The organism is Streptomyces luteolifulvus (genome assembly GCF_008806595.1).
GTDB classification, from domain to species: Bacteria; Actinomycetota; Actinomycetes; order Streptomycetales; family Streptomycetaceae; genus Streptomyces; species Streptomyces luteolifulvus.
On the sequence record NZ_VZRB01000031.1, the window covers coordinates 1 to 57,671 of the forward strand.

The 57,671-nt window shown below is 72.6% G+C and carries 26 protein-coding genes and 1 tRNA gene (1 of these 27 running past the window's edge); 21 read left to right on the top strand and 6 right to left on the bottom strand.

Annotation, left to right across the window (positions count from 1 at the left end; genetic code table 11):
- From F7R91_RS32145 to F7R91_RS32205, 7 genes are all read left to right on the top strand, one after another.
- Positions 1–3,053, top strand: a 3,053-nt coding sequence (locus F7R91_RS32145) for a type I polyketide synthase (RefSeq protein WP_150955013.1), incomplete at its 5' end; no start/stop codon positions are given.
- Positions 3,054–3,059: 6 nt separating this feature from the next.
- Positions 3,060–8,159: a type I polyketide synthase gene (locus F7R91_RS32150; RefSeq protein WP_150955016.1), complete on the top strand. Its 5,100-nt coding sequence runs from the start codon at positions 3,060–3,062 to the stop codon at positions 8,157–8,159.
- A gap of 75 nt (positions 8,160–8,234) precedes the next feature.
- Entirely contained in the window at positions 8,235–23,960 is a 15,726-nt protein-coding gene (locus F7R91_RS32155) for an SDR family NAD(P)-dependent oxidoreductase (protein ID WP_456243073.1), read from the top strand.
- Complete coding sequence (locus F7R91_RS43135; protein WP_225320896.1) at positions 23,957–35,260, top strand: type I polyketide synthase; 11,304 nt, start codon at positions 23,957–23,959, stop codon at positions 35,258–35,260. Before F7R91_RS32155 ends, F7R91_RS43135 begins: the two co-directional genes overlap by 4 nt.
- Before the next feature lie 71 nt (positions 35,261–35,331).
- Positions 35,332–35,634, top strand: a complete 303-nt coding sequence (locus tag F7R91_RS32195) for a hypothetical protein (protein WP_150955023.1) — start codon at positions 35,332–35,334, stop codon at positions 35,632–35,634.
- Positions 35,634–36,536: a proline iminopeptidase-family hydrolase gene (locus F7R91_RS32200; protein ID WP_150955026.1), complete on the top strand. Its 903-nt coding sequence runs from the start codon at positions 35,634–35,636 to the stop codon at positions 36,534–36,536. The genes F7R91_RS32195 and F7R91_RS32200 overlap by 1 nt, the downstream gene beginning before the upstream one ends.
- A gap of 48 nt (positions 36,537–36,584) precedes the next feature.
- Positions 36,585–38,180 (top strand): amino acid adenylation domain-containing protein, encoded by a 1,596-nt coding sequence (locus F7R91_RS32205; protein ID WP_150955029.1) that lies wholly within the window; start codon positions 36,585–36,587, stop codon positions 38,178–38,180.
- Between the two features lie 64 nt (positions 38,181–38,244).
- On the opposite strand, the gene F7R91_RS32210 is transcribed toward F7R91_RS32205, so the two are convergent.
- The 4 genes from F7R91_RS32210 to F7R91_RS32225 form a co-directional block, all read right to left on the bottom strand.
- Entirely contained in the window at positions 38,245–38,949 is a 705-nt protein-coding gene (locus F7R91_RS32210; protein WP_150955032.1) for a helix-turn-helix transcriptional regulator, read from the bottom strand.
- A 47-nt stretch (positions 38,950–38,996) separates the two neighbouring features.
- Positions 38,997–39,410, bottom strand: coding sequence for a hypothetical protein (locus F7R91_RS32215; protein WP_150955035.1), 414 nt, complete (start codon positions 39,408–39,410; stop codon positions 38,997–38,999).
- Positions 39,407–41,791, bottom strand: coding sequence for a nitric-oxide reductase large subunit (locus tag F7R91_RS32220; RefSeq protein WP_150955038.1), 2,385 nt, complete (start codon positions 41,789–41,791; stop codon positions 39,407–39,409). The genes F7R91_RS32215 and F7R91_RS32220 overlap by 4 nt, the downstream gene beginning before the upstream one ends.
- 134 nt (positions 41,792–41,925) lie before the next feature.
- The gene (locus F7R91_RS32225) at positions 41,926–43,398 is read right to left on the bottom strand and encodes a nitronate monooxygenase (protein ID WP_150955041.1); all 1,473 of its coding nucleotides are present in this window, start codon (positions 43,396–43,398) and stop codon (positions 41,926–41,928) included.
- Between the two features lie 437 nt (positions 43,399–43,835).
- Between F7R91_RS32225 and cobT the strand changes: the two genes are divergently transcribed.
- From cobT to F7R91_RS32260, 6 genes are all read left to right on the top strand, one after another.
- Positions 43,836–44,984, top strand: a complete 1,149-nt coding sequence (gene cobT, locus F7R91_RS32230; protein WP_331000666.1) for a nicotinate-nucleotide--dimethylbenzimidazole phosphoribosyltransferase — start codon at positions 43,836–43,838, stop codon at positions 44,982–44,984.
- A 490-nt stretch (positions 44,985–45,474) separates the two neighbouring features.
- Complete coding sequence (locus tag F7R91_RS32240; protein WP_150955044.1) at positions 45,475–47,550, top strand: sensor histidine kinase; 2,076 nt, start codon at positions 45,475–45,477, stop codon at positions 47,548–47,550.
- 68 nt (positions 47,551–47,618) lie between these two features.
- Complete coding sequence (locus F7R91_RS32245) at positions 47,619–48,053, top strand: roadblock/LC7 domain-containing protein (RefSeq protein WP_150955046.1); 435 nt, start codon at positions 47,619–47,621, stop codon at positions 48,051–48,053.
- On the top strand, positions 48,050–48,427 hold the full coding sequence (locus tag F7R91_RS32250; protein ID WP_150955049.1) for a DUF742 domain-containing protein: 378 nt from the start codon (positions 48,050–48,052) through the stop codon (positions 48,425–48,427). Before F7R91_RS32245 ends, F7R91_RS32250 begins: the two co-directional genes overlap by 4 nt.
- Positions 48,405–49,004, top strand: coding sequence for a GTP-binding protein (locus F7R91_RS32255; RefSeq protein ID WP_150955052.1), 600 nt, complete (start codon positions 48,405–48,407; stop codon positions 49,002–49,004). Before F7R91_RS32250 ends, F7R91_RS32255 begins: the two co-directional genes overlap by 23 nt.
- A 61-nt stretch (positions 49,005–49,065) precedes the next feature.
- A complete protein-coding gene (locus F7R91_RS32260) occupies positions 49,066–49,641 on the top strand; it encodes a GAF domain-containing protein (RefSeq protein WP_150955055.1) in 576 nt (191 codons plus the stop codon).
- A gap of 49 nt (positions 49,642–49,690) precedes the next feature.
- On the opposite strand, the gene F7R91_RS32265 is transcribed toward F7R91_RS32260, so the two are convergent.
- Positions 49,691–50,296, bottom strand: a complete 606-nt coding sequence (locus F7R91_RS32265; protein ID WP_150955058.1) for a GOLPH3/VPS74 family protein — start codon at positions 50,294–50,296, stop codon at positions 49,691–49,693.
- A 273-nt stretch (positions 50,297–50,569) separates the two neighbouring features.
- Between F7R91_RS32265 and tdh the strand changes: the two genes are divergently transcribed.
- The 7 genes from tdh to F7R91_RS32300 all read left to right on the top strand — a co-directional run bounded on the left by tdh (position 50,570) and on the right by F7R91_RS32300 (position 55,457).
- Positions 50,570–51,598, top strand: a complete 1,029-nt coding sequence (gene tdh / locus F7R91_RS32270) for an L-threonine 3-dehydrogenase (protein WP_150955060.1) — start codon at positions 50,570–50,572, stop codon at positions 51,596–51,598.
- A gap of 9 nt (positions 51,599–51,607) precedes the next feature.
- Positions 51,608–52,801 carry a glycine C-acetyltransferase gene (locus F7R91_RS32275; protein WP_150955172.1) on the top strand — a complete coding sequence of 398 codons (1,194 nt, stop codon included), beginning with the start codon at positions 51,608–51,610 and terminating at the stop codon, positions 52,799–52,801.
- Between the two features lie 31 nt (positions 52,802–52,832).
- The gene (locus F7R91_RS32280) at positions 52,833–53,747 is read left to right on the top strand and encodes a LysR family transcriptional regulator (RefSeq protein ID WP_150955063.1); all 915 of its coding nucleotides are present in this window, start codon (positions 52,833–52,835) and stop codon (positions 53,745–53,747) included.
- 35 nt (positions 53,748–53,782) lie between these two features.
- Positions 53,783–54,367: a helix-turn-helix domain-containing protein gene (locus tag F7R91_RS32285; protein WP_150955066.1), complete on the top strand. Its 585-nt coding sequence runs from the start codon at positions 53,783–53,785 to the stop codon at positions 54,365–54,367.
- On the top strand, positions 54,364–54,897 hold the full coding sequence (locus tag F7R91_RS32290; protein WP_150955068.1) for a GNAT family N-acetyltransferase: 534 nt from the start codon (positions 54,364–54,366) through the stop codon (positions 54,895–54,897). Before F7R91_RS32285 ends, F7R91_RS32290 begins: the two co-directional genes overlap by 4 nt.
- 30 nt (positions 54,898–54,927) lie before the next feature.
- Entirely contained in the window at positions 54,928–55,287 is a 360-nt protein-coding gene (locus F7R91_RS32295) for an MmcQ/YjbR family DNA-binding protein (RefSeq protein ID WP_191971715.1), read from the top strand.
- Positions 55,288–55,383: 96 nt separating this feature from the next.
- Positions 55,384–55,457 (top strand) — tRNA-Pro (locus F7R91_RS32300).
- A gap of 261 nt (positions 55,458–55,718) precedes the next feature.
- Here the strand turns inward: F7R91_RS32300 and F7R91_RS32305 are convergent.
- Entirely contained in the window at positions 55,719–56,417 is a 699-nt protein-coding gene (locus tag F7R91_RS32305) for a LuxR C-terminal-related transcriptional regulator (RefSeq protein ID WP_150955073.1), read from the bottom strand.
- 391 nt (positions 56,418–56,808) lie between these two features.
- Here F7R91_RS32305 and F7R91_RS32310 point away from each other — a divergent pair, with 391 nt between their 5' ends.
- Positions 56,809–57,671, top strand: partial view of an ABC transporter substrate-binding protein gene (locus F7R91_RS32310; RefSeq protein WP_191971716.1) — the 5' portion only. Its footprint extends 391 nt past the window's final position; the window shows 863 of its 1,254 coding nt (coding positions 1–863); its start codon is at positions 56,809–56,811; its stop codon lies off the right edge, out of view.

Below are 57,671 nucleotides of genomic sequence, written 5' to 3' on the forward strand. Positions count from 1 at the left end.
CGCTCGGTGATCCGATTGAGGCGCAGGCGTTGTTGGCGGCGTATGGGCAAGGTCGGCCGGAGGGGCGGCCGTTGTGGCTGGGGTCGATCAAGTCGAACCTGGGGCATACGCAGGCTGCGGCGGGTGTGGCTGGGATCATGAAGATGGTGCTGGCGATGCGGCATGGGGTGTTGCCGCGGACGTTGCATGTGGATGTGCCGTCGGGTCAGGTGGACTGGGCTTCCGGTGCGGTGGAGTTGCTGACGGAGGCTCGGGAGTGGCCGGGGGTTGCGGGGCGTCCGCGTCGGGCGGGGGTGTCGTCGTTCGGGATCAGTGGGACCAATGCGCATGTGATCGTGGAGGAGCCGGCCGCGGTCGAGGTGGCGTCTTCTGGTGGTGATGTGGCGCCGGTGGCGTGGGTGGTGTCGGGGAAGACGCCTGAGGCGCTGGTGGCGCAGGCCGATCAGCTCAGGGTGTATGCGGCCGAGCATGAGGCGTTGTCTCTGCCGGATGTGGCGTGGTCCCTGGCCGGGCGGGCGCGGTTCGAGCACCGGGCCGTGGTCGTGGGTGCGGACCGTGAGGAGTTGCTGGCCGGGCTGAGCGATGTGGGCGTGGTGGCCCCTGTGGCGGGCAAGCTCGCGTTTCTGTTCACCGGGCAGGGTGCCCAGCGGGTGGGGATGGGGCGTGAACTGGCCGCCCGTTTCCCGGTGTTCGCCGAGACTTTCGACGAGGTAGCCGGGGCACTGGATGCCCACCTTGAGCGGCCGGTTCGTGAGGTGTTGTGGGGTGAGGACCCCGCATTGCTGGAGCAGACCGGCTGGGCGCAGCCTGGCCTGTTCGCCGTCGAGGTGGCGTTGTTCCGTCTGCTGGAGTCGGTGGGTCTGAAGCCGGACTTCGTGGCCGGGCATTCGATCGGTGAGCTCGCCGCCGCGCACGTGGCGGGTGTGTTGACGCTCGTGGATGCGGCCCGACTGGTGGTCGCTCGGGGTCGGTTGATGCAGGCGCTGCCTGCGGGCGGGGCGATGGCGTCCGTCCGGGCCGACGAGGCCGAGGTGCGGGCGGCGCTCATCGAGGGTGTGGAGATCGCGGCGGTCAACGGCCCCCGCTCCGTGGTCATTTCAGGCACCGAGGACGGGGTGACCGAGACGATCGACAAGCTCCATGGCCACAAGGTCACCCGCCTCCGCGTCAGCCACGCCTTCCACTCCCCGCTGATGGAGCCCATGCTGGCCGACCTCGCCGAGGTCGCATCCCAGCTGCACTACAACTCGCCGCTGATCCCGGTGATCTCCACCCTGACCGGCCAACCGGTCACCGACGACCTGTGCGACCCCCAGTACTGGGTCCGCCAGGTCCGCGAGCCGGTCCGTTTCGCCGACGCGGTGACCGCGCTGACCGACCAGGGCGCGACCACGTTCCTCGAACTCGGCCCGGACACCGTCCTCGCCGCCATGGCCGAAGACACCCTCCCCGCAGACACACACGTCATCGCGACCCAACGCCGCGACCGGCACGAAGCCCACACCCTCCTCACCGCCCTCGGCGCCCTCCACACCCGGGGCACCGACGTCGACTTCACCGCCCTCCACCCCGGACGGCACATCGACGACCTGCCCACCTACCCCTTCCAACGCGACCACTACTGGCTGACCACGCCCCGAGGCACCGACCCCGTCGGAACCGGGCAGGCCGCGACCGGACACCCCGTGCTCGCCGCCAAGGTGGTCGTTCCCGGTAGTGAACTCGTCGTGCTGACGGGGCGGCTGGCCGAGGCCGATCACTACTGGCTCGGTGACCACGATCTGCACGGGCGGCTCATGTTCCCTGCGGCGGGATTCGTCGAGTTGGCGCTGACGGCCGGGCGTCACGCGGGCTGCGGCCTTCTCGCCGAACTGACCGTCGAGGCACCGCTGTTGCTCGACGAGGGCGGTGTGACCGTCCATGTGGTCGTCAGTGAGCAGGACGCCGAAACCGGTGCGAGGCCGGTGACCGTCCACAGTCGTAGCGGCGAGGAGTTGCCCTGGACGCGGCACGCGCACGGCACGCTGGAACCACTCGATCTTCCACCCGCGCCCATGTCCGGGCCCTGGCCGCACGTCGACGCGACGCGAGTCGACGTGCGTGAGGTCTATGAAGGGCTGCTGGCCGCCGGGTACGGCTACGGCGCGCTGTACCAGGCCGTCACGGCGGCCTGGCGGCACGGCGAGGAGTCGTACGCGGAAGTGGTCCTGCCCGAGGAGGCCGGCCGCGGGGGGGAGTTCGCGCTCCACCCGGCCCTCCTCGACGCGGCACTGCACCTGGACCGGGCGGTGGACGAGGTGACCCAGCCCGTGGTGTGGCGGGAGGTGTCCCTCGGGGCCGCCGGTGCCGGTGCGCGGACGCTACGGGTGCGGATCACACCCGGCGACGCCGGTGTCGCGCTGACGGCCGCCGACGACAGCGGGCGGCCGGTGCTGTCCGCCGCGCACGTCGAGAGTCGCGTGGTTCCCCTACCCGGGCCCGCTGACGGGGACGTACCCGCCCGGACGCGGCCGTCCGTCAGACAGCCCGCACCCGCGGACGGTCTGCGGGAGCGGCTGGCCGGGCTGCCGGAGGGCCGGCGCGCGGAGGTGCTGCTGGAACTGGTCCGTACGAACGTGGCCGCGGTCCTGGGGCACGGGTCGTGGCAGGACGTGGCACCGGACCGGCCCTTCCAGGACCTCGGGTTCGACTCGCTGGCCGCCGTCGAACTGCGCAAGGCGCTGAGCGCGGCCTGCGGACGCTGGCTGCCGCCCACGCTCGTCTTCGACCATCCGACCGCGCGGGATCTGGCCGGCAGCCTCGGCGAGCAGCTTGCCGGTGCCGCCGACCCGGCGGAGCCGGTGCTGGCCGAGGTCGACCGGCTGGCGGCGCTGCTCACCGGAGCCGAGCTGGAGCCGGCCGCGGCCGTGAAGGTCACGGGGCGGCTCGAGGCGCTGCTGCGGGAGTGGCGGGACGTCACCGACGAGTTCGGCCCGGCCGCCACCGACGGGGACGATCTGACGTCCGCCTCCGACGACGAACTGTTCGCCATGCTCGACAACCTGCAGAGCTGAAGGACCATGGGCAACGACGACAAGCTCCGCGAGTACCTCAGACGGGCCACGGCCGAACTCCAGCAGACCACCCGCAGGCTGCGTGATGCCGAGCAGCGGTGGCACGAACCCATCGCCATCGTCGCGATGGGCTGCCGCTTCCCCGGCGGTGTCAGCACCCCCGAGGACCTGTGGGAGCTGGTCGCGTCCGGCACCGACGCGATCTCCGGGTTCCCGCGCAACCGGGGCTGGGACGTGGACGGCCTGTACGACCCGGAGCCGGCGACGCCCGGCCGGACGTACTGCGCACAGGGCGGTTTCCTGTACGACGCGGGGGAGTTCGACGCGGACTTCTTCCGGATCAGCCCGCGCGAGGCGAGGCAGACCGATCCGCAGCAGCGGCTGCTGCTGGAGCTGTCGTGGGAGCTGCTGGAGCGGGCCCGTATCGATCCCGTGTCGCTCAAGGGCAGTGCGACCGGCGTGTTCGCGGGACTCGTCTACCACGACTACGCGGCCCAGGGCGTCGGCACTCTGGCCAGCGTCGCGTCCGGCCGGGTCGCCTACACGCTGGGCCTGCAGGGGCCCGCCGTGACCGTGGACACCGCCTGTTCGTCCTCCCTGGTGGCGGTGCACCTGGCCGCTCAGGCGCTGCGGGCGGGAGAGTGCACACTGGCCATCGCGGGCGGCGTCACCGTGATGGCCACACCCGACTCCTTCGTGGGCTTCAGCCAGGACCGGGGGCTGGCCCCGGACGGGCGCTGCAAGTCCTTCTCCGCCGATGCCGACGGCACGACCTGGTCCGAGGGCGTCGGACTGCTGCTGCTGGAGCGTCTGCCGGTGGCGCGGCGGCTCGGGCATCCGGTGCTGGCGGTGCTGCGCGGCAGCGCCGTCAATCAGGACGGTGCCAGCAACGGGCTGTCCGCGCCGAACGGGCCCGCCCAGCAGCGTGTGATCGAGAAGGCGCTGGCGGGTGCCCAGTTGTCCGCGGACCAGGTCGACGCCGTCGAGGCGCACGGCACCGGAACGTCCCTCGGCGACCCCATCGAGGCGCAGGCGTTGCTGGCCACGTACGGGCAGGGCCGCCCCGCGGAGCGGCCGTTGTGGCTCGGCTCCATCAAGTCCAACATCGGTCATGCGCAGGCCGCCGCCGGGGTCGGCGGCATGATCAAGATGATCGAGGCGCTGCGTCGCGAGACCTTGCCGCGGACCCTGCATCTGACGGATCCCACGCCCGGCGTGGACTGGTCGGCAGGCCATGCGCGGCTGCTGACCGAGGCCCGGCCGTGGCCGCGTACCGACCGCCCCCGGCGTGCGGGCGTCTCGGCGTTCGGCCTCAGTGGCACCAACGCCCACGTCATCATCGAGGAGGCGCCTGCCGAGGAGCCGACGGAACCCCGGCCCGTCGTCCCGGAATCCGGGCCCGCCGAGTCGTCCCCCGAATCCGGGTCCGCCGAGTCGTCCTCCGCGTGGCTCGTCCCCCTGCTGGTGTCCGGTCGCGGTGAACCGGCGCTGCGCGCCCAGGCCGCCGCACTGCTCGACCACATTCGGGCCCGGCCCGGACAGCCGTTGCCCGATCTCGGCCACTCGCTCGCCGTGTCGAGGGCGCACCTCGAGGAGCGCGCGGCCGTGGTCGCCGCCGACGAGGCGTCGGCCCGCGCCGCGCTCGCCGCGCTGGCCGACGGCCGGACCGCGGCCGGCCTGGTGCGCGGCGCTGCGCACGCGGACGCCAGGACGGCCTTCCTGTTCACCGGGCAGGGTGCCCAGCACCTCGGCATGGGCCGCGAACTGCACGCGGCGTACCCGGCGTTCGCCGACGCGCTCGACGCGGCGCTCGCCGCACTCGACCCTCGCCTGGACCGCCCGCTGCGGGAGGTGATGTGGGGCTCCGACGCCGCGCTGCTCGACCGGACCGGCTACGCCCAGCCCGCGCTCTTCGCCGTCGAGGTGGCGCTCTTCCGGCTGATGGAGTCGTGGGGTGTACGGCCGGACCATGTGCTCGGCCACTCGGTCGGCGAACTCACGGCGGCCCATGCGGCCGGGGTGCTCACCCTGGACGACGCCGCCGAACTGGTCGCCGCGCGCGGCCGGTTGATGCAGGCCCTGCCGTCCGGCGGGGCGATGGTGACGGTGCAGGCGGGCGAGGACGAGGTCACCCCCCTGCTGGACGAACGGGTCGCGGTGGCTGCCGTGAACGGCCCCTCGTCGACCGTGCTGTCCGGCGCCGAGGACGCCGTCATGGCGGTGGCGGAGCAGCTGAGGGCGGACGGGCGGCGGACCAAGCGGCTCGCCGTGTCGCACGCCTTCCACTCGGCGCTGATGGAGCCGATGCTCGACGAGTTCGCCGAGGTGGCCGCCGAAGTCCGTTACGCGGCACCCGAACTCGCGGTCGTCTCGACCCTGACCGGTGGGCCCGTGACGGCCGAACTGACCGACCCCGGTCACTGGGTGCGGCAGGTACGGGCCACCGTACGGTTCGGCGCCGGTGTGCGGTGGCTCGCCGGCCACGGCGTGACCACGTTCCTCGAACTCGGCCCCGACGCCGCGCTCAGCGCGATCGGACCCGAGAGCCTCGTACCCGGCGACGACGCCGTGTTCGTCCCCCTGCTGCGCCGCGACCGCCCGGAGGAGAACGAACTGGTCACCGCCGTGGCTCGGGCCCACACCCGGGGCACGGCCGTGAACTGGTCCGCGTTCGGCGCGGGCAGTGGCGCCCGTCTCGTCGACCTGCCGACCTACCGGTTCCAGCGCGCCTGGTACTGGTCCGAGGAGGCCGAGAAGACTGAGGAGACTGAGGAGTCCGAGCAGACCCCTACGACCGCCGACCCGGCCGACGAGACGTTCTGGAACGGCCTCGAACAGGCCGATCTGCCCGCGCTGGCCGCCGACCTGGGCGTCGGCTCCGAGGCGCTGGCCGAGGTGCTGCCCGCCCTCTCCGCCGCGCGCGGCGCCCGGCGCGCCGAGTCCGCCGTGGCCGACTGGCGCTACCGGGTCGTCTGGCAGCCCGTCGCCGACCCCCCGCCCGGCCGGCTGGACGGCCGCTGGCTGCTCGCTGTGCCGGAGGCCCGTACCGACGATCCGCTCGTGTCCGCGGCCGGCGCGGCGCTCGCGGAACACGGCGCCGAGGTCGTCCCCTTCCCGGTCCGCCCCGACGAGGACCGAGCCGCGCTGACCGCCCGGCTGCGGGAGGCCGGCGGCGCACGGGGCGGGCCAGGCGCACAGGCCGGACCGGGCGGGCCAGGCGCACAGGCCGGACCGGGCGGGCCAGGCGCACAGGCCGGACCGGGCGGGCCAGGCGCACAGGCCGGACCGGGCGGGCCAGGCGCACAGGCCGGACCGGGCGGGCCAGGCGCGCAGGCCCTACCGGGCGGGCCCGGCGCGCACGACGTACGAGGCGTGCTCTCCCTGCTCGCGCTCGCCGCTGAGCCGCCCCCCCGGCATCCCGCCCTCCCCGACGGGTACGCCGCCACGGTCGCCCTCGTGCAGGCGCTCACCGACGCCGAGGTGGCCGCGCCGCTGTGGTGCGCGACCGTCGGCGCGGTCGCCGTCGACGACACCGAACGGCCCGACCCCGCCCAGGCGATGCTGCAGGGCCTCGGCACCGGACTCGCGCTGGACCTGCCGGACACCTGGGGCGGCCTGGTCGACCTGCCCGCCGACCCCGACGACGAGGCGCTGCGCGGGATGTGTGCAGTGCTGTCCGGGACCGGAGAGTCGCCCGCGCCGGACGGTGCCGTCGAGGACCACGTCGCCGTCCGCCCGGCCGGGGTGTTCGCCCGCCGTATGGTCCGCGCGCCGCTCGAAGGGCGCCCGGCGACCCCGTGGCGCGCTTCCGGCACGGTGCTGATCACCGGCGGCACCGGCGGACTCGGCGCCCATGTGGCCCGCCTCATGGCCGAGTCGGGTGCCGAGCACCTGCTGCTGGCGGGCCGGCGGGGCGCCGAGACTCCCGGAGTCGGCGAACTGGAAGCCGAGTTGACCGCACGGGGTGCCGAAGTCACCGTGGCCGCCTGCGACGTGTCCGACCGCGACGCCGTCCGCGCCCTGCTGGACGGGATCCCCGCCGACCGCCCACTGACCGCCGTCGTCCATGCGGCCGGTGCCAAGCAGCGGATGGCGCCGCCTTGCGAACTCACCCTCGACGAGCTCGCGGACGTGGCCTCCGCCAAGGTGGCGGGCGCCGCACACCTCGACGACCTGCTCGCCGGGACACCGCTGGACGCGTTCGTGCTGTTCTCCTCGGGCGCCGCGGTGTGGGGCAGCGCCGGTCAGGCCGGCTACGCCGCCGCCAACGCCCATCTGGACGCGCTCGCCGCCGCCCGCCGGGCCCGTGGTCTGACCGCCACCTCGATCGCCTGGGGCTCCTGGGACGGCGGCATGGTCGACGCCGAACTCGCGGCGGGCATGCGGCGGCTCGGCGCCCCGCCCATGCGGCCTGACCTGGCCGTCACCGCGCTGCGCCAGGCCCTCGACCACCGCGAGCACCACCTCGTGGTCGCCGACATCGACTGGCCCCGCTTCGCCCCCGTCTACACCCTGGCCCGCCCGCGCCCCCTGCTCGACGCCCTGCCCGAAGCGGCGGCCGCCGGACCCGGCGGGGGAGCCGCCGAGGCGTCGTCCGTCCTGGCCGACCGCCTGGCCGCACTGCCGCCCGCCCAGCAGGACCGCGAGGTCCTCGACCTCGTCCGCACCCATGTGGCCGCCCTGCTCGGCTACGGCGACCCACAGACGCTGGAGCCCGCAAAGGCCTTCTCGGACCTGGGCTTCGACTCCGTCGCCGCCACCGATCTCAAGATCCGGCTGTCGACGGCCACCGGCCTCGACCTGCCGGCCACCCTGGTCTTCGACCACGCCACCCCGGCCGCGGTCGCCGGGCATCTGCGCACCCTGCTCGCACCGCCCACCGGCGCGGCGCGGCTGCTCGCCGACCTCGACCGGCTGGAGGCCGCCGTCGCCGCGCTGCCCGCCGACGAGATCGGGCAGCACCGGATCACCGCCCGGCTGCGCACCCTGCTCACGGCCGCCGAGGCCGCCGAGGCCGCCGAGGCCGATGGCGGCCGGATCAGTGAGGACGCCACGGCGGACGAACTCTTCGACTTCATCGACAACCAGCTCGGCCTGAACGGCTGACCCCGCGGACCCGACCCTGCAGATGAGGACAGTGAGATGGCCGAGGACAAGAAGCTTCTCGACTACCTGCGACGGGTGACCGCCGACCTCGCGCAGACCAAGCAACAGCTCCAGGACGCCCGGAGCGCGGCGCACGATCCGATCGCGATCGTCTCGATGGCCTGCCGCTACCCCGGTGGCGTGCGCACCCCCGAGGCACTGTGGGACCTCGTCGCGGGCGGCGTCGACGCCGTCGGGCCGCTGCCCGACGACCGGGGCTGGCCCCTGGACCGGCTGCTCGCCGACGAGGGCGACCGGCAGGGCACGAGCTACGTCGCCGAGGGCGGCTTCCTCTACGACGCCACCCGCTTCGACGCGGGCCTGTTCGGCATCTCCCCGCGCGAAGCCATCGTCATGGACCCGCAGCAGCGGTTGATGCTGGAGGTGTCCTGGGAGGTGTTCGAACGGGCCGGCATCGCCCCCGACGCCGTACGCGGCAAGGCGGTCGGCGTGTTCACCGGCTCCGGCTACCAGGACTACGGCGACCTCCTCAACGCCGCTCCCGAGGCGGCCGAGGCCTACCTCGGCACCGCCGCTGCGTCCGCGGTGATCTCGGGCCGCGTCGCCTACACCCTCGGCCTGGAGGGCCCCACCCTCACCGTCGACACCGCCTGCTCGTCCTCGCTGGTGGCGCTGCACCTCGCCGTGCAGGCGCTGCGCCGCGGGGAATGCACGATGGCGCTGGCGGGCGGCGTGATGGTGATGTGCACGCCCGCGCCGTTCGTGGCGTTCAGCAGGCAGCGCGGGCTGGCGCCGGACGGACGGTGCAAGGCCTACTCCGACAGCGCCGACGGCACCGGCTGGGCCGAGGGCGCCGGCGTACTGCTGCTGGAACGGCTCTCCGACGCGCGGCGCAACGGCCACTCGGTGCTCGCCGTGATCCGGGGCAGCGCGGTCAACCAGGACGGTGCCAGCAACGGCCTCACCGCCCCCAGCGGCCCGGCCCAGCAGCGCGTGATCCGGCAGGCCCTGGACGACGCGCAGCTGCCCGCCGGGCAGGTCGACGCGGTCGAGGGACACGGCACGGGCACCACGCTCGGCGACCCGATCGAGGCGCAGGCCCTGCTCGCCACGTACGGCCAGGGCCGGGCGCCCGAACAGCCGCTGTGGCTCGGCTCGCTGAAGTCGAACTTCGGCCACGCCCAGGCCGCCGCCGGGGTCGGCGGCGTGATCAAGATGGTCATGGCCCTGCGCCACGGCCTGCTGCCGCGCACCCTGCATGTGACACAGCCGTCCGCCAAGGTGGACTGGACGTCCGGGGCGGTCCGGCTGCTGACGGAGGCTCAGCCGTGGCCGGACGACCGCGGCCGGCCCCGGCGCGCGGGCGTGTCCTCCTTCGGCGTCGCCGGTACCAACGCCCATGTGATCCTCGAAGCAGAGCCGAAGGACGCATCCGCCGTCGCTCCGCGCGATACGGACACCGCGCGCGCGGCCCATGCGTGGGTCCTCTCCGCGCACGACGACGACGCGCTCGCCGCGGCGGCAGCCCGACTGGCCGACTTCGTCACCGGCCGGGACACCGACCCCGCCGACATCGCGCACGCGCTGGCCACCACGCGGGCGGCGCTCGGCCGCCGCGCCGTCGTCATCGGCGCGGACACCGGCGAACTGGCCGCCGGACTGACCGCGCTGGCCGGGAACCGCGAGACTGCCACCGTCGTACGGGGCACCGCCCGCGCCGGCTCGCAGGTCGCCTTCGTGTTCCCCGGCCAGGGATCCCAGTGGGCCGGAATGGCCGTGGAACTCCTGGACTCCTCCGAGGAGTTCGCGCGGCTCGTCACCGAATGCGCCGAAGCACTCCGCCCCTTCGTCCACTGGGACCTGCTCGCGGTGCTGCGCGGCGCACCGAACGCACCCACGCTCGACGCCGTCGACGTGGTGCAGCCCGCGCTCTGGGCGGTCATGGTGTCCCTGGCACGGCTGTGGCGCGCCCACGGCGTCGAGCCAGCGGCCGTGATCGGCCACTCGCAGGGCGAGATCGCCGCGGCCTGCGTGGCGGGCGGCCTCACCCTGGAGGACGGGGCACGGGTGGTCGCCCTGCGCAGCCGCCTCATCGCCGAAGAACTGGCCGGCCTCGGCGGCATGATGTCCGTCGCCCTGTCCGCCGAGGCCGCCGAAGCCCGCCTGCGCGACCTCGACGGGCTGTCCCTCGCCGCGGTCAACGGCCCCGGCTCGGTCGTCGTGTGCGGCGAGCCCGACGCTCTGGAACGGCTCCGCGCGGACCTCACCGACTCCGGCATCCGCGCCCGTATGATCCCGGTCGACTACGCCTCGCACTCCCACTACGTCGAAGGCATCCGCGACCGGCTGCTGGAACTCCTCGCACCGGTACGGCCGCGCAGCGGCGAGGTGCCGTTCCACTCCACGGTCACCGGCGGCCTTCTCGACACCGCCGCACTCGACGCCGAGTACTGGTACCGCAACCTGCGGCAGACCGTCCGCTTCGCCGACACCGCCCGCGCTTTGGCCGGCGCGGGCGTCGACGTGTTCGTCGAGACCAGCGCCCACCCCGTGCTCAAGCTCGGCATGGAGGAGACCTTCGCCGACGCCGGAGCGCCCGCGACCGTCACCGGCACCCTGCGCCGCGACGACGGCGGCCTCGGCCGGTTCCTGACCTCGCTCGCCGAGGCCCATGTCCACGGCGTCGCCATCGACTGGTCCCGCACCAGCCCCGGCGCCCGCCCCACCGACCTGCCCACCTACCCCTTCCAGCACGCCCGCTACTGGCTGGACACCACGACCGGCACCGGCGCGGACGTGACCGGCGCGGGTCTGCGCGCCGCGGGCCACCCCCTGCTCGGCGCGGTCGTGACCACCCCGGCGTCGGACGGCGTCATCCTCACCGGCAGGCTGTCCACGGCCGCCCAGCCGTGGCTCGCCGACCACACCGTGCTCGGCACGGCCGTGTTCCCCGGCACCGGCTTCGTGGAACTGGCCGTCCGCGCCGGCGACGAGACCGGCTGCCCCGTCCTGGCCGAACTGACCGTCGAGGCACCCCTCCTCCTCACCGACGCTAGCGCCACCCAGGTGCATGTCGTCGTGGGCGGCCCCGACCAGGACGGGGCACGCCCGATCCACGTCTACTCACGCGGCGAGGACGCCCGCGAACACGAACCGTGGAGCCGCCACGCCACCGGCCTGGTCACCCCCGGACCGGCCACCGCCCCCGGCACCCTCACCCAGTGGCCGCCCGCCGGCGCGAGCGCCGTGGACCTCCACGGGTTCTACCCCGCCCTCGCCGAGGCCGGACTGAGCTACGGCCCCGTCTTCCAGGGCCTGCGCGCGGTCTGGCGCGCCGGCGACGACGTCTACGCCGAGGTCCAGCTGCCCGACGCGACCCAGGACGCCGGCGACCAGGATCCGACGTTCGGCCTGCACCCGGCCCTGCTGGACGCGGCGCTGCACGCCTGCGCCCTCACCGGCGCGGTCGGCGAGCGCGCCCTGCTGCCCTTCGCGTTCTCCGGCCTCACCCTGCACGCCTCCGGAGCCAGGCACCTACGGGTCCGGCTCACCGCCCTCCGCGACGGCGAGGTCGCACTGGAGGCCGCCGACCCGTCCGGCGCGCCGGTCGTCTCGCTGGCCTCGGTCGTCCTGCGGCCGACGTCGGACGAGTGGACCGCCGACATGGCGCGCCCCGTCCACGACGCGCTGTACCGGCCGTCGTGGACACCGGTGGCCGTCGGGACGGGCGAGCCCGTGACCGCGGCACCTTGGCACGAGGTGGCCGGAGCCCGGCTTGGGGACGAGGCGGCCGGAGCTGAACCTTGGGACGAGGCGCCGGGGGCCACGCGCTGGGACGACGCGCCGGGAGCCAAGCCTTGGGACGACGCGGCCGGGGCCGAGCCGCCCGACGTGATCACCCTGGCCGTCGAACCCGGCACCGACCGGTCCGCGGTGCACACCGCCACCCACCACGTACTGACCGCCCTCCAGACCTGGCTCGCCGAGGACCGGTTCGCCGACTCGACCCTGCTGGTGCACACCCGGGGCGCGGTCGCCCTCGACGGCGAGAACGTCACCGACCTCGCCGGCGCCGCCGTATGGGGCCTGGTGCGCTCCGCACAGTCGGAGAACCCCGGCCGGATCCTGCTCGCCGACCTCGACGGCCCGCACCTCGACGGCCCGCTCCCCGAACTGCTGCCCGCGATCGTCGCCTCGGGCGAACCCCAACTGGTCTGCCGGGGCACGCAGTTCCATGCGGCCCGGCTCGCCCGGGTCCCCGCCGTCACCCGCACCGACGACGAGAACATCACGCCGTTCGCCCCGGACGCCACCGTCGTCATCACCGGAGGTGCCGGCACGCTCGGCGGACTCCTCGCCCGGCACCTCGTCGCCCGGCACGGCGTACGGCATCTGCTGCTCCTCGGCCGCCGCGGACCCGACACGCCCGGCGCCGCCGCACTGCGCGACGAACTCACCGAACTGGGCGCCCACACCGTCACCTTCACCGCCTGTGACGCCGCCGACCGAGACGCCCTGGCCGAAGCCCTCGCCGCCGTACCCGCCGACCGGCCGTTGCGCGGGGTCGTGCACGCCGCCGGAGTCCTCGCCGACGGCACCATCACCACGCTCACCCCGCAGCAGATGGACGCCGTGTTCCGGCCCAAGGTCGACGCCGCCCTCAATCTGCACGAACTGGCCGGCGACGTCGACCTGTTCGTCCTGTTCTCCGGCGCCGCCGGCACTCTCGGCTCACCCGGGCAGGGCAACTACGCCGCCGCCAACGCCTTCCTCGACGGCCTCGCCACCCACCGCCGGGCCCAAGCCCGCGCCGCACAGTCCCTGGCCTGGGGCTTCTGGGCACAGGGCACCGGAATGACCGGCGGCCTCGGCGTGGACGACCGCGCCCGCATCAGCCGCAGCGGCATGATCGGCCTGTCCGACGACGAAGGGCTGGCGCTGTTCGACGCGGCACGCGACCGGCACGAACCCGTGCTGCTCCCCGCCCGTTTCGACCTGGCCGCGCTGCGCGGACTGACCGAAGTACCCGCCCTCTTCCGCGGTCTCGTCACCGGCGCCCGGCGCAGCGCCGCAGCCCTCCCGGCCGCGGACTCCGCCGCCGGATTCCTCACCGGGCTCGCCGAAGCCGACCGGGAACAGGCGGTGCTCGACCTCGTCCTGGACCGGGTCGCGGTCGTCCTGGGCTTCGCCACGGCCGCCGACGTCGACCCCGACCGGGCGTTCCGCGAGATGGGGTTCGACTCGCTGACCGCCGTGGAGTTCCGCAACCGCCTCGGCCAGACACTCGGCCTGCGACTGCCGGTGACGCTCGCTTTCGACTACCCGTCCCCCACCGCCCTCGCCCGCTACCTCCTCGGCGAACTCGCCGGAACGACCACCGCCGCCCCCAGGACGGCGAGTGCCCTGGCCGCCACGGACGACGAGCCCATCGCGATCGTGGCCATGAGCTGCCGGTTCCCCGGCGGAGTCAGCTCCCCCGAGGACCTGTGGCGGCTGCTCGCCGACGGAACGGACGCCGTCTCCGCATTCCCCGCCGACCGCGGCTGGAACGTCGACGAACTGCACGACCCGACCGCGGAGCGCCCCGGCACCAGCTACACCCGCCAAGGCGGATTCCTCTACGACGCCGCCGACTTCGACCCCGCGTTCTTCGGCATCAGCCCCAACGAGGCCCTGGCCATGGACCCCCAGCAGCGCCTCCTCCTGGAGTGCGCCTGGGAGGCGTTCGAGCGGGCGGGCATCACCCCCGCCTCCCTGCGCGGCAGCCGCACCGGCGTCTACGCCGGCCTGATGTACCACGACTACGCCGGCAACAGCGGCACCGGCGCCAATGCCTCCGGCCGGGTGGCCTACACGTTCGGCCTGGAGGGCCCGGCGGTCACCGTGGACACCGCCTGCTCGTCCTCCCTCGTGGCCCTCCACCTGGCGGCCCGCGCCCTGCGCACCGGCGAGTGCACGCTCGCCCTCATCGGCGGTGCCAGCGTGATGGCCACCCCGGAGATCTATGTCGAGTTCAGCAGACAGCGCGCCCTCTCCCACGACGGCCGCTGCAAGGCGTACGCCGACGCGGCGGACGGCACCGGGATCTCCGAAGGTGCCGGGCTGTTGTTGGTGGAGCGGTTGTCGGATGCGCGTCGTCTGGGGCATCCGGTGCTGGCGGTGGTACGGGGTTCGGCGGTGAATCAGGACGGTGCGTCGAACGGGTTCACCGCGCCGAACGGGCCTTCGCAGCAGCGGGTGATCCGGGAGGCGTTGGCGTCGGCTGGGTTGTCGTCTGCGGATGTGGATGTGGTGGAGGGGCACGGTACGGGGACGACGCTCGGTGATCCGATTGAGGCGCAGGCGTTGTTGGCGGCGTATGGGCAAGGTCGGCCGGAGGGGCGGCCGTTGTGGCTGGGGTCGATCAAGTCGAACCTGGGGCATACGCAGGCTGCGGCGGGTGTGGCTGGGATCATGAAGATGGTGCTGGCGATGCGGCATGGGGTGTTGCCGCGGACGTTGCATGTGGATGTGCCGTCGGGGCAGGTGGACTGGGCTTCCGGTGCGGTGGAGTTGCTGACGGAGGCTCGGGAGTGGCCGGGGGTTGCGGGGCGTCCGCGTCGGGCGGGGGTGTCGTCGTTCGGGATCAGTGGGACGAATGCGCATGTGATCGTGGAGGAGCCAGCGGCTGGCGAGGTGGCGTCTTCTGGTGGTGATGTGGCGCCGGTGGCGTGGGTGGTGTCGGGGAAGACGCCCGAGGCGCTGACGGCTTACGCCGGTCAGCTCAGGTCGTACGTTGCCGGGCGTGAGGCGTTGCGGCCGGTCGATGTGGCCTGGACGCTCGCCGGGCGGGCGCGGTTCGAGCACCGGGCCGTGGTTGTGGGTGCGGACCGTGAGGAGTTGCTGGCCGGGCTGAGCGATGTGGGCGTGGTGGCCCCTGTGGCGGGCAAGCTCGCCTTCCTGTTTACCGGGCAGGGTGCTCAGCGGGTGGGGATGGGGCGTGAACTGGCCGCCCGTTTCCCGGTGTTCGCCGAGGCTTTCGACGAGGTGGCCGCTGCGCTGGATGTTCATCTGGAGCGTCCGTTGCGGGAGGTCGTGTGGGGTGAGGACCCCGCATTGCTGGAGCAGACCGGCTGGGCGCAGCCTGGCCTGTTCGCCGTCGAGGTGGCGCTGTTCCGTCTGCTGGAGTCGGTGGGTCTGAAGCCCGACTTCGTGGCCGGGCATTCGATCGGGGAGCTCGCCGCGGCGCACGTGGCGGGCGTGCTTAGTCTGGCGGACGCGGCTCAACTGGTGGCCGCCCGGGGCCGGTTGATGCAGGTGCTGCCCGCGGGTGGCGCGATGGCGTCCGTCCGGGCCGGCGAGGCCGAGGTGCGGGCGGCGCTCGTCGAGGGTGTGGAGATCGCGGCGGTCAACGGCCCCCGCTCCGTGGTCATTTCAGGCGCCGAGGACTGGGTGTCGGAGACGATCGACAAGCTCCATGGCCACAAGGTCACCCGTCTCCGCGTCAGCCACGCCTTCCACTCCCCGCTGATGGAGCCCATGCTGGCCGACCTCGCCGAGGTCGCATCCCAGCTGGACTACAGCCTGCCGCGCATCCCGGTGATCTCCACCCTGACCGGCCAGCCGGCCGCCGACGACCTGTGCGACCCCCAGTACTGGGTCCGCCAGGTCCGTGAACCCGTCCGTTTCGCCGACGCGGTGACCGCGCTGACCGAACAGGGCGCGACCACGTTCCTCGAACTCGGCCCGGACACCGTCCTCGCCGCCATGGCCGAAGACACCCTCCCCGCAGACACACACGTCATCGCGACCCAACGCCGCGACCGCCACGAAGCCCACACCCTCCTCACCGCCCTCGGCGCCCTCCACACCCGAGGCACCGACGTCGACTTCACCGCCCTCCACCCCGGACGGCACATCGACGACCTCCCCACCCACCCCTTCCTGCGCGACCGCTACTGGGCCGACACCCGGGATTACTGGTCCAGCGCCTGGGCGGGAGCGGGCGGTGGGGACGTCGTGTCGGCGGGTCTGAGGCCGCTCGCGCATCCTCTGCTGGGCGCGGCTGTGGCGATGCCGGGATCGGGCGACGTCGTGCTCACCGGCAGAATCTCGCGGACCACGCATCCCTGGCCGTCCGACCATGTCGTCATGGGTGTGGTGCTGCTCCCGGGCGCCGCGCTCGTCGAGATGGCGCTGCACGCGGGCGATCAGGTCGGTTGCCTGCAGCTCGCGGAACTGACGCTCCACGCGCCGCTCGTCCTGCCCGACGAGGATGCGGTGGTGCTGCGTGTCGTGGTCGGCGGACCCGACGAGTCCGGCTCCCGCACGGTCGGCGTGTTCTCCGCGACCGCCGACGACGCGCCCTGGACTCGGCACGCCGAGGGCCTGCTGACGGTGGCCGTCCCCGAACCGTCCGTGGAGCGTGCCGACTGGCCGCCCGTCGGCGCCGAGGAGGTGTCCACGGACGGCTTCTACCGTCGCCTGCTCGACGACGGCTACGCCTACGGCGCCGCCTTCCAGGGGCTTCGGAAGGTCTGGCGGCGGGGGGAGGAGCTCTTCGCCGAGGTGGCCCTGCCGGAACCCGCGGACGCCGAGGCGGACCGCTACGGCCTGCATCCCGCGCTCCTCGATTCCTGCCTGCACGCTGCGCTGCTGGCCGCGTCCCGCACGGACGAGGGTGCGATGCTCCCGTTCGCGTGGTCCGAGGTGGCCTGCCACGCGGTCGGCGCCACCGCACTGCGGGTGCGGATCGCGCCGGCCGGCGGGGACGCCGTGTCCGTCACGGCCACCGACATGCTGGGCAACCCGGTCCTGACGGTGGGATCGCTGGTGTCCCGTCCGGTGACGGCCGACCGGCTCCAGGAGCGGGCGGCGGACCAGGACGCGGGCTACCGCGTCGAGTGGACGCCCCTGCCCAAGCCTTCGGGTACGGCCTCGTTGGCGGTGCTGGGTGAGGCGCCGGACGGACTGGACCGCGTCACGCGTTTCACGGACCTGTCCGCGCTGTCCACTGCCGTCGACGAGGGCATGCCGGTGCCTGACCGGGTGGTGGTCCGGTGCGGGGCGTTCGACGGCGGCGGTGACGTGCCCGCGGAGGTCCGTACCGCCACGGGACGTGTGCTGGAGCTGGTCCGGGAGTGGCTGGCGCTGGAGCAGTTCGAGGACGCCCGGCTCGTGCTCGTGACGTCGAACGCCGTGCCCGATGGCCAAGGCCCCGTCAACCTGGCCGCGGCGCCTGTGCACGGTCTGCTGCGCTCGGCGCAGGCCGAGCACCCCGGCCGGTTCGCTCTGGTCGACACCGACGGCAGCGAGGCGTCGGCCGACGCGCTGGCCACGGCGACGGCCTCCGGCGAACCGGAGATCGTCCTGCGAGACGGAGAACCGCGCGTACCCCGCCTGGTGCGTGCGACGGCCGGCCATGTCGAGCCCCCGGCTCTGGCAGCCGGGACAGTGCTGGTCACCGGTGGTACCGGTGGTCTGGGTGGGCTGGTGGCGCGGCATCTGGTGGCCGAACACGGGGTGCGGCAACTGGTGTTGGTGAGTCGGCGGGGTGTGGAGGCGCCGGGCGCCGGGGAGTTGGTGGCCGAGCTGGAGGAGCTGGGTGCCGAGGTCTCGGTGGCGGCCTGTGATGTGTCGGACCGGGCGGCGCTGAGTGCGGTGGTGGACGGGATACCGGCTGAACATCCGCTGACGGGTGTGGTGCATACGGCGGGTGTGCTGGACGACGGTGTGGTGGCGTCGTTGAGCGCGGAGCGGCTGGATGCCGTGCTGCGTGCGAAGGCGGACGCCGCCTGGCACCTCCACGAACTCACCCTGGACCGGCCACTCGTCGCCTTCGTCCTGTTCTCCTCGTCGGCCGGCGTGTTCGGCGCGCCCGGCCAGGGCAACTACGCCGCCGCCAACACCTTCCTCGACGCGCTCGCCTCGCACCGCCGGGCAATGGACCTCCCCGCTGTGTCGCTGGCCTGGGGCCTGTGGGCCGCCGGGGGCATGGGTGAGCGCCTCGGCGCAGCGGAATTGCGTCGCCTGGGACGCAACGGATTCCCCGCGATGACGGTGGAGCAGGGCCTCGCGCTGTTCGACTCCGCCCTGACCGCCGACGACGCGCTGCGTGTACTCGTCCGGCTCGACCTCCCCGCGCTACGGGCCGCCGGCGCCGCATCCGGCCCACTCTCCCCGGTGCTGCGGGGACTGGTCACCCCGGCTCGCCGCGCCGCGGGGAACACATCGACCGGGGAATCCCTGCACGCCCGCCTTGCGGATCTGCCCGCCGAGCAACGCGGCCCCGAACTTCTCGACCTCGTGAGGACCGAGGTGGCGCGAGTGCTCGGCCACCCGTCGGCGGACTCGGTGGCCGCCGATCAGGCGTTCAAGGACCTGGGCTTCGACTCCCTGTCCGCCGTGGAGCTGCGGAACCGGCTGAATGCCGTGACCGGTCTGCGGCTGCCGGCGACGCTGGTGTTCGACCATCCGACGGCGATCGCGGTCGCCGCCCACCTCGACAGGCTTCTGTCCGACGACGGCACCCGCCCGTCCACGGTTGCCACCGCGCCGGTTGCGCGGGTCGATGACGAGCCGGTGGTGATTGTCGGTATGGCGTGTCGTTTCCCGGGTGGGGTGTCGTCGCCGGAGGAGTTGTGGCGGCTGGTGGAGTCCGGGGTGGATGCGGTGTCGGGCTTCCCGGTGAACCGGGGCTGGGACGCGGACGGCCTGTATGACCCGGAGCCGGGGACGGCGGGGCGGACGTATGCGCGCTCGGGTGGATTCCTGCATGAGGCGGGGGAGTTCGACGCGGGTTTCTTCGGGATCAGTCCGAACGAGGCGCTGGCGATGGATCCGCAGCAGCGGTTGCTGTTGGAGTGTTCGTGGGAGGCGTTCGAGCGGGCGGGTATCGACCCCGCCTCGCTGCGCGGGAGCGCCACCGGCGTCTTCGCGGGCGTCATGTACCACGACTACGCCAACAGCTCCGCCGCCGGATCCATCGCCTCGGGCCGGGTGGCGTACACGTTCGGCCTGGAGGGCCCGGCGGTCACGGTGGACACGGCGTGTTCGTCGTCGCTGGTGGCCCTGCACCTCGCGGCCCAGGCCCTGCGCAACGGCGAGTGCTCGCTGGCAGTGGCCGGGGGCGCCACCGTGATGGCCACGCCCGAGGTGCTGCTGGAGTTCAGCAGACAGCGGGGGCTTTCGCCGGACGGCCGGTGCCGGTCGTTCGCTGCTACGGCGGACGGGACCGGGTTCTCCGAGGGCGTGGGTGTGCTGCTGGTGGAGCGGTTGTCGGATGCGCGTCGTCTGGGGCATCCGGTGCTGGCGGTGGTGCGGGGTTCGGCGGTGAATCAGGACGGTGCGTCGAACGGGTTGACGGCGCCGAACGGGCCTTCGCAGGAGCGGGTGATCGGGCAGGCCCTTGCTGCTGCCGGTCTGTCGTCTGCGGATGTGGATGTGGTGGAGGGGCACGGTACGGGGACTGTTCTGGGCGATCCGATTGAGGCGCAGGCGTTGTTGGCGGCGTATGGGCAAGGTCGGCCGGAGGGGCGGCCGTTGTGGCTGGGGTCCATCAAGTCGAACATCGGTCATACGCAGGCTGCGGCCGGTGTCGCGGGGATCATGAAGATGGTGCTGGCGATGCGGCATGGTGTGTTGCCGCGGACGTTGCATGTGGATGAGCCGTCGGGGCAGGTGGACTGGGCTTCCGGTGCGGTGGAGTTGCTGACCGAGGCCCGGGAGTGGCCGGAGGGTGCGGGGCGTCCGCGTCGAGCAGCGGTGTCGTCGTTCGGACTGAGTGGCACAAACGCCCATGTGATCGTGGAGGCGCCGCCGGGGGCTGAGGTGGTCGCATCTGATGGTGATGTGGCTCCGGTGGCGTGGGTGCTGTCGGGGAAGACGCCAGAGGCGCTGACGGCGTACGCCGACCGGCTCAGGTCGTACGTCGTTGAGCATGAAGCGCTGCAGCAGGTGGACCTGGCCTGGGCGCTGGCCGGGCGTGCGCGGTTCGAGCACCGGGCCGTGGTTGTGGGTGCGGACCGTGAGGAGTTGCTGCGCGGGCTGAGCGATGTGGGCGTGGTGGCCCCTGTGGCGGGCAAGCTCGCCTTCCTGTTTACCGGGCAGGGTGCTCAGCGGGTGGGGATGGGGCGTGAACTGGCCGCCCGTTTCCCGGTGTTCGCCGAGGCTTTCGACGAGGTGGCCGCAGCGCTGGATGTTCATCTGGAGCGTCCGTTGCGGGAGGTTGTGTGGGGTGAGGACCCCGTTGTGTTGGAGCGGACGGGGTGGGCGCAGCCGGGTCTGTTCGCCGTCGAGATTGCCCTGTTCCGTCTGCTGGAGTCGGCTGGCCTGAAGCCCGACTTCGTGGCCGGGCATTCGATCGGCGAGCTCGCCGCGGCGCACGTGGCGGGCGTGCTTAGTCTGGCGGACGCGGCTCAACTGGTGGCCGCCCGGGGCCGGTTGATGCAGGTGCTGCCCGCGGGTGGGGCGATGGCGTCCGTCCGGGCCGGCGAGGCCGAGGTGCGGGCGGCGCTCGTCGAGGGTGTGGAGATCGCGGCGGTCAACGGCCCCCGCTCGGTGGTCATTTCAGGCGCCGAGGACGGGGTGTCGGAGACGATCGACAAGCTCCATGGCCACAAGGTCACCCGTCTCCGCGTCAGCCACGCCTTCCACTCCCCGCTGATGGAGCCGATGCTGGCCGACCTCGCCGAGGTCGCGTCCCAGCTGGACTACAGCCTGCCGCGCATCCCGGTGATCTCGACCCTGACCGGCCAGCCGGTCACCGACGACCTGTGCGATCCCCAGTACTGGGTCCGCCAGGTCCGTGAACCCGTCCGCTTCGCCGACGCGGTGACCGCGCTGACCGACCAGGGCGCAACCAGGCTCGTCGAGATCGGCCCGGACACCGTCCTCGCCGCCATGGCCGAAGACACCCTCCCCGCAGACACACACGTCATCGCGACCCAACGCCGCGACCGCCACGAAGCCCACACCCTCCTCACCGCCCTCGGCGCCCTCCACACCCGAGGCACCGACATCGACTTCACCGCCCTCCACCCCGGACGGCACATCGACGACCTCCCCACCTACCCCTTCCAACGCCGCCTGTACTGGAACAGGGGCACCACGACCGGCGGCGACCCCGAGTCCATCGGGCTGACCAGTGCAGGGCACCCCCTGCTCGGCGCGGCGGTGACCGTTGCCGATGCGGACACGGTGATGTTCACCGGCCGTCTGTCGACGCAGACGCAGCCCTGGCTGGCCGACCATGTCGTCGGCGGCTCGATCCTGTTCCCGGGCACGGGATTCGTGGAACTGGCGCTCACCGCGGCCGAGGAGAGCGGCTGCGACGTGCTCGACGAGCTGGTGCTCGAAGCGCCGCTGGTCATCCCGGAGCACGGCGGTGTCGCGGTCCAGGTTCTCGTCGGCGCCCCGGACGACTCAGGGGCCCGCGCGGTCAGTGTGCACTCCCGTGGCGACGATCCCGGTCGCCCATGGGCCCGTCACGCCATGGGCGCCGTACGGGCGGCGGCATCCCTCCCGGCGTCCGCCGCTGATCTTGCGGAGTGGCCGCCGCCTGGCGCCGTTCCGGTCGATCTCACGGGCCGCTACGACCGGCTTGCCGCCGACGGGCTGACGTACGGTGCCGCCTTCCAGGGGCTGACGGCCGCCTGGCAGCACGGCGACGACGTCTGCGCCGAAGTGGCCCTGCCTGCCACGGCGTTGTCCGCCGAGGGCTTCCGCCTGCACCCTGCCCTGCTCGACGCGTGCCTCCAGGCCATAGGACTCCGTGCCGGTGAACCCGTCTCGGTCCGGCTTCCGTTCGCCTGGACGGGCGTGGCGCTGTCCGCGCCGGCGGCCACCCGGTTGCGGGTACGGATATCCCCGGCATCCGAGGGCGGGGTCGCCCTGGCGATCAGTGACGGCACGGGCAGGCCGGTCGCCTCGGTCGAATCGCTGGTGCTGCGCGAGGTCGACACGGCCGGACTCGCCGCCGCGCGCGCCGCCGGACAGGACGCGCTGTTCGAGCTTGCATGGTCGCCCGCGCCCAACGCGGCGGCGGTGCCCGTGACGTGGGAGCACTGGGACCGGCTCGACGCGGACGCCACCGTACCCGAGGCGGTCGTCCTGACCACCGAACCCGGCAACGGCAGTGACGTCGTGCACCGGGAAGTCCACCGCGTCCTCGGCGTACTGCAGACCTGGTTGGCGGACGACCGGTACGCCCGTTCCACGCTGGTGATCGCCACCAGGAACGCGGTTGCCGTCGACGAGGTCACCGACCTGGCCGGAGCGGCGGTGTGGGGCCTGGTGCGATCGGCTCAGTCCGAGAACCCGGGGCGCATCGTGCTGGCCGACCTCGACGACCTCCACGAGCTTCCGACGGCCCTGGCCACGGGTGAGCCCCAAGCGGCCGTCCGGAACGGCGAAGTCCGGGTGGCCCGCCTGGCCAGGCCCTCCGGACCCGCCGGCCCCACCGACGCCACGTCGACCGACCCGCTGCCGGCCTTCGACCCCGACGGCACGGTCCTGCTCACCGGCGCCACCGGCATGCTCGGCAGGCTGGTGGCCCGCCATCTGGTCACCGCACACGGCGTCCGACGTCTGCTGCTCCTCGGCAGGCGCGGACCCGCCGCCGAGGGCAGCGCCGAACTCGTCGACGAACTGGACGCGTTGGGTGCTCACGCCGACGTCGTGGCGTGCGACGTCGCCGACCGGGACGCGCTGGCCGAGGTCCTGGCGGCGGTACCCGTCGACCACCCGCTGACCGGGGTGGTGCACGCGGCCGGTGTGCTGGACGACGGCGTGATCGGCTCCCTCACCCCCGAACGGGTCGACGCCGTTCTCCGCCCCAAGGTGGACGCCGCCCTCAACCTGCACGAACTGACCGAGACGGCGAAGCTGTCGGCGTTCGTACTGTTCTCCTCGGCCGCGGGCGTCTTCGGCAACCCCGGCCAGGCCGCCTACGCCGCCGCCAACGCCTTCCTCGACGCGCTCGCCACGCACCGGCGCGCCCTGGGGCTGCCCGCGCACTCCCTGGCCTGGGGCCTGTGGGACGGCGCTGACGGCATGGCGGCCGACCTGGTGGACGGCGACCGGCGCCGTATGACCCGTACCGGTGTACGGCCGTTGTCCGAGGCGGACGGCCTCGCCCTCCTCGACGCAGCGCTCGGCACCGAAGCACCGGCCCTCGTACCGATCCGGCTGGACCTCGCGTCCCTGGCGGGCCGGCCCGATCTGCCACCTCTGTTCGCCACTCTCGTACGGCCTCCCGCAGGGCGCCCGGCCGCGGCGGACACGTCGGACGCGCTGCTGCGCCGCCTGGCGGACACGCCCGCCGACGAGTGGGAGGCCGAGCTGCTCGACGTGGTCAGGACCCACGCGGCCGCGATCCTCGGACACTCCGGTCCACAGGACATCCCGGCCGACCGTCCCTTCCAGGAACTCGGCTTCGACTCGCTGAGCGCGGTCGAGTTCCGCAACGTGCTCAACGCCGCGACCGGTCTGCGCCTGCCGCCCACCCTCGTCTTCGACCACCCGAACGCCGCCGCGCTGGCCGCCGAACTCACCGGGCAACTGGCCCCCGACACCGACGACGGCGAGCCCGACACGGAGCGCCGGATCAGGGACGTACTGCACGCCATCCCGCTCAGCCGACTGCGCGACGCGGGCCTTCTGGAACGCCTCCTGGAACTCGGCGGAGCTTCTCCCGTGGCGCTCGACCCCGCCGGCGGTGAGGTCGGCTCGATCGACGACATGGACACGGACGCCCTGATCAACATGGCCCTGGGCGGACGCGACGATTTCGACTCGACCGGAATGAGTGGTGACCACCGATGACCGGCTCCGACAACAAGCTCGTTGCCGCGTTGCGCAGCTCGCTCAAAGAGGCCGAGTTCCTGCGCACGCAGAACGCGAAGCTCACCGCGGCGATCTCCGAGCCGATCGCGATCATCGGCATGGCCTGCCGTTACCCGGGCGGAGTCACGTCCCCCGAGGACCTGTGGCGGCTGGTCGCCGACGAGGTCGACGCGATCTCCGACTTCCCGTCCAACCGGGGCTGGAACACCGACCAGTTGTACGACCCGACCGGCGAACGCCCGCAGACGACGTACGTCCGCCGGGGCGGCTTCCTGCACCGGGCCGACCAGTTCGACCCCGCCTTCTTCGGCATCAGCCCCAACGAGGCGCTGCTCATGGACCCGCAGCAGCGGCTGCTGCTGGAGTGCTCCTGGGAGGCGATCGAGCGGGCCGGCATTGACCCCGCCACGCTGCGTGGCAGCCGTACCGGTGTCTTCGCCGGCGTGATGTACCACGACTACCCCGCCAATGCGAACACCGGTGCCGTCGCCTCCGGCCGGGTCTCCTACACGCTCGGCCTCGAAGGCCCCACGGTCACGGTGGACACCGCCTGCTCGTCCTCCCTCGTCGCCCTGCACTCCGCCACCCAGGCGCTGAGGGCGGGGGAGTGCTCCCTGGCACTTGTCGGCGGCGTCGCCGTGATGGCGACGCCCGAGGCGTTCGTCGAGTTCAGCCGGCAGAAGGGACTCTCACCCGTCGGCCGCTGCCGCTCGTACGCGGCTGCCGCCGACGGCGCCGCCTGGGCCGAGGGCGCCGGCGTCCTCCTCGTGGAACGCCTCTCGGACGCCCGACGCAATGGCCGTACGGTCCTCGCGGTGGTACGCGGCTCGGCAGTCAACTCCGACGGCGCGAGCAACGGGCTGTTCGCCCCCAATGGCCCTTCGCAACAGCGGGTGATCCGGCAGGCGTTGGCGTCGGCGGGACTTTCGTCCGCGGATGTGGATGTGGTGGAGGGCCACGGCACGGGGACGGTCCTGGGAGATCCGATCGAGGCGCAGGCGCTGCTGGCGACGTATGGGCAGGACCGGCCGGACGACAGGCCGTTGTGGCTGGGATCGATCAAGTCGAACCTGGGGCATGCGCAGGCTGCCGCCGGCGTCGCGGGGATCATGAAGATGGTGCTGGCGATGCGGCACGGGATGCTGCCGCGCACCTTGCATGTGAATGAGCCTTCGCATCAGATCGACTGGTCCTCCGGCGCGGTGGAGTTGCTGACCGAGGCTCGGGAGTGGCCGGGGGCGGAGGGGCGTCCGCGTCGGGCGGGGGTGTCGTCGTTCGGGATCAGTGGGACGAACGCGCATGTGATTGTGGAGGAGCCGCCTCCGGTTGAGGTGGCCCCTTCTGCCGATGAACCGACGCCGGTGGCGTGGGCGGTGTCGGGGAAGACGCCTGAGGCGCTGACGGCTTACGCCGATCAGCTCAGGTCGTACGTTGCCGGGCGTGACGAGTTGCGGCCGGTCGATGTGGCCTGGACGCTCGCCGGGCGGGCACGGTTCGAGCACCGGGCTGTAGTGGTCGGAGCGGACCGTGTGGAGTTGCTGCGGGGGCTGAGCGATGTGGGCACGGCGTCCCGGCTGGAGGGCAAGCTCGCGTTTCTGTTCACTGGGCAGGGTGCTCAGCGGGTGGGGATGGGGCGTGAACTGGCCGCCCGTTTCCCGGTGTTCGCCGAGGCGTTCGATGAGGTGGCCGCTGCGCTGGACGCTCATCTGGAGCGTCCGTTGCGGGACGTTGTGTGGGGTGAGGACCCCGCATTGCTGGAGCAGACCGGCTGGGCGCAGCCTGGCCTGTTCGCCGTCGAGGTGGCGCTGTTCCGTCTGCTGGAGTCGGTGGGTCTGAAGCCCGACTTCGTGGCTGGGCATTCGATCGGGGAGCTCGCCGCCGCGCACGTGGCGGGTGTGCTGTCGCTGGCGGGCGCGGCCCGACTGGTCGCCGCCCGTGGTCGGTTGATGCAGGCGCTGCCCGCGGGCGGGGCGATGGCCTCCGTCCGAGCCGAGGAAGCCGCAGTGCGGGCGGCGCTCGTCGACGGTGTGGAGATCGCGGCGGTCAACGGCCCCCGCTCCGTGGTCATTTCGGGCTCATCGGATGCGGTGACCGAGACGCTCGACAGGCTTCAGGACTACAAGGTCACCCGTCTCCGCGTCAGCCACGCCTTCCACTCCCCGCTGATGGAGCCCATGCTGGCCGACTTCGCCGAGGTCGCATCCCAGCTGCACTACAACTCGCCGCTGATCCCGGTGATCTCCACCCTGACCGGCCAACCGGCCGCCGACGACCTGTGCGACCCCCAGTACTGGGTCCGCCAGGTCCGTGAACCCGTCCGTTTCGCCGACGCGGTGACCGCGCTGACCGAACAGGGCGCGACCACGTTCCTCGAACTCGGCCCGGACACCGTCCTCGCCGCCATGGCCGAAGACACCCTCCCCGCAGACACACACGTCATCGCGACCCAACGCCGCGACCGCCACGAAGCCCACACCCTCCTCACCGCCCTCGGCGCCCTCCACACCCGAGGCACCGACATCGACTTCACCGCCCTCCACCCCGGACGGCACATCGACGACCTCCCCACCTACCCCTTCCAACGTCAGCGCTACTGGCTGGACGTGACCGACTATCTCGCCGAGTCCTGGCTCGGCGTAGCCCTGGGGAGTGACCCGGCGGCTCTCGGCGTGACCGCTCTCGACCATCCGCTGCTCGGCGCCGCCGTCACCGTTCCCGACAGTGGTGCCGTGGTGCTCACCGGGCGGCTGTCGGTGCGGGATCAGCCGTGGCTGGCCGACCACGACGTGCTCGGAAGTGTCCTGCTGCCGGGCACCGGCTTCGTGGAGCTGGTGCTGCGCGCAGCCCAGGAGGTCGACTGCGACCGGATCGAGGAGCTGACGCTCACGAGCCCCCTGGTTCTGCCGGACGAGGGCGGCGTGGTGGTACGGGTCCTGGTGGGCGGGCCCGACGAGTCCGGCCGCCGTACCGCGGCGGTGTACTCCAGCGCCGAGGAGCAGCCCGCGGACACCTGGACCCTGCATGCCGAGGGCCTGCTGACCACTGGTGCGACTCCCCTGCCCGACACGTTCGAGGCCTGGCCTCCGCCCGGCGCCACCGTACGCCCGACGGACGGTGCGTACGAGCGTCTGCTGACCCGTGGGTACGGCTATGGCCCGGTGTTCCAGGGCCTGCGCGGGGCCTGGGAGCGTGGCGACGAACTCTTCGCCGAGGTCGCCCTGCCCGAGGACGCGCAGGCCGACGCCCGGCGCTGCGGAGTGCACCCCGCCCTGCTCGACGCGGCCTTGCACGCCTCGCTGTTGGAGGATCTGGACGGCTCGGGGGCCACACTGCTCCCGTTCTCCTGGAACGGCGTCTCCCGGCACGCCACGGGCGCCACGGTGCTGCGTGTCCGTATGCGCCCCGAGGGGTCCGACAGCGTGGCCCTCGACATCGCGGACGATGCGGGGCGCGCGGTGCTGGCCGTGACGTCGCTCGTGTCCCGAGCGGTGTCCGCGCAGCAGCTCGACAGCTTTCGGGGCGACCGCGACGCGACGCTGTACCGGGTACGGTGGCAGCCCGCCGCACCCGCCGCACCCGCCGCACCCGCCGCACCCGCCGCACCCGCCGCACCCGCCGCACCCGCCGCACCCGCCGCACCCGCCGCACCGCCGGACCGCTCCCGCCGGGCCGTCGTCGGATCGCCCGTCCTCGGACTTCCGGCGTTTCCCGGTCTCACCGAACTCGCCGAGGCGGTCGAGGCCGGTGACACCGAGGTGCCGGACGTCGTCCTGCTGCCGCTGGACCCGAACACCGGCGACGTCCCCACCGCCGTACGAGACACCACGTCCACCGCGCTGCACGCACTCCAGACCTGGCTGGCCGACGACCGCTTCGCCGCCTCCCGTCTGGTGATCCTGACCCGGCAGGCCGTGACCGCACGCGACGACGAGCGCCCCGACCTCGCCGCCGCCCCCGTGTGGGGACTGGTCCGGGCGGCACAGGCGGAGAACCCCGGCCGATTCGTACTGGCCGATCTCGACGAATCCGCCGAGTCCCGTGCCGCCCTGCCCGCTGCACTGGACAGCGGCGAACCTGAATTCGCCCTGCGCCAGGGCGCGTTGTTCGTACCGAGACTCGTGTTCGCGGACCCCGCGCCCCCGGCGGAGCGCATCGACGGTACGGTCCTGATCACCGGCGGCACGGGCGGGCTCGGCGCGCTGGTCGCCCGCCACCTGGTCTCCGAGCACGGCGTCGGCAGGCTGGTCCTGACCAGCCGACGCGGCTGCGACACCCCGGGCGCCGCGGAACTGACGGCCGAGCTGACCGGCCTCGGCGCCGAGGTCACCGTCGCCGCCTGCGACGCGGCCGACCGCGACGCGCTCGCGGCGGTACTGGCCGCGATCCCCGCCGAACACCCCCTCACCGCCGTGGTGCATGCCGCCGGCGTCGTCGACAACGGCCTGGTCACCACCCTCGACCCCGACCGGCTCGAAGCCGTCCTGCGCCCCAAGGTCGACGGCGCCTGGCATCTCCACGACCTCACCCGCGACCTGTCCCTGTCCGCCTTCGTCCTGTTCTCCTCCGCCGGTGGGCTGGTCCTCGCGGCGGGCCAGGGCGGCTACGCGGCGGCCAACGTGTTCCTCGACGCACTCGCCGAACACCGCGCGGCCACCGGCCTGCCCGCCACATCCCTGGCCTACGGTCTCTGGGGCCTCGACACCGGCTTCGGCGCGGCCCTCACCGAGGACGACCTGGCCCGGATGGCCCAGCAGGGCTTCCCCGCCCTCACCGCGGCCGAGGGCCTTGCGGCGTTCGACGCAGCGCTGACCGGCCCGGCCACCCTGGTGCCCGTCAAGGTCCACGCCGCCGGCGTCCGGGCGAACGGCGACGTCCCTGCCCTGCTGCGCGGCCTCGTACGGGTGCCGCGCACACCGCGCGCCACCGCGGGCTCCGCCTGGGCGGACCGCCTCGCCGGCCTCACCGGCGACGAGCGCGCAGTCGTTCTGCTCGATCTGGTCCGCACGGAGGTCGCGGCCGTACTCGGCCACGCGTCCGCCCGGGCCGTCGAACCGGACCGCGCCTTCTCCGAGCTCGGCTTCGACTCGCTGACCGCCGTCGAACTCCGCAACAGGCTTGCCACGGCCACCGGCCTGCGCCTGCCCGCCACGCTGGTCTTCGACCACCCCACGGCCATCGCGGTCGCCGAACACCTCGACGAAACGCTCGGCGGAATGACGACCAGCACTGCCGGCACGCCCACCGCCGGCACCACGATCCGCCGCACGGACGACGAACCGATCGCCGTGGTCGGCATGGCCTGCCGCTTCCCCGGTGGTGTCCGCACTCCCGAGGACCTGTGGCGCCTGCTCGCGGCCGGCGACGAGGCCATCGGGCCGCTGCCCACCGACCGCGGCTGGGACGAGACCCTGTACGACCCCGAACCGGGCAAGCCCGGCAAGTGCTACGCGCAGGGCGGCGGATTCCTGCGCGAGGCCGGGGACTTCGACGCCGGGTTCTTCGGCATCGGCCCGAACGAGGCACTGGCGATGGACCCGCAGCAGCGGCTGCTGCTGGAGACGTCGTGGGAGGCGTTCGAGCGGGCGGGCATCGACCCGGCCACCCTGCGGGGCACCGCCACCGGCGTCTACGCGGGCGTCATGTACCACGACTACGGTTACGGCAGCTCCAGCGGAGGCAGCGCCGTCGCCGGCCGGGTGTCGTACGCGCTGGGTCTGGAGGGCCCCTCCGTCGCCGTCGACACGGCGTGCTCCTCCTCGCTCGTCGCCCTGCACTCCGCCGTGCAGGCCCTGCGCTCGGGCGAGTGCTCGCTGGCCCTGGCCGGTGGTGTGGCGGTCATGGCCTCACCGGAGATCCTGGTCGAGTTCAGCCGCCAGCGCGGACTGTCCGCCGACGGCCGATGCCGTTCCTACGCCTCCGGGGCCGACGGGACCGGTTGGGCCGAGGGCGCCGGGATCCTCCTGGTGGAGCGGCTGTCTGACGCACAGCGCAACGGCCGTACGGTCCTCGCCGTGATCCGGAGCACGGCGGTGAACCAGGACGGCGCGTCCAACGGCTTCTTCGCCCCGAACGGCCCTTCGCAGCAGCGGGTGATCCGGCAGGCGCTGGCGTCGGCGGGACTGTCGGGCACGGATGTCGATGCGGTGGAGGGGCACGGTACGGGGACCACTCTCGGCGACCCCATCGAGGCACAGGCGCTGCTGGCGACGTACGGGCAGGACCGGCCGGACGACAGGCCCTTGTTGCTGGGGTCGATCAAGTCCAACATCGGTCATACGCAGGCCGCGGCGGGCGTGGCCGGGATCATGAAGATGGTGCTGGCGATGCGGCACGAGACGCTGCCACGCACCCTGCACGTGGACGAGCCGTCGCATCAGGTCGAGTGGTCGGCGGGCGCCGTGGAACTGCTCACCGAGGCCCGGGAGTGGCCGCGCAGCGACGAGAGCCCTCGTCGCGCCGGTGTCTCGTCCTTCGGCCTCACGGGAACGAACGCGCATGTGATCGTGGAGGAGCCGCCGGCGGTCGAGGCGGTCGCTTCGGATGGTGATGTGGCGCCGGTGGCGTGGGTGGTGTCGGGGAAGACGCCTGAGGCGCTGACGGCTTACGCCGGTCAGCTCAGGTCGTACGTTGCCGGGCGTGAGGCGTTGCGGCCGGTCGATGTGGCCTGGACGCTTGCCGGGCGGGCACGGTTCGAGCACCGGGCCGTGGTGGTCGGAGCGGACCGTGTGGAGTTGCTGCGGGGGCTGAGCGATGTGGGCACGGCGTCCCGGCTTGAGGGCAGGCTCGCGTTTCTGTTCACTGGGCAGGGTGCTCAGCGGGTGGGGATGGGGCGTGAACTGGCCGCCCGTTTCCCGGTGTTCGCCGAGGCACTCGATGAAGTGGCCGCTGCGCTGGATGTTCATCTGGAGCGTCCGTTGCGGGAGGTTGTGTGGGGTGAGGACCCCGTTGTGTTGGAGCGGACGGGGTGGGCGCAGCCGGGTCTGTTCGCCATTGAGGTGGCACTGTTCCGTCTGCTGGAGTCGGCTGGCCTGAAGCCGGACTTCGTGGCCGGGCATTCGATCGGTGAGCTGGCCGCCGCGCACGTGGCGGGTGTGTTGACGCTCGTGGATGCGGCCCGACTGGTGGCCGCCCGTGGTCGGTTGATGCAGGCGCTGCCCGCGGGTGGCGCGATGGCCTCCGTCCGGGCCGCCGAGGCCGAGGTACGGGCGGCGCTCATCGAGGGTGTGGAGATCGCGGCGGTCAACGGCCCCCGCTCCGTGGTCATTTCAGGCACCGAGGACGGGGTGACCGCAACGCTCGACAGGCTTCAGGACTACAAGGTCACCCGCCTCCGCGTCAGCCACGCCTTCCACTCCCCGCTGATGGAGCCCATGCTGGCCGACTTCGCCGAGGTCGCATCCCAGCTGCACTACAGCCTGCCGCGCATCCCGGTGATCTCGACCCTGACCGGCCAGCCGGTCACCGACGACCTGTGCGACCCGCAGTACTGGGTCCGCCAGGTCCGCGAGCCGGTCCGTTTCGCCGACGCGGTGACCGCGCTGTCCGACCAGGGCGTGACCACGTTCCTCGAACTCGGCCCGGACACCGTCCTCGCCGCCATGGCCGAGGACACCCTCCCCGCAGACACACACGTCATCGCGACCCAACGCCGCGACCGCCACGAGGCCCACACCCTCCTCACCGCCCTCGGCGCCCTCCACACCCGAGGCACCGACATCGACTTCACCGCCCTCCACCCCGGACGCCACATCGACAACCTCCCCACCCACCCCTTCCAACACCACCGCTACTGGCAGCCCGAGCGCGCGGCCGATGCCGGCCCGCTGTCGCTGGGGCTGGCCCCGGCCGAGCATCCGCTGCTCGGCGCCGCCGTTCCGCTCGCCGATTCCGACGCCGTCGTGTTCACGGGCCGTCTGTCGACGCACACCCAGCCCTGGCTGGCCGACCATGTCGTCGGCGACTCGATCCTGTTCCCCGGCACCGGCTTCGTCGAGTTGGCGATCGCGGCAGGCGGACAGGTCGGCTGCGAGTTCCTGGAGGAGCTGGTGCTGGCCGCGCCGCTCACCCTGCCCGAGCAGGGCGGCACGACGATCCAGGTGTCCGTCGGCACCCCGGGCGAGAGCGGCAGCCGTACCGTCTCGATCCACTCCCGCACCGAAGACACCCAGCCGTGGGTCCGCCACGCGGACGGAGTCCTCGGCTCGGGAGTGCCGTCGGACCTCACCGGCCTGACCGAGTGGCCGCCGCCCGGTGCCGTGGCCGTGCCGGTCGACGAGGTCTACGAGACGATGTTCACGCGCGGCTACGGCTATGGCCCGGTGTTCCAGGGGCTGAGGGCCGCCTGGCAGCGCGGCGACGAGATGTTCGCCGAGATCGCGCTGCCGGAGCAGGCCCACACCGAGGCCGCCCGGTACGCCCTCCATCCGGCCCTGCTGGACGCCTCCTTGCACGCCATGGGCCTGGCCGGCGCCGACGAGGACGGCGCCACCATGCTGCCGTTCTCCTGGAGCGGTGTTTCCGTGCACGCCCACGGCGCGCGCGGCCTGCGCGTCAGGATCACGCCGGCCGGTGACCGGGCCGTGGCGCTCGACCTCGCCGACCTCTCCGGCCGGCCCGTGGCCACGGTCGGCGCGCTGAGCCTGCGTGAGATCACCCCCGAGCAGCTCGCCGTGCTGCGGCAGGCCGGAGACTGCCTGTACCGGATCGACTGGGAGCCGATCACCTCCGTCCCGCCCGCGGATTCCGTCGCCGACTGGGTGACGGTCGGCCACGGTTGCCCGTACGACGATCTCCCCGCCCTCGTCGCGGCGCTCGACTCGGGTACGGCCCAGGTGCCCGAGGTGGTGCTCTGGCGGGCCGCGCCGGGGCGGGCCGACGTGCCGGCCGACGTGCGTGCGGCCCTCGCCGATGCACTGGAGGCGGTTCAACTCTGGCTGGCCGACGAGCGGTTCGCCGCCTCCAAGCTGGTGATCGTGACCAACGGCGCGATGAACGACGGCGGTTCGGACATCGCCCTGCATCAGGCGCCCGTCTGGGGGCTGGTCCGCGCAGCGCAGGCCGAGAACCCCGGCCGGTTCGTCCTCGCCGACATCGCCGACATCGCCGACATCGCCGACATCGCCGACATCGCCGAGATCAGCAACATCGGCGACATCGACGACGCCGACCACCTCACAGAGTCGGCGAGCGGCACGGCCCTCCTCTCCGCCGTAGCGACCGGCGAGCCCGAACTGATGCTCCGCGCCGGGAAGTTCCTCGTGCCCCGCCTGGCCCGTGAGCAGCACCCCACCGAGACTCCTCCCGTACGGCTCGACCCCGCCGGCACCGCCCTCGTCACCGGCGGAACGGGCGGCCTGGGCGCGCTGGTGGCACGGCACCTGTTCAGCCACCACGGCATCCGGCGGCTCATCCTCACCAGCCGCAGCGGTCCGGCCGCACCGGGGGCCGACCGACTGTACGCCGAGCTCATCGAACTCGGGGCCGACGTACGCGTCGTCGCCTGTGACGCGGGCGACCGCGAGGCACTGACCGCCGTACTGGCCGACGTCGATCCGGCCGCACCGCTCACCGCCGTCGTGCACGCGGCCGGCGCCGTCGACGACGGTGTGGTCGGCTCGCTGACGCCGCAGCGGATCGAGACGACCCTGCGCCCGAAGGTCGACGGAGCGTGGCATCTGCACGAACTCACCGCCGGACTGCCGCTCGCCGCGTTCGTCATGTTCTCCTCGGCCGGCGGCCTCGTGCTGGCGGCAGGGCAGGGCGGTTACGCCTCCGGCAACGTCTTCCTCGACGCCCTCGCCCGGCACCGCGCGGCGAACGGGCTGCCCGCGACCTCGCTGGCGTACGGGCTGTGGGGCATCGAGGCGGGCCTCGGCGCGTGGCTGACCGAGGCCGACCGGGGGCGCCTCGCACGTCAGGGCTTCCCCGTTCTCACCGTGGAGGAGGGGCTGGCGGCCTTCGACGCCGCGCTGGTCACCGACCGGCCGACACTCGTGCCCGTCAAGGTGGAGGCCGCCGCTCTGCGGTCCCGGCCCGGCGAACTCCCGGCACTTCTGCGGGCCTTGGTGCCTTCGGCGCGGCGCCGTGCCGCCGCCGGTCCTGCGGACTCCGCGGACCTGGCCCGCCGGCTCGCGGGTCTCTCCGACTCCGAGCAGGAGCGGGAGCTCACCCAACTGGTGCGGGCCCACGTGGCCGCCGTGCTGGGACACGAGAGCGCGCAGGCCGTCGATCCCGAACGGGACTTCCTGGAGCTCGGGTTCGACTCCCTCGCCGCCGTCGAGCTGCGCAACCGGCTGACGGCCGCGACGGGTCTGCGGCTGTCCCCGATGGCGGTGTTCGACAACAAGAACCCCACCGCCCTCGCCCGTCGTCTGCACGCCGATCTGTCCCTGCCGCCCATGGCCGTCCCGGCGGCCGGTGGGACGCCGGACACCCTGGCCGAGCTGTTCCGGGCGGCTGTGCTGTCCGACCAGGTGATCAAGGGCTTCGATCTGCTGCGGGCCGTGTCCGATCTGCGTCCGCGGTTCACCTGCGCCGCCGACTTCGGACCCCTGCCCGACGGCGTCCGGCTCGCGGACGGGCCGCAGGAGCCCGTACTGATCGGCATCAGCACCCCGATGGCGACCGGCGGGCCGCACCAGCACGCGCGGCTCGCCGCCGCGTTCCGCGGGAAGCGTCCGATGATCACGCTGACCAACCCCGGGTTCACGGCGGGCGAGCCGCTGCCCCACTCCACGGACGCGGTGATCGACTACCTCGCGGAGGCTGTGCTGCGCGCCGCCGCGGACCGGCCGTTCGTCCTCATCGGCTACTCGTCGGGCGGCACGCTCGCGCACGCCACGGCCGGCCATCTGGAACGGGTGCGCGGGGTCGGGCCCGCGGGGGTCGTCCTGATGGACACCTACCGGGTCGACCTGGAGGACCGGGACCAGGGTCGGCTGATGGAACAGCTCACCATCGGACTGGTCCGCAAGGACGAGGCGTTCGGCCTGTTCCACAGCAGCGCCCTGTCCGCGATGAACCGCTACTTCGACCTCGTGCCGAGATTCACGCTGGAGCCGCTGGCGGCGCCCGTGCTGTTCGTCGGCGCCACCGAGTCCTTCATGCCGCCCGGCACGGCCACGGACGGCGACGACGACTGGCGGGCCAAGCCCTGGGACCCCGCACACCACTACATCGCCGTGCGGGCCTCCCACTTCTCCATGATCGAGGAGCGTGCCGCCGAGGCCGGCGCGCTCGTCGAGGAGTGGATCTCCCGGCATGCCCGTAGGGGTGACTAGGGGTTCTTGCCGGGCCCGCCCCTTCCTATCGTCGTGGGTGCAATCGGGTGATCGAGAAAACGGGAGCTGGAATGAGCGCTGACGGCAGCTGGGAGTTCACGATCGACAGCCCCATCGGCAAGCAGAGCCTTTGGGTGGAGATGAAGGCGGAGGACGGCAAGCTGGTCGGCACCTGCCGGGCGGACGGTCAGGTCATCGACCCGGACATCATCGACGGGAAGATCGACGGCGACCTGCTGTCCTTCAAGGTGAAGTCGCACAAGCCGGTTCCGCTGAAGATGACGCTGACCCTGACGCGCAACGGCGACAGCATGTCCGGCAAGGCGAAGCCCGGCATGTTCGGCACGTTCCCGGTCACCGGCAAGCGGGTCTAGTGTTCCGCCCCACTGCCAAAGGCGTGGCGCCGTTCGGTGAGTTCAGGACCTGGTACCGGGTCACCGGCGAACTGTCGCCGCACCGGACGGCGCTCGTGGTGGCGCACGGCGGACCCGGCAGCACGCACGACTATCTGGTGAGTCTGGCCGCCCTGTCCGAACTGGGCGTCCCCGTGGTGCACTACGACCAGATCGGCAACGGCGGTTCGAGTCATCTGCCGGACGCACCCGCGGACTTCTGGACCGTCGAGCTGTTCCTCGCGGAGCTGGACAACCTGGTACGTCACCTCGGCATCGCCGGGAACTACATGCTGTTCGGGCACTCGTGGGGCGGCCTGCTCGTGGCCAAGCACGCCTCGACCGCCCCCGCCGGGCTGCGGGGCCTGGTCATCGCCGACGCCCCCGCGTCGTATCCGCTGTGGCTGGAGCAGATGGCCGTCCTGCGGGCCCGGCTGCCCGCCGGCGTCAACGAGACGCTGCTGCGCCACGAGGCCGCCGGAACGACCGACAGCGACGAATACCACGCGGCCACCCGGGTCTTCTACGACCGGCACATGTGCCGCCTCGACCCGTGGCCCCGCGAGTACCAGGCGTCGTTCTTCGAGATGTACAACGACCCGACGGTCTACTCCACCATGAACGGCCCCAGCGAATTCCATGTCATCGGCTCCCTGCGCGACTGGGGAGTGACGGACTGCGTGGCCGGCATCACGGTGCCGACGCTGCTGATCTCCGGCCGTCACGACGAGGCCACCCCCGAGACGGTCCGGCCCTACGCGGAGCTGATCCCGGACGTGCGGTGGGAGATCTTCGAGAACTCCAGTCACGTGCCGCATCTCGAGGAGCCGGAGCGGTTCCGTGACGTCCTGACCGAGTACGTGAAGGCCGTGGCCTTCGGCTAGGACAAGCTAGAACCAGCTTGAACCAGCCAGAACCAGAAGGACGAGAGCATGGCCGATGAGCGGTTCGTCCCCCGATTCCCCGCCGACACGCTCGACGCGTTCGCGCTGGCGCCGCTGGCCCGGACCCCGGACAAGCCGGCCGTGGTGGAGCGCGGCGCGTCCGGGGGCGTCACGTCGGTGTCGTACCGCGAGCTCGCCCAGCGCGTCGAGGAGTACGCCAAGCGGCTGACGGCCGCCGGGGTGCGGATCGGTGACCGTGTGGTGGTCGAGGGACACACCTCGGCGTCGTCGATCGCGCTCCTGCTCGCCTGCGCGCGTGTGGGCGCCGTGTTCATCCCGGTGGACCCCGACACACCGGCCCTGCGGCTCGACTCCATCGTCGACGCGACCGGGCCGGCGCTGTTCCTGCACCCCGCGGACGGCCCCGCCCGCACGCCGCGGGACGACGTGCCGCTCGGCGCGTTCGACGCGGACGGCGGCATCACCGTCGACCGGGTGCCGCCGGCCCGGCGACCGCTCAGACGCGGTGTGGTGGGCGGCGATCCGGCCTACATCATCTTCACCTCGGGCACCACCGGCCGCCCCAAGGGCGTGGTGATGAGCCATCACGCGGCACTGGCCTTCTACCGCGGCACCCAGCGCTTCGGCGCGGTGTCGCCCGACGACCGCGTGGCGAGCACGTCCCCGCTGGCCTTCGACGTCGCCCTGTTCGACATCTGCGTGAGCCTGGGCACGGGCGCCACCCTGATCGCCGTACCCCGCGCCTTTCTCAGCTTCCCGCGCCGCCTGATCGGCTTCCTGCGGGAGGCGGAGGCCACCGTCGTGCACGGCGTCCCGTCGCTGTGGCGCCCGCTGCTGCGGCACGAACCCGACGGGGTCGCGGCCCTCGGCGAGCAGCTGCGCGGCATCCTGTTCGCCGGCGAGAACTTCCCCCTCGCCGAACTGCGCCGGCTACGGACCCTGTTGCCGCACCTGCGGGTCGTCAACGCGTTCGGCGCCACCGAGACCGTGGCGTGCTCGTTCGCCGAGGTGCCCAACCCCCTGCCCGAGGACGCCGAGGCCCTGTCCATCGGGCACGGCTACCCGGGCGCCGAGATCCTGCTCCTCGACGAGCAAGGCGACTTGGTGGACGAGCCAGGAGCCGTGGGGGAGATGTACATCCGCTGCCCGTCCCTGTTCTCCGGGTACTGGGACGACCCGGACGCCACCCGCGGCGTCCTCGTCCCGGACCCGCTCGAACCGCGCTCCGGGCAACGGGTCTACCGGTCCGGCGACCTGGCGTACCGCGGCCCGTCGGGCGAGCTGTACTTCTGCGGCCGGGTCGACTCCATGGTGAAGATCCGCGGCAACCGCATCGAACTCGGCGAGATCGAACGCCGCCTGGCCGAGCATCCCGAGGTGACGGCCGCGGTGGTCCTGGCCCTCGACGGCCCAGAGGGTGAAGCGGCCCTCACGGCATGCGTCGTGGCGACCCCGACCGGGGCGACCCGCGCCGAACTGGCCGACCTGTGCCGGCGCTCCATGCCCGCGTACATGACCCCCAAGAGGTTCCTCTTCCTCGACGAACTCCCCCTGAACACCAACGGCAAGGCCGACCGCAAGGCCCTGACGGCACTGGCCACGGGCGACGCCACGGGGACATGAGAGCGGGCGCCGAGGTCCGGCTCGGGGCCCGGGACCGCGGCGCATGCCCCGTGAGCCCGATGGGTCACGGCCGCCCGCCCGAGGCGGGGGCGAGCCGGGCCAGGCAGAGCGAGGGCTCGACGAACGGTTCGAGCCGCTCGGCGGTGATCGGCGCGCGTACCTCGGAGAGCACTCCGCGCATCAGGCCGAGATGCAGGGAGCACACCACCTCGCGGTGCTGCTCGGCGAGCTCACGGAACGGGCAGTGCCCGATCCGGATCACCGCCTCGTCCGTGCCGGTGATGCCTGCGGGTGGCGGCTCGGGTGCGAATCCGATGCTCTCCAGCACCTTCACCGTCCGCCGGACGCCCTCGGCGGCATCGATGTGCTGCAGCGGGGCCGGGCGGTCCGCCAGATAGCGGCCCCACTTCTCGCCGGTCTCGACCGCGGCCCGCTCGGGCTGCGGCAGTCCGCCGAGGACGACGCCGATCAGCATCTCGGCCAGCATCCGGTAGCTGCGCAGCCCGGCGGTGGCGTCCGCGGCGACGGCGCGGTACACCATCCGCGGCCGGCCGGGCTGGTCGCGTTCCTCGGTGTCGCGGGCGGCCAGCCCGGCCTCGACCAGCCCGTCGAGGTGGAAGCGGGCGGTGTTGGCATGCAGCCCGGTGCGTCCGGCGATGTCCTGAACGCCCATGGGCCGACGCGCCGTGCGCAGGATCTCCAGAACCCGGTTGCGACTCTCGCTCAGGGGCGGCGGGGGGCCGGGATCGATCATGGGCAGTTCCGTCATGGAGCCCAGTTTATTTGAATCCGCTTGTAAAAACAGCCTGACTTTTTTCAGGGCCCTTCCTGTGGTTGCTGGTCCTGTCGTCGCGCGTCCTGTCCGTGCGGCCCGCGGTGGGGCCGTAGATGCCGCAGATACCGGTACGCGACCAGGGCGTGCGGGCTTGCGGCGGCGACCAGGGCCGCGCTCTCCAGCGGCCGGTGATGACGGACGAGCTCCGCGGCGACCAGGACGAGGGCGATCGCCGAGATGAACAGGGACAGGACGACATGGAAGCGGCCGACCTCCGAGTGCGGCCAGTCGGCCGGATCGGCCGGCCGCGGCGCGTCGGGCACCGCGCGCCGGTATCCGGTGAACACCCGCGCGTCCCACGCACTCGTCGGCTGCCGGCGCTGGAATTCCAGCACACCGACCACGGCGAGCAGCAGCACCGTGTACACGGCCACGAAGACCGGCTCGGCGCTCACCGCTCCTCCTGGCCCGCCGGGACGCCGTCGTCATCGGCCTCGGCCGCATGTCCCTCGACGTCGGCGGGGACGACCTCGGTGAACAGCAGCTCCTGCTCCGGGGCGTCCGGGAGGCGCGCCGCGGTGGTGCGGTGGCGGATGCCCAGCCAGGTCATCCACAGCAGCGGGAGCACTCCGCCGACGATGAACACCACGTCGCCGGGGAGACGGATCCACTCCAGGAAAGTGTTCGTCGGGCCGCGCAGATAGCCGAGGCTGCGGGCGTCGGCGTACCCGGCGTCGAGGACCTTGTACAGCTGCAGCGCCCCGCCGGGCAGCAGGGTGGCGAAACTCATCCACGCCAGGCCCAGGTTGAGCGACCAGAAGGACAGCCGGGGCCAGCGGTCGGACCAGCGGTGCTCGGGGATGAGGTAGCGCAGCGCGAACACGGCGAAGCCGACCGCCAGCATGCCGTAGACACCCATCATGGCCGCGTGCGCGTGGTTGGCCGTCAGCCCGGTGCCGATCTCGTAGTAGGAGACGATCGGCAGGTTGATCAGGAAGCCGAACACGCCGGCGCCCAGGAAGTTCCAGAAGCCCACTGCGGCCAGGAACATCACCGCCCACCGGTGCGGGAAGGGGGTGCTCGACGGGCTGTGCCGGCGCGCGCCGAGCTGGAGGAAGCTCCACGCCTCCACGGTCAGGAAGAGCAGCGGCACCACTTCCAGCGCGGAGAACGTCGCACCCAGGGCGAGGTGTTCGGCCGGTTCGCCGGAGAAGTACAGGTGGTGCATGGTGCCGATCACTCCGCCCGCGCTGTAGAGCACGATGTCGAGGTAGATCACGGCCAGCGCCACCCGCTCGCGGACCACGCCGAGCAGCACGAACAGATAGGCGACGGTGACGGTGGTGAACAGCTCCAGGAAGTCCTCCACCCACAGGTGCACGACGATGAACCGCCAGAAGTCGGCCGTGGTGTACGTCGAGTTGGGGGTGGCCAGCAGGCCGACGGCGTAGAAGGCGGGCAGGGCCAGCGCGGCGAGGAAGAACAGCCAGGGCATGTTGGCCACGCTCTCGGTGGCCAGCCGCCGGCGCAGTCCGCGGAAGAGGATGAGCGCCCATACGGCCATCCCGGCCACCAGCAGCACCTGCCAGACCCGTCCCAGGTCGAGATACTCCCAGCCCTGGTTGCCGAACCAGCTCCACAGGCCGCCCAGCCATCCGCGCATCCCGGCCATCTCTCCCAGCAGGGAGCCGACGACGACCACGGTGAGCGCTCCGAGCAGCAGCCGGGACAGCAGAGCCTGCTTGGCGGGCTCCCAGCCGCGGGAGATCAGCGGCGCCAGGAAGATACCGATGGCCAGGAACGAGGTGACCACCCAGAAGATCGCCAGCTGTGTGTGCCAGGTGCGGGTGAGGTTGTACGGCAGCCACTCGTCCAGCGGGATGCCGAAGAACGAACCGAGATCCGCCCGGTAGTGCTGGGTGGCCGAGCCGAGCAGCGTCTGGACCAGGAAGAGCGCGGCCATGACGAAGAAGAACCAGCCGGTCGTGCGCTGGGCGGGCGTGAGCCGGACGGCGCCCGGTGCGTGGAACCGCAGTGTGCGCTGGTCGCTGCCGTGCCAGCCGAGGAAGTTCCAGCGGCCGAAGGCCGCGAACAGGCCGCCCGCGCCGACCAGGAGGAATATCAGCGACAGCACGCTCCACAGCACGGTGTGGCCGGTCGGCTCGTTCTCCACGAGGGACTCGGACGGCCAGTTGTTGGTGTAGGAGTACGACTTGCCCGGCCGTTCGGCCGCGGCCGCCCACGCCGACCATCCGAAGTAGGCGGTCAGGTCGTGGATGTCGGCCGGGTCGGTGATGGCGTTCGGCCGCAGCCCCTGCTTGCCCTCCGGGCGGCCCAGCAGATCCGCGTAGTGCCCGGTCAGCTGCTCGAACGCCTCCCCTTGCGCGGGGGACCAGACCAGGGTGCCGGTGCGCTCGTCGTAGCGGTTGGTGCGGAAGTCCTCGACGGTGCGGGTGTGGGCGTCGGAGGAGCTCGAAGTGTCGTCGCCATACTGCTTGTTGACGGATTCGGCGCTGCGGTGCAGATAGTCGGCGGTGAAGTCGGGGCCGAGGTAGGCGCCGTGGCCGAAGATCGAGCCGTATTCCATCAGCCCGTTGCGCAGGAACGCCCGTTGCCCCTCGCGTACGTCGTCACCGGTGAACAGGGTCCGGCCGGTCGAGGTCACCACGCGGTCCGGGATGGGTGGTTCGGCCTGGTACGTGCGCACCGCCAGAAGTCCCAGGACCAGGAACCCGACGGCCGTCACCAGGACGGCCGCCTGCACCCACCCCCGTCCGATCATCCGGGCCCGTCTGCCTCCGGTCGTGTCCTGCGCTGTGGCGTCCGACGTCCCCATACGTCCTCCTCGGGCGGTGGTGCCGGGTGGGTTCGGTGAAGTTGCTCAGCGCGATATTAACGATGCGGTGGTTAAAAACAAACTCGGATTGTGTAAAAGGGCCGCGAGGAGGCACGGCCCTGGTCTTCGGCGGCTCAGTGGCGGGACGCGTAGGCCGGCTCGGTCAGGCCCGTGGACAGCCAGCGCACCACCGACTCGGCGCTGTACGGACTTCCGTCGGGGGCGATGTGCCGCAGGAAGTCCAGGTCCTGGCCGATGGTGACGACGGGCGGCTCCACCACGCCCCGCGGGCGGCGCTGCCCGAGCCCGACCGCGGCCAGCAGCCCGTTGCACAGACACTGCCGCCCTTCGGTCCCCTCGGCGTCACCGCCCTTGCGGACATATGCCGTAAGAGGCTCCGCCGGGCAGCGGTAGTCGATGGTCCCGCGCGCGGTCCTGAAGGGCGTCCGCAGATAACCGAGGTCGCAGACCCGGGCGCGGGCCGCACTCACCTCGCGGTCGGCCAGGGTGCCGGGCAGCTCGGCGACCTTGAACGGGAAGGAGGTCGGGGAGGCCGCCGGATCGTTGCGCACCCTCAGCCTGCCGGCCCGCTCACGCTCCATCAGCTGCCGCCGCAGCCCCGCGTCCATGCCCGACTCCTCGCAGAGCGCGAAGACACTGCCGAGTTGGACACCGGCCGCCCCGGCCGCCCTGGCCTCGCGAACCTGCTCCGGCCCGCACCGGCCGCCGGCGATCCAGAACGGCAGACCGAGGCGGCTCATCTTCGTGAAGTCGGGGATGTCCCTGGGCCCGTAGACCGGATCGCCGTGCTCGTCCAGGCTCAGCGGCCCGCGCGGCGGTGCGCTGTGGCCGCCCGCGGTGGGGCCCTCGACGACGAATCCGTCCGGCCGGGTCTCCTCGTCGCGGTTCAGATACGAGGCCAGCGCGGGCAGCGAGACGATGGCCAGGACGCCGGGGCGGCGCAGCGGGGCGAGCCGCCCCGGTTCCGCTCCGCTCAGAATGGAGGCGGGGTCGAAGCGCAGCTCCAGGGGCCGCTCGTCGCCCTCCACGTCCACCCGCGCGGTGACCGGCTCCCCCTTGGCGAGCCCGGTGGCGATCCCGGGGATCTGGGCGGGGATGCCGGCGCCCACCAGGACATGGTCGACGCCCGCCAGGATCGCGCCGAACATGGCAGGGACGGTGGCGAGTTGGACCTTCTCCAGATAGTTGATGCCGACCGGTCCGTCATGGCCCTCCTTGGCGAGCCAGACCTCACAGAAGTTGGCGACGACGGTCAGGGACCGGGCGGGGCACCCCTCGTCGGCCGTCATCATGGGGGTGGCGGCGAACCGCTCCTTGGGTGTGATTCCGCCCTCGACGAAGTAGCGCTCCCGCAGAGCGCCGGCCAGCTCCGGTACGGGGAAGGCGGCGAGCGCCCGCCTGAGGTGACCGCCCGGGTCGCCGCTCTGGAGCACGCGGATCAGCAGGGTGTCGAGGGCGGTGCCGGAGACGACCCCCAGCTGCCCGGTGCGGGCGACCGCCCGTGCGAGCCGCCAGCCCGACACCCCCACCCCCATTCCGCCTTGGATCAGCCACGGCAGGTCGGTCGCCGCCCGGGGTGCATTCATGTGGTCCTCGCATCCGTAACCTACGGTTTCGTAACTTACGAAACCGAAACCTACGGCATCGTAGGTTGGTGGTCGGGGTCGCCCCCCGGTTTGGGCGGCGGTCGGAGATCGGGGGGTGGCTGCCTGCCCCCGAAGGCGTATGGCACGATGCCGGTGACGGATGCGGAGGAACTCCGGTGCGGGCCCGACGGCCCTATTCCGGGGCGGGCCCGCCACTGTGACCGGGGAGCTGTCTCCCGCTGATGGCCACTGGCAGCCGGTGTGAGCCGGCCGCTGGGAAGGCCGGGAGCCGGCGCCGGTGCCATCGCCCTGCGGGCGGCCGGTGCCGAGACCCGGGAGCCAGGATATTCCGGCCGTCCCGCAGCCAGGCAGATCCCGCCCGGGCGCGGCCCGACACGGTGGCGTGGAGACCCGCCGACAGTGGAAGGCTTTCCTTCGTGACGCCCTCGTCCGGCTCCGATCCGACGCGTTCTCCCGCCACCTCCTCCGCCGACGGCACCGATGCGACCGTCGGCCTGCTGCTCGAACGCACCCTGGCCGCCATCACCCCCGCCGACCCCGGCACCCTCGCCGCGGCCCTCGACCGCCAGAGCCACCTCACCAAGCCGCCCGGTTCGCTGGGGCTGCTGGAGGACATTTCGGTCCAGCTGGCAGGTCTGGCCGCCTCCTGCCCCCCGCCGCTGCCGGAACCCGCCGCGGTGGCCGTCTTCGCCGCCGACCACGGCGTTCACGCCCAGGGCGTCAGCGTCTGGCCGCAGGAGGTGACGGCCCAGATGGTCGCCAACTTCCTGGTCTCGGGCGCCGCCGTGAACGCCCTGGCGGCACAGGCCGCAGCCGATGTGGTCGTGGTGGACGTGGGGGTCGCCACGCCGGTTACCGTTCCGGACGCCGCCCCGGGCAGGCTGATACGACGCCCGGTCCGCAGCGGGACCGCGGACATGACCAGTGCCCCGGCGATGACCCGGCAGGAGGCCGTCCGCGCCCTGGAGACCGGGATCGCAGTGGCCGCGGAACTCGTCGGCGAGGGCCACCGCTGCCTGCTCACCGGGGACATGGGCATCGCCAACACCACCGCGTCCGCGGCGCTGATCGCCGTGTTCACCGGGGCGGACCCGGACGAGGTCACGGGGCACGGAGCGGGAGTCGACGAGAACACCCGGCAGCACAAGGCGAACGTCGTGCGCGGGGCCCTCGAACTGCACCGGCCGGACCCCGGCGACCCGGTCGGCGCGGTGGCGGCGGTCGGCGGCCTCGAACATGCCGCGATCGCCGGGTTCGTCCTGGGTGCCGCCGCTCACCGGGTCCCGGTGATTCTGGACGGTGTGATCGCCTCGTCGGCGGCTCTGGTCGCGGCCGCGCTGGCGCCGGACGCCCTGGCCGCGTGCGTGGCCGGGCACCGCTCGGTCGAGCCCGGGCACACCGTCGCCCTCCGGCACCTGGGACTGCATCCCCTGGTGGACCTGGGCCTGCGGCTCGGCGAGGGCAGCGGCGCCCTGCTGGCCCTGCCGCTGGTGCAGGCGGCGGTCCGAACCCTGCGGGACATGGCCACCTTCGACTCCGCCGGGGTGGCGGGCAAGGAGGCGTGAAGCCCCGTGCGCCGGGCCCGGCATCGCCCGCCGGGCCCGGCGCGGCAGCCGTCGGCCAGATACGGCCCGTGATGATCTCGGGGTGCGGTACCGGTGGCACGCAGGGCCCGGAAGCCGCCGGTGCGGGCCGGTCGCGGGGTGGGCGAACGGCTCTCGGCAGGGGAGCGGGGTGGGTGGGCGCGCCCAGCCCGCCGCCCGTTTGTGACCGCTTCCGACCAGGTGCGATCGGCCCCTTTCCGGTTGTGGACGGGGGTGGGGTGGGGTTCATCGGTCTGTCGTACGAGGCCTCATACCAGAGTGGGACGCTCTGCGGGGGACTTTGTCAACTGCCCACCGCACCTGACGCGTTGCCGACTACTGTGAGTGTCCGTCGGGCGACGCGGGGCCGAAATCTTCGGCTCCGCCGACCGGCACAGCGATGGCGCATGCCCGAGCCGCGCAGACCGCGCGCGCACATGCCCACCACCGACGGACCAGTTCGAGGACGCCGATGTCTCACCTCCGCGCCCCGGCCGCCCGTGCAGACCGCCGAGAGGGCGGACGGCACGGACGGCCGCCGGCCGCCCGCACCGCACCCGTGCTGCCCGAGGCCCACATACGTCCCCAACTGCTGCGTCTCGCCGTGCTGCCCCCCGTCGCGGTCTCCCTCAGCGCCTGCGCGGCCGTCCTGTTCACCGTCCGCTCCACCGGGGCGCGTCCCGGCCTCACCCTGTGGGGCGTCCTCGCCGGCGCGGTCTCGGTCGCCCTCGCCGGCATCCTGATCGCCGCCGTGGCCGCGAACCGCACCGCCGCCTCCATCGGCGACCGCGTCGGCGCGCTGCGCCGCAGCAGCGCACGTGGCGAGGCCGATCTGCGGGCCCTGGTCGAGGCGCTGCGCCGGGGCGAGGGGCCGCCCCAGCGCAAGCCCCGCAGCGGTCCGCCCGAGGACGCCGACGACTTCGAACTGCTCGCCGCCGACCTGGCCCGCGCCCACGACGGCGCCGTCACCGCCATCGTCCGGGCCGCACAGCTCTCCAGCCAGACGGGCAGCGAGCAGAAGCTCGAGGTCTTCCTCAACCTCGCCCGGCGCCTCCAGTCGCTGGTGCACCGCGAGATCTCGATCCTCGACGAGCTGGAGAACGAGATGGAGGACCCCGACCTGCTCAAGGGCCTCTTCCACGTCGACCACCTCGCCACCCGCATCCGGCGCCACGCCGAGAACCTCGCCGTGCTCGGCGGCGCCGTCTCCCGGCGCCAGTGGAGCAACCCGGTCGACATGACCGAGGTGCTGCGCTCCGCCATCGCCGAGGTCGAGCAGTACTCACGGGTCAAGCTCGTCCCGCCGGTCGACGGCACCCTGCGCGGGCACGCCGTCGCCGACGTCATCCATCTGCTGGCCGAACTCGTCGAGAACGCCACCGTGTTCTCCGCCCCGCACACCCAGGTCCTGCTGCGCGCCAGCCTCGTCACCTCGGGGCTCGCCGTCGAGGTCGAGGACCGCGGCCTCGGCATGCCCGTCGCCGAGCAGAACAGGATGAACGCCCTGCTGGCCGACCCCGACCAGGTCAACGTCGCCAGTCTGCTGGCCGACGGCCGGATCGGCCTGTTCGTGGTCTCCCAGCTCGCCAAGCGGCACGGCATCCATGTCCGCCTCCAGAGCAACATCTACGGCGGGGTGCAGGCCGTACTCGTCGTACCGCAGGCGCTGTTGGGTACGGCGCCGGGTGCCGCGGGGGCGGTGGCCGGGCCGTCGGGGCAGGAGGCGCCGGGACCGGCCGTGCCGCAGGGGCAGGCGCACGGACACGAGCGGGATGTTCCGGGCACCTGCGGGGCCGTGTCCGTACCGTCGGGGCCGTCCGTACCGTCACCGAGACAGCATCCCCAGCCCGGGCAGGAAGCGGAGCAGCGGATCCCGTCCGCACGTCCCGCCGCCGACCCGCGCCCGCAACAGCAGGAGACCGCCGCCTCCGGAGCCCGGCGACCACGCCCGGAGCCGCGGGAAGCCGCTGCGCCGACGACCGACGGGAGCGGCCCGGCTCCGCTGCCCCGGCGCGGTGCCCACGACGAACGGCCCAACCCTGCGGACGCCATGCCCGGCATCCGGCCCGACGAGCGGCGGATCGTCGTGGAGAACTCGTCCGCACCGCCCACCCCCCGCGGCGGTGCCGTCCGCGGCACCATGGGCAAGCCCCAGCTGCCCCGGCGCCGTGCCCAGGAGCACCTCGTGCCCCAGCTGCGCGGCGGCCCGACTCCCCGTCAGGACCAGGAAACCCCGGCCGGTCACGACCCGGGGCTGATGGCCGCCTTCCAGCGCGGCGTCGGCCTCGCCGAGGCCCAGCAGCACCTGGAGCCGGAGCCGACGCCGCCCACGGGGCCCACGACGCCGACCTCGACGATCCTGCCGTCGGCCCTGGAGGCGCTCCGCACCGACGCGACCCACATGACGCGGCTGCGCTCACCCATGGACACGTCCCCGGTGGCCCCGCGCGGGACCGAGGCGCGCGGTGGGCGGGACGGTGGGTCCGCCGCCGCCCTCTCCCGGTTCGAGCACACCACCCGGCAGGACGGGAGCGCACCGGCCGGATGACCACTCCCGCAGCCACCCCCACCCCCAGCGCTCCCGCAGACCTTCGTACCCCAAGGAGTCGATCCACCATGGCGAGCGACGCGCCGACCGGCCAGGTATCCGATCTCGACTGGCTGATGAGCGGCCTCGTGCAGCGCGTACCGCACACCAAGAGCGCGGTGCTCCTGTCCTGCGACGGACTGGTGAAGTCGGTCCACGGCCTCGACCCGGACAGCGCCGACCACATGGCCGCCCTGGCCTCCGGCCTCTACTCCCTCGGCCGCAGCGCCGGCATCCGCTTCGGCGACGGCGGGGACGTCCGTCAGGTCGTCGTCGAACTCGACACGACGCTGCTGTTCGTGACCACCGCCGGCTCCGGCACATGTCTCGCCGTGCTCGCCGGCCGCGAGGCCGATGCTGCGGTGCTCGGCTACGAGATGGCGATGCTGGTCAAGAGCGTCCGCCCCTATCTGGTGACCGCGCCGCGCCAGCAGCCCGTCGAACCGCCGGCGATGAGGCCTTGAGCGCGGCGACGGCCGGCGACGGGCCCTGGCTCGACGACGCGGCCGGACGGCTGGTGCGCCCGTTCACGGTCAGCAACGGCCGCACCCGGCCCAGCATCTCGCTCGACCTGCTGTCGCATGTGATGTCCACCGGCGCCACGCCCCTCGGCTACCCGGGCCCCGAGCACGCGCAGGCGCTCGACCTGTGCCGGGCGCCCGTCTCGGTCGCCGAGGTCGCCGCCCATCTCAGACTGCCGGCCGTGGTCACCAAGGTGCTGCTGTCGGACCTCGTCGACAGCGGCGCGCTGACCACCAAGCCCCCCGAATTCCACCACAACCCCACTGACCGGGCCCTTCTGGAGGCAGTGCTCGATGGACTACGACGACAGCTCTGACCCCTTCCCCACCGCGCTGAAGATCCTGGTGGCGGGAGGATTCGGAGTAGGCAAGACCACCTTCGTGGGCGCGGTCAGCGAGATCGCGCCCCTCAGCACCGAGGAACTGCTCACCACGGTCAGCGCCGCGACCGACAGCCTCGACGGCATCGAGAACAAGGTCGAGACCACGGTGGCCATGGACTTCGGCCGCATCACCCTCGACCCGGAACACGTGCTGTATCTGTTCGGAACGCCCGGACAGGAGCGGTTCTGGTTCATGTGGGACGAACTCTCCGAGGGCGCGCTCGGCGCGGTCATCCTCGCCGACACCCGGCGCCTTGAGGAGTGCTTCGCCGCCGTCGACTTCTTCGAGCAGCGCGGCCTCGGCTTCATCGTCGCGATCAATGAATTCGACGGCTCGTACCGCTACGACACCGAGGAGGTCCGCGCCGCCATCGACCTGGACCCGCTGATCCCCGTGATCCGCTGCGACGCCCGGATATCCAGCTCGGGCGTCCAGACGCTGCTCACGCTCGTCCGGCACCTCATCGCCCACGCCCCGGCCCATGCGCCGAGCCACAGAGCCCACATGTGACCCCCGCACACCCGCCACGGAGCCCGTATATGCCGTACGTCCACAGGGACGGAGCCCGCCCATGAGGTACGACCCGCCGGGCCCGGCCGGCCGTCTGCTGGTCACACCGGAGGACAAGGAGGCCCCGGCCCGGGCTGTGCGCCTGCGCCGACTGGGCCTGGGGGAGCACCCCGAACCCGCCCTGGACGCCTTCGCGGACTGCCTCGCCGAGGCCACCCGCGCACCGTACGCCATGGTCAACTTCATCGACGAGAACGGTCAGTTCTTCGCGGGCCTGCACACCCCGGCCGCCGGTCCCGTCGTGAAGAGCGACGGCACCCGGCCCGAGGTCGGCCGCTCCCTGCCGCGCGACCACGGGTTCTGCCCCCATGTGGTGGTCCGGCGCAAGGCGCTGGTGCTGGAGGACGTCCGCGACTACCCGCGGTTCGCGGGCAACCCGGTCGTCGACGAGTTCGGCATCCGCTCCTACCTCGGCGCTCCCCTCATCGACACCACGGGGATGGTCCTGGGCACCGTGTCCGTCGCCGACATCGAGCCCCGCCGCTGGGGAAGGGCGGGCCTGGAGGCCATCAAGTCGACGGCCGCGGACCTCGTGGCGCGACTGGAACGACGGGAGGACGACGGCTTCCCGCTGTGAGCGTCGTATCCACCCCGGATCCCCGGATACCGCGGGTCCCCCGGGTCCGTCACTGGCCCCGCCAGATGTTGTCGAAAGCGGCGTCCTCGATCTTGCGCCGCTGCCGTACGGCCTCCAGTTCCGTCACCGCCTCGCCGACCGCCGCCAGGACGGTGACGACCGCGTCGTCCGCCTCATCCGGGAAGTCGTCCGCCGGCTCGTCGTGCACCCCGGCGGCGGCAGCCAGCGCGGCGAGGACGGGCTCGGCGGCGGCCCGCCGTTCCGTGGCCTGCCGGCGGGCCGGTGAGTCGGCGAGTGCGGTCCGGCCGGTCCGTACGGGAATCCAGCGGCCCCGGGCGCGGGTGACCAGGCCCTCGCTCTCCAGGGCGGCGAGATGCGCCGAGTACAGGCCGCGGCCGCGGCGCCACAGCCAGTCCTCCACCGACTCGTACGGCCTCTCCCGGACGAGGGAGGACGCGGCGTGGTCCAACAGACGGTCGCCCGTCGCCGGTTGCAGGCCGGGCACGATGCGCTCCCCCTCCAGGACGAGGGCTCCGGCCTCCATGAGGTCGATCAGTTCGGCCCCCGCGAGGGCGAGGGACACATCGCCCGGCTCCACGGGACGGCCGGGGCCCATGTCCAGGGCGACGATCATCAGATCCCGTGCTGTGGTCATGGGGGCTCCGCATCGGTGGGCCGGCTTCGCGGCGTCGGGCAGGGGCGTGCGTCTACCAGTCTCCCGCCCCGACCGGGCCCGCACAGCTGTGAATGCGGCTTCGAGCCGAGGCAGGTGTGACGGCGTGAAGCAAAGCTGTTGCTCCGCTTAAGAAATCCTCGATGGACCCGGGCGCCGCCGTACGGCAGATTGCTACGCGATTCCACCCCTCTCCCCGGAACGGGCTCCCTCGGCATGCCCGGCCCCGGGACCTCACGAACGGGAGCCGTAGCGTTGAAGGCGCTGGTCAAGGAGAAGGCGGAGCCAGGGCTGTGGCTCGCGGACGTCCCGGAACCCGTCGTAGGACCCGGCGACGTACTGATCAAGGTTCTGCGGACCGGCATCTGCGGCACCGATCTGCACATCCGGTCCTGGGACGGCTGGGCCCGGCAGACGATCCGTACCCCGCTCGTGCTCGGCCACGAGTTCGTCGGAGAGGTCGTGGAGACCGGCCGGGACGTCACCGACATCACGGCGGGCGACCGGGTCAGCGGGGAGGGCCATCTGGTGTGCGGCAAGTGCCGCAACTGCCTGGCCGGCCGCCGGCATCTGTGCCGGGCCACGGTCGGCCTCGGCGTCGGCCGGGACGGCGCGTTCGCGCAGTACGTGGCGCTGCCCGCGTCGAATGTGTGGGTGCACCGGGTTCCCGTGGACCTCGACGTCGCGGCGATCTTCGATCCGTTCGGCAACGCCGTGCACACCGCGCTGTCGTTCCCGCTGGTCGGCGAGGACGTGCTGATCACCGGTGCCGGCCCGATCGGCCTGATGGCCGCGGCGGTGGCCCGGCACGCGGGCGCCCGGAACGTCGTGGTCACGGATGTGAGCGAGGAGCGGCTGGAGCTGGCCCGGAAGATCGGTGCGAGCCTGGCGCTGAACGTCTCGAACGCCACGATCGCCGACGGACAGCGGGAGTTGGGGCTGCGCGAGGGTTTCGACATCGGCCTGGAGATGTCCGGCCGCCCCGAGGCGATGCGTGACATGATCGCCAACATGACGCACGGCGGCCGTATCGCCATGCTGGGTCTGCCCGCCGAGGAGTTCCCGGTCGACTGGGCCCGGATCGTCACCTCCATGATCACCATCAAGGGCATCTACGGCCGGGAGATGTTCGAGACCTGGTACGCGATGTCCGTGCTGCTGGAGGGCGGCCTCGACCTCGCGCCCGTGATCACCGGCCGGTACGGCTACCGCGACTTCGAGGCGGCGTTCGCCGACGCGGCGAGCGGCCGCGGCGGCAAGGTCATCCTCGACTGGACTCTTTAAGGACTGATGATGTTCGACTCCGTGCGCGACGACCTCCGCGCCACCCTCGACGAGATCCGCGCCGCCGGCCTGCACAAGCCGGAGCGCGTCATCGGCACCCCGCAGTCCGCGACCGTGAACGTCACCGCGGGCGGCCGCCCCGGCGAGGTGCTCAACTTCTGCGCCAACAACTACCTCGGCCTCGCCGACCACCCCGCGGTCGTCGCGGCCGCCCACGAGGCGCTGGACCGCTGGGGCTACGGCATGGCCTCCGTCCGCTTCATCTGCGGCACGCAGGAGGTGCACAAGGAACTGGAGGCACGGCTGTCCGCGTTCCTCGGCCAGGAGGACACGATCCTCTACTCCTCCTGCTTCGACGCCAACGGCGGAGTCTTCGAGACGCTGCTCGGCGAGGAGGACGCGGTGATCTCCGACGCGCTGAACCACGCGTCGATCATCGACGGCATCCGGCTGTCGAAGGCCCGCCGCTTCCGCTACGCCAACCGCGATCTGGCGGACCTCGAGGCCAAGTTGAAGGAGGCGTCCGACGCGCGCCGCCGTCTGATCGTCACCGACGGTGTCTTCTCCATGGACGGCTATGTGGCCCCCCTGCGCGAGATCTGCGACCTCGCCGACCGTTATGACGCCATGGTCATGGTCGACGACTCGCACGCCGTCGGCTTCGTCGGCCCCGGCGGCCGCGGCACCCCCGAGCTGCACGGCGTCATGGACCGCGTCGACATCATCACGGGCACCCTCGGCAAGGCGCTCGGCGGTGCCTCCGGCGGCTATGTGGCCGCCCGCGCGGAGATCGTCGCCCTGCTGCGCCAGCGCTCGCGCCCCTACCTCTTCTCGAACACCCTCGCCCCCGTGATCGCGGCGGCCTCGCTGAAGGTGCTCGACCTGCTCGAGTCGGCGGACGACCTGCGCGTGCGCCTGGCCGCTAACACGGCCCTGTTCCGCCGCCGGATGACGCAGGAGGGTTTCGACGTCCTGCCCGGCGACCACGCCATCGCGCCGGTGATGATCGGCGACGCGGCGAAGGCGGCCCGCCTGGCGGAACTGCTGCTGGAGCGCGGTGTGTACGTGATCGGCTTCTCCTACCCGGTCGTGCCGCAGGGCCAGGCCCGTATCCGGGTGCAGCTGTCCGCCGCGCACTCCACGGACGACGTCGACCGGGCCGTGGACGCCTTCGTGTCGGCCCGCGCGGAGCTGGAGGCCTGAGCAGCCCCGACATATTGCGATAATCGATCCCATGATCGAAGCGCGGCGGCTCCACATCCTTCGTGCGGTGGCCGACCACCGCACCGTGACGGCGGCTGCCGCCGCGCTCTACCTCACGCCCTCGGCCGTCTCCCAGCAGCTCACCGCCCTGGAGCAGGAGACCGGCCACCGGCTGGTCGAGCGCGGCGCGAAGGGCGTACGGCTGACCCCGGCCGGCGAGATCCTGCTCAGCCACACCAACGCGGTCCTCGCCCAGCTGGAGCGGGCGGAGGCGGAGCTGGCCGCGTACGGCTCCGGCGCGGCCGGCACGGTCACCGTCGCCTCCTTCGCGACCGGCATCGCCCTGGTCGTCGCCCCCGCGCTGGCCGGCCTCGCCGTCTCGGCGCCCGGTATCCGCATCCGCGTCCAGGACGCCGAGGGCGACGCCAGCCTGCCGATGGTCCTGGACCGGCAGGTGGACATAGCCGTCGCCGTCGAGTACCGCGGGGCCCCGCCGGCCGACGACCCGCGGCTGAGCCATGTCCCGCTGTACGCCGAGCCCTTCGACGCGGTGGTCCCGGTGAGCCACCGGCTGGCCGACGCCCCCGAGGTCCCGCTCGGCGACCTGGCGAAGGATCCGTGGATCGGCCCCTACCCCGGCAACCCGTGCCATGACGTGGTCGTCCTGGCCTGCGAGTCCGCCGGCTTCCAGCCGCGCCTTGAGCATTCCTCGGACGACTTCCGCGCGGTCGTGGCCCTGGCGTCCGCCGACGCGGGAGTGGCACTGGTGCCCCGCTCCGCGCTGCGCGGCATGGACCTCGCGGGCGTGGTCGTGCGCCCGGTAGACGGTGTGGCGCCGACCCGCCGGGTGTTCGCGGCCATACGGCGGGGAGCCGAGGAACATCCGCTGATCCGCCCCGTGCTGGAGGCACTGGGAGAGGCGGCGCGGGGTGTGAGCCTTCCGTAATCGGGGCATCTCATATCCGGGATAGCGTCCCGCATATGAGAAACCTGGAAGAGAGCCCGGCTCCGGACCCGGTCGACGCCCGGCTGGGCGCCCGTCTCGCCGAGCTGCGGGCCGCCCACGGCTGGTCCCTCGGGGAACTGGCGGAGCGCAGCGGAGTCAGCCGGTCGACCCTGTCCCGTGCCGAACGCGCGGAGATCAGCCCCACCGCCTCGCTCCTCAACCGCCTCTGCAACGTGTACGGGCGGACCATGTCCCAGCTGCTCAGCGAGGTCGAGGCGGAGCCCGTGCCGCTGGTGCGGGCCGCCGAGCAGCGGGTGTGGGAGGACCGGGCCTCCGGATTCGTACGACGGTCGGTGTCCCCGCCCCACGCCGGGCTGCGCGGCGAACTCGTCGAGGGACGGCTCGCCGCGGGCGCCGACCTCGCCTACGACCGGCCGCCCGTGCCCGGCCTGGAGCAGCACATCTGGGTGCTCGAAGGGGCACTCGACGTGACCGCGCAGGACGTCGGGCACCGTCTGGACACCGGGGACTGTCTGCGGCTGCGCGTATGGGGGCCGACGCGCTTCCGGTGCGCAGGACCCGACGAGGCGCGGTATCTGCTGGCGGTGGTGCTGCCGTGATCGTGACCCGACTGGACGACACCCAACTGCGCACGCACGTGGACGAGTTGGCAGCTCTGCTGGTCGACACCGTCGACAGCGGCGCCTCGGTCGGTTTCCTGGCACCGCTCGACCACGCGGAGGCCGCCGCCTGGTGGACGGGGCGCGCCGACGCGGTGGCCACCGGGCAGCTCGCCGTATGGGCGGCACACGACGGGCCCCGGGTGATCGGCACCGTCAGCCTGGCCTTCACCGGCCAACCCAACGGCGGCCACCGCGCCGAGCTGGTCAAGCTGATGGTGCACCGGGACGTCCGCGGACGGGGCCTCGGCCGCAGACTCCTGGCCACCGCCGAGGGTGCGGCCGTCGCGGCGGAGATCACCCTGCTCCATCTGGACACCGAGACCGACAGCCCCGCCGAGCACCTCTACCGCTCGGCCGGCTGGACCCGGGCCGGAGTGATCCCCGACTACGCGGCGGACCCGGCCGGGACACCGCGGCCGACGACGCTCTACTACAAGCATGTGGGCGGGGGCACTCCCACCGGGTGAGTGTCAGTGGGAGCGGCTACGGTTCCTGTCATGCCGGACGCCGAAGACGTACGCCGTATCGCCCTGTCCCTGCCGGACACGACGGAGAAGATCGCCTGGAGCATGCCCACCTTCCGGGTCGCGGGCAAGATGTTCGCCACGCTGCCCGAGGACGAGACCTCCATCGCCGTGCGCTGCCCCAAGGAGGAGCGCGACGAACTCGTCCTGGCGGAGCCGGAGAAGTTCTGGATCGCCGACCACGAGGCCCAGTTCGCCTGGGTACGGGCCCGTCTCGACGCGATCGAGGACGAGGCCGAACTGCGCGACATCCTCGCCGACTCCTGGCGCCAGGCGGCCCCGCCCCGACTGATGGACACCCACCCCGAGTTGGGCCTGCCGGGCACCGGCTGAGGCGGCCACGCAGAAAGGAGTGCGCGACCACCGACCCGAGTGCGGTATTGTTTCCCTGCACGTTCGGCCCGGGGAAACCCCAGGTCAGACAGGCACCGGGACGTGGCGCAGCTTGGTAGCGCACTTGACTGGGGGTCAAGGGGTCGCAGGTTCAAATCCTGTCGTCCCGACGGTGCGAAGGGTCTTCGCAGGCGAGAGCCTGCGGGGGCCCTTCTTTTGCGTGGACCCACCACATCGGTTCTGGGAACTTCCTGGGAAACGGGCCGGCGCACCCGTGGCGTGCGCGCCGCGACCTGTGCCGCCTCCCGCCGGCTCCCAGACCACGTTCCGCTGATTCCCCTCCCTTGATTCCCCTCCCTCGGATCGCCGACCAGGGCGCCCCGCCAAGTCCGCCGGAGCCGGCGGTACTTCGGGGGTGAGCGGCGGGCGTGTCAGGCCGCCGGCCGCACCAGGCCGGACTCGTAGGCGAAGGCGACCGCCTGGACGCGGGCGCGGGCGCCGATCTTCGTGAGGATGTGGCTGACGTGGGACTTGACGGTGGTCGGGGCGATCGACAGCCGTTCGGCGATCTCGGCGTTGGACCAGCCCGACGCGACGGCGACGAGGACATCACGCTCGCGTCCGGTGAGAGTGTCCAGGCCGAAGTCGCGTTCGAGAGGGCGCACGGTGTGCTGTCGGCGGACGGCGTCTATGAGCGAGCGGGTCAGAGCAGGGGTGATGACGGCGTCTCCGGCGGCCACGACGCGGAGGGCCGCGGTCAGTTCGTCCGGGGCGGCGTCGGTCAGCAGGAACCCACCGGCTCCGGCACGCAGGGCGGCGTGGGCGTAACCCTCCTCGCCGGCCGAGGTCAGCACCAGTACGCGCGGAAGGGACCCTGCCGCCCGGCCGGGTCCGGGAGTCGGGGAGAGGTGGGGGGCGGGCCGGGCGATGCGGCGGATGGCCTCGATGTCGTCCGCGCCGGAAGGGCCTGCCATCAGGACGACGCAGGGGTGGAGCGTGGCGCTCATCCGGACCGCCTCCGCCCCGCTCGCCGCCTCACCGGTGACGGTCAGACCGGGCTCCGCGGCCAGGAGCATGCGCAGGCCGTGCCGTTGCAGGGACTGGTCGTTGACGATGAGTACGGAGACCATGCCTGTCCTCTCCACTGCTCAGTCCGATGCTCCAGTTATAAACGAAACAGTTTCGTTCACTTGGCCATCGTAGTCCCGCCGCCATCGAAACGGCATCGTTCTCGTCGTGGTCCGGGTCACATCGCATGTGCAGGTTCCGCGAGGTCGGCCTCCTGGTCCAGGGTGTGTGGTGGTCGGACCAGGGTCGCCTGTGGTGGGTTCACTTGGCCGACACGGGCGTTTTGCGGCGGTATGTGCTTGATGTTGCTCTACGTGGTGTTTAGCGTCGCCGGGAGAGGAACCGCCACGGGGTGCGAGTCCCGTGCCACCGTCCCGGAAGCGAGGTGTGGAGCGCGTGCACGCGAGGTGCGGCTGCCGGCCCCTTTCGGGGAAGAAGGCGCGTCCCAGGGGGATGCGGCGGCTGCGGGCGTTCGCCGTACTGCCGCTGCTGGCATCGATGCTCGCCGCGTGCGGCGGCGACGAGGGCGGCGGCCGGCCCACCCTCAACTGGTACAACTTCCCCGACGACTCCGGCGCGCTCCAGAAGGCGGCCGACCGGTGCAGCCAGGCATCGGGCGGCCGCTACCGGATCGCCTACAACAAACTCCCGCGTGCCGCCGACGGCCAGCGCCAGCAGCTCGTCCGCAGGCTCGCCGCCGAGGACGACTCGCTCGACATCCTCGGCCTGGACGTCACCTGGGCGGCGGAGTTCGCCGAGGCCCGCTGGATCCGTGAGTGGACGGGGGTGGCGAGGCAGCGGGCCGTCGAGGGCACCCTGCGGGTACCGCTGGAGACCTCGACCTGGAAGCGCAGGCTGTACGCTGTCCCGTACAACACCAATACCCAACTCCTGTGGTACCGCCAGGACTTGGTGCCCACTCCGCCCAAGACCTGGGCCGAGATGCTGGCCATGTCGGCGACCCTTGCCCAGCAGGACAAACCGCACTACGTGGAGATCCAGGGCGCCCAGTACGAGGGCCTGACCGTCTGGTTCAACACGCTGATCAACAGTGCGGGCGGGTCGATCCTCAACCGGACCGCCACCGCGCCCTCCCTCGGCCCGCCCGCGGTACGGGCCGCCGGGATCATGCGCGAGCTGGCGCACTCGCCCGCCGCAGACCCCTCCCTGTCCAACCAGATGGAGGACCAGAACCGGCTCGCCATGGAGTCCGGTACGGCGGCGTTCGAGCTCAACTACCCGTTCGTCTATCCGTCGATGAAGGCGAACAACCCCGAGCTGTTCAAGAGCTTCCGCTGGGCGCCCTACCCGCGGGT

Excerpts from the sequence above, each read along its gene's own strand:
- F7R91_RS32245 (WP_150955046.1), top strand. The coding sequence starts at position 47,619 with ATGGCGAGCGACGCGCCGACCGGCCAGGTATCCGATCTCGACTGGCTG.
- F7R91_RS43135 (WP_225320896.1), top strand. The coding sequence starts at position 23,957 with ATGACCGGCTCCGACAACAAGCTCGTTGCCGCGTTGCGCAGCTCGCTC.
- F7R91_RS32220 (WP_150955038.1), bottom strand. The coding sequence starts at position 41,791 with ATGGGGACGTCGGACGCCACAGCGCAGGACACGACCGGAGGCAGACGG.
- F7R91_RS32295 (WP_191971715.1), top strand. The coding sequence starts at position 54,928 with ATGCCGGACGCCGAAGACGTACGCCGTATCGCCCTGTCCCTGCCGGAC.
- F7R91_RS32305 (WP_150955073.1), bottom strand. The coding sequence starts at position 56,417 with ATGGTCTCCGTACTCATCGTCAACGACCAGTCCCTGCAACGGCACGGC.
- F7R91_RS32275 (WP_150955172.1), top strand. The coding sequence starts at position 51,608 with ATGTTCGACTCCGTGCGCGACGACCTCCGCGCCACCCTCGACGAGATC.
- F7R91_RS32285 (WP_150955066.1), top strand. The coding sequence starts at position 53,783 with ATGAGAAACCTGGAAGAGAGCCCGGCTCCGGACCCGGTCGACGCCCGG.
- F7R91_RS32225 (WP_150955041.1), bottom strand. The coding sequence starts at position 43,398 with ATGAATGCACCCCGGGCGGCGACCGACCTGCCGTGGCTGATCCAAGGC.
- F7R91_RS32195 (WP_150955023.1), top strand. The coding sequence starts at position 35,332 with ATGAGCGCTGACGGCAGCTGGGAGTTCACGATCGACAGCCCCATCGGC.
- F7R91_RS32205 (WP_150955029.1), top strand. The coding sequence starts at position 36,585 with ATGGCCGATGAGCGGTTCGTCCCCCGATTCCCCGCCGACACGCTCGAC.
- F7R91_RS32210 (WP_150955032.1), bottom strand. The coding sequence starts at position 38,949 with ATGACGGAACTGCCCATGATCGATCCCGGCCCCCCGCCGCCCCTGAGC.
- F7R91_RS32255 (WP_150955052.1), top strand. The coding sequence starts at position 48,405 with ATGGACTACGACGACAGCTCTGACCCCTTCCCCACCGCGCTGAAGATC.
- F7R91_RS32265 (WP_150955058.1), bottom strand. The coding sequence starts at position 50,296 with ATGACCACAGCACGGGATCTGATGATCGTCGCCCTGGACATGGGCCCC.
- F7R91_RS32240 (WP_150955044.1), top strand. The coding sequence starts at position 45,475 with ATGTCTCACCTCCGCGCCCCGGCCGCCCGTGCAGACCGCCGAGAGGGC.
- F7R91_RS32280 (WP_150955063.1), top strand. The coding sequence starts at position 52,833 with ATGATCGAAGCGCGGCGGCTCCACATCCTTCGTGCGGTGGCCGACCAC.
- F7R91_RS32150 (WP_150955016.1), top strand. The coding sequence starts at position 3,060 with ATGGGCAACGACGACAAGCTCCGCGAGTACCTCAGACGGGCCACGGCC.
- F7R91_RS32260 (WP_150955055.1), top strand. The coding sequence starts at position 49,066 with ATGAGGTACGACCCGCCGGGCCCGGCCGGCCGTCTGCTGGTCACACCG.